50 protein-coding genes and 1 pseudogene (1 of these 51 running past the window's edge) are annotated in these 57,671 nt (G+C 71.2%); 16 read left to right on the forward strand and 35 right to left on the reverse strand.

Annotated features, from left to right (window positions below):
• The 3 genes from ABTX60_RS35185 to ABTX60_RS35195 form a co-directional block, all read right to left on the reverse strand.
• Positions 1–446, reverse strand: a 446-nt coding sequence (locus tag ABTX60_RS35185; RefSeq protein ID WP_352101083.1) for a helix-turn-helix domain-containing protein, incomplete at its 3' end; no start/stop codon positions are given.
• A 174-nt stretch (positions 447–620) separates the two neighbouring features.
• The gene (locus ABTX60_RS35190) at positions 621–1,511 is read right to left on the reverse strand and encodes a phosphatase PAP2 family protein (RefSeq protein WP_352101084.1); all 891 of its coding nucleotides are present in this window, start codon (positions 1,509–1,511) and stop codon (positions 621–623) included.
• 105 nt (positions 1,512–1,616) lie between these two features.
• A complete protein-coding gene (locus tag ABTX60_RS35195; protein ID WP_352101085.1) occupies positions 1,617–2,651 on the reverse strand; it encodes a LacI family DNA-binding transcriptional regulator in 1,035 nt (344 codons plus the stop codon).
• A 432-nt stretch (positions 2,652–3,083) separates the two neighbouring features.
• Here ABTX60_RS35195 and ABTX60_RS35200 point away from each other — a divergent pair, with 432 nt between their 5' ends.
• From ABTX60_RS35200 to ABTX60_RS35230, 7 genes are all read left to right on the forward strand, one after another.
• A complete protein-coding gene (locus ABTX60_RS35200) occupies positions 3,084–4,352 on the forward strand; it encodes an extracellular solute-binding protein (RefSeq protein ID WP_352101086.1) in 1,269 nt (422 codons plus the stop codon).
• Between the two features lie 103 nt (positions 4,353–4,455).
• Positions 4,456–5,460: a carbohydrate ABC transporter permease gene (locus tag ABTX60_RS35205; protein ID WP_352101087.1), complete on the forward strand. Its 1,005-nt coding sequence runs from the start codon at positions 4,456–4,458 to the stop codon at positions 5,458–5,460.
• Between the two features lie 13 nt (positions 5,461–5,473).
• Positions 5,474–6,382 (forward strand): sugar ABC transporter permease, encoded by a 909-nt coding sequence (locus ABTX60_RS35210; RefSeq protein ID WP_352101088.1) that lies wholly within the window; start codon positions 5,474–5,476, stop codon positions 6,380–6,382.
• Between the two features lie 176 nt (positions 6,383–6,558).
• On the forward strand, positions 6,559–8,259 hold the full coding sequence (locus ABTX60_RS35215; protein ID WP_352101089.1) for a glycoside hydrolase family 13 protein: 1,701 nt from the start codon (positions 6,559–6,561) through the stop codon (positions 8,257–8,259).
• A 119-nt stretch (positions 8,260–8,378) separates the two neighbouring features.
• Positions 8,379–9,752: an alpha-amylase gene (locus ABTX60_RS35220; protein ID WP_352101090.1), complete on the forward strand. Its 1,374-nt coding sequence runs from the start codon at positions 8,379–8,381 to the stop codon at positions 9,750–9,752.
• A 115-nt stretch (positions 9,753–9,867) separates the two neighbouring features.
• Positions 9,868–15,264, forward strand: a complete 5,397-nt coding sequence (gene pulA, locus ABTX60_RS35225; protein WP_352101091.1) for a pullulanase-type alpha-1,6-glucosidase — start codon at positions 9,868–9,870, stop codon at positions 15,262–15,264.
• An 87-nt stretch (positions 15,265–15,351) separates the two neighbouring features.
• Positions 15,352–15,702, forward strand: coding sequence for a 5-carboxymethyl-2-hydroxymuconate Delta-isomerase (locus ABTX60_RS35230; RefSeq protein WP_352101092.1), 351 nt, complete (start codon positions 15,352–15,354; stop codon positions 15,700–15,702).
• Between the two features lie 6 nt (positions 15,703–15,708).
• Here ABTX60_RS35230 and ABTX60_RS35235 read toward each other — a convergent pair whose 3' ends face one another.
• From ABTX60_RS35235 to ABTX60_RS35245, 3 genes are all read right to left on the reverse strand, one after another.
• Positions 15,709–16,398 (reverse strand): TetR/AcrR family transcriptional regulator, encoded by a 690-nt coding sequence (locus tag ABTX60_RS35235; RefSeq protein WP_078956083.1) that lies wholly within the window; start codon positions 16,396–16,398, stop codon positions 15,709–15,711.
• A 94-nt stretch (positions 16,399–16,492) separates the two neighbouring features.
• Entirely contained in the window at positions 16,493–18,454 is a 1,962-nt protein-coding gene (locus ABTX60_RS35240; RefSeq protein WP_352101093.1) for a hypothetical protein, read from the reverse strand.
• A 47-nt stretch (positions 18,455–18,501) separates the two neighbouring features.
• Entirely contained in the window at positions 18,502–19,029 is a 528-nt protein-coding gene (locus ABTX60_RS35245) for a tetratricopeptide repeat protein (protein WP_352101094.1), read from the reverse strand.
• 162 nt (positions 19,030–19,191) lie between these two features.
• On the opposite strand from ABTX60_RS35245, the gene ABTX60_RS35250 reads away from it, so the two are divergent.
• Complete coding sequence (locus ABTX60_RS35250) at positions 19,192–19,641, forward strand: hypothetical protein (protein ID WP_352101095.1); 450 nt, start codon at positions 19,192–19,194, stop codon at positions 19,639–19,641.
• Between the two features lie 74 nt (positions 19,642–19,715).
• Here ABTX60_RS35250 and ABTX60_RS35255 read toward each other — a convergent pair whose 3' ends face one another.
• The 9 genes from ABTX60_RS35255 to ABTX60_RS35295 all read right to left on the reverse strand — a co-directional run bounded on the left by ABTX60_RS35255 (position 19,716) and on the right by ABTX60_RS35295 (position 28,123).
• Positions 19,716–21,269 carry a DUF1996 domain-containing protein gene (locus ABTX60_RS35255; RefSeq protein ID WP_352101096.1) on the reverse strand — a complete coding sequence of 518 codons (1,554 nt, stop codon included), beginning with the start codon at positions 21,267–21,269 and terminating at the stop codon, positions 19,716–19,718.
• Between the two features lie 203 nt (positions 21,270–21,472).
• Positions 21,473–22,126: a LuxR C-terminal-related transcriptional regulator gene (locus ABTX60_RS35260; RefSeq protein WP_352101097.1), complete on the reverse strand. Its 654-nt coding sequence runs from the start codon at positions 22,124–22,126 to the stop codon at positions 21,473–21,475.
• On the reverse strand, positions 22,117–23,376 hold the full coding sequence (locus tag ABTX60_RS35265) for a sensor histidine kinase (RefSeq protein ID WP_352101098.1): 1,260 nt from the start codon (positions 23,374–23,376) through the stop codon (positions 22,117–22,119). The genes ABTX60_RS35260 and ABTX60_RS35265 overlap by 10 nt, the downstream gene beginning before the upstream one ends.
• Before the next feature lie 95 nt (positions 23,377–23,471).
• Entirely contained in the window at positions 23,472–24,482 is a 1,011-nt protein-coding gene (locus tag ABTX60_RS35270) for an SDR family oxidoreductase (RefSeq protein WP_352101099.1), read from the reverse strand.
• Positions 24,483–24,567: 85 nt separating this feature from the next.
• Entirely contained in the window at positions 24,568–25,158 is a 591-nt protein-coding gene (locus tag ABTX60_RS35275; RefSeq protein ID WP_352101100.1) for a winged helix-turn-helix domain-containing protein, read from the reverse strand.
• A gap of 118 nt (positions 25,159–25,276) precedes the next feature.
• Complete coding sequence (locus ABTX60_RS35280; protein ID WP_344368936.1) at positions 25,277–25,399, reverse strand: hypothetical protein; 123 nt, start codon at positions 25,397–25,399, stop codon at positions 25,277–25,279.
• A 171-nt stretch (positions 25,400–25,570) separates the two neighbouring features.
• A complete protein-coding gene (gene glnII, locus ABTX60_RS35285) occupies positions 25,571–26,602 on the reverse strand; it encodes a glutamine synthetase (protein WP_352101101.1) in 1,032 nt (343 codons plus the stop codon).
• Positions 26,603–26,954: 352 nt separating this feature from the next.
• Positions 26,955–27,644 carry an SCO2207 family protein gene (locus ABTX60_RS35290; protein WP_352101102.1) on the reverse strand — a complete coding sequence of 230 codons (690 nt, stop codon included), beginning with the start codon at positions 27,642–27,644 and terminating at the stop codon, positions 26,955–26,957.
• A 119-nt stretch (positions 27,645–27,763) separates the two neighbouring features.
• A complete protein-coding gene (locus ABTX60_RS35295; RefSeq protein WP_352101103.1) occupies positions 27,764–28,123 on the reverse strand; it encodes an arsenate reductase family protein in 360 nt (119 codons plus the stop codon).
• 219 nt (positions 28,124–28,342) lie between these two features.
• Here ABTX60_RS35295 and ABTX60_RS35300 point away from each other — a divergent pair, with 219 nt between their 5' ends.
• Positions 28,343–28,657: a hypothetical protein gene (locus ABTX60_RS35300; protein ID WP_352101145.1), complete on the forward strand. Its 315-nt coding sequence runs from the start codon at positions 28,343–28,345 to the stop codon at positions 28,655–28,657.
• 79 nt (positions 28,658–28,736) lie between these two features.
• Here ABTX60_RS35300 and ABTX60_RS35305 read toward each other — a convergent pair.
• From ABTX60_RS35305 to ABTX60_RS35315, 3 genes and pseudogenes are all read right to left on the reverse strand, one after another.
• Positions 28,737–29,024: pseudogene (locus ABTX60_RS35305) on the reverse strand (aldo/keto reductase); the annotation flags it as partial.
• Between the two features lie 182 nt (positions 29,025–29,206).
• Positions 29,207–30,391, reverse strand: a complete 1,185-nt coding sequence (locus ABTX60_RS35310) for a winged helix DNA-binding domain-containing protein (protein ID WP_352101104.1) — start codon at positions 30,389–30,391, stop codon at positions 29,207–29,209.
• 75 nt (positions 30,392–30,466) lie between these two features.
• Positions 30,467–32,089 carry an alpha/beta fold hydrolase gene (locus tag ABTX60_RS35315; RefSeq protein WP_352101105.1) on the reverse strand — a complete coding sequence of 541 codons (1,623 nt, stop codon included), beginning with the start codon at positions 32,087–32,089 and terminating at the stop codon, positions 30,467–30,469.
• Positions 32,090–32,369: 280 nt separating this feature from the next.
• Between ABTX60_RS35315 and ABTX60_RS35320 the strand changes: the two genes are divergently transcribed.
• Positions 32,370–33,593, forward strand: a complete 1,224-nt coding sequence (locus ABTX60_RS35320; protein WP_352101106.1) for an RNA-guided endonuclease InsQ/TnpB family protein — start codon at positions 32,370–32,372, stop codon at positions 33,591–33,593.
• A 115-nt stretch (positions 33,594–33,708) separates the two neighbouring features.
• Here ABTX60_RS35320 and ABTX60_RS35325 read toward each other — a convergent pair whose 3' ends face one another.
• On the reverse strand, positions 33,709–34,080 hold the full coding sequence (locus tag ABTX60_RS35325) for a cupin domain-containing protein (protein WP_352101107.1): 372 nt from the start codon (positions 34,078–34,080) through the stop codon (positions 33,709–33,711).
• Positions 34,081–34,148: 68 nt separating this feature from the next.
• Here ABTX60_RS35325 and ABTX60_RS35330 point away from each other — a divergent pair, with 68 nt between their 5' ends.
• Positions 34,149–35,057, forward strand: a complete 909-nt coding sequence (locus ABTX60_RS35330) for a GNAT family N-acetyltransferase (protein ID WP_352101108.1) — start codon at positions 34,149–34,151, stop codon at positions 35,055–35,057.
• On the opposite strand, the gene ABTX60_RS35335 is transcribed toward ABTX60_RS35330, so the two are convergent.
• Both ABTX60_RS35335 and glnA read right to left on the reverse strand, forming a co-directional pair.
• On the reverse strand, positions 35,035–35,301 hold the full coding sequence (locus tag ABTX60_RS35335) for an SCO2583/SCO2584 N-terminal domain-containing protein (RefSeq protein ID WP_352101109.1): 267 nt from the start codon (positions 35,299–35,301) through the stop codon (positions 35,035–35,037). The two genes, ABTX60_RS35330 and ABTX60_RS35335, sit on opposite strands and share 23 nt — an antisense overlap.
• Before the next feature lie 110 nt (positions 35,302–35,411).
• On the reverse strand, positions 35,412–36,821 hold the full coding sequence (glnA, locus tag ABTX60_RS35340) for a type I glutamate--ammonia ligase (RefSeq protein WP_352101110.1): 1,410 nt from the start codon (positions 36,819–36,821) through the stop codon (positions 35,412–35,414).
• Between the two features lie 210 nt (positions 36,822–37,031).
• Between glnA and ABTX60_RS35345 the strand changes: the two genes are divergently transcribed.
• The gene (locus tag ABTX60_RS35345; protein ID WP_352101111.1) at positions 37,032–37,499 is read left to right on the forward strand and encodes an RDD family protein; all 468 of its coding nucleotides are present in this window, start codon (positions 37,032–37,034) and stop codon (positions 37,497–37,499) included.
• A gap of 80 nt (positions 37,500–37,579) precedes the next feature.
• Here ABTX60_RS35345 and ABTX60_RS35350 read toward each other — a convergent pair whose 3' ends face one another.
• The 4 genes from ABTX60_RS35350 to lipB form a co-directional block, all read right to left on the reverse strand.
• Complete coding sequence (locus ABTX60_RS35350) at positions 37,580–38,281, reverse strand: DUF4191 domain-containing protein (RefSeq protein WP_352101112.1); 702 nt, start codon at positions 38,279–38,281, stop codon at positions 37,580–37,582.
• 79 nt (positions 38,282–38,360) lie between these two features.
• Positions 38,361–38,564, reverse strand: a complete 204-nt coding sequence (locus ABTX60_RS35355) for an SCO2195 family GlnR-regulated protein (protein WP_030837456.1) — start codon at positions 38,562–38,564, stop codon at positions 38,361–38,363.
• Positions 38,565–38,826: 262 nt separating this feature from the next.
• Positions 38,827–39,792 (reverse strand): lipoyl synthase, encoded by a 966-nt coding sequence (gene lipA / locus ABTX60_RS35360; protein WP_352101113.1) that lies wholly within the window; start codon positions 39,790–39,792, stop codon positions 38,827–38,829.
• Between the two features lie 131 nt (positions 39,793–39,923).
• Positions 39,924–40,766 (reverse strand): lipoyl(octanoyl) transferase LipB, encoded by an 843-nt coding sequence (gene lipB / locus ABTX60_RS35365; protein WP_352101114.1) that lies wholly within the window; start codon positions 40,764–40,766, stop codon positions 39,924–39,926.
• Positions 40,767–41,004: 238 nt separating this feature from the next.
• Between lipB and ABTX60_RS35370 the strand changes: the two genes are divergently transcribed.
• Entirely contained in the window at positions 41,005–42,483 is a 1,479-nt protein-coding gene (locus ABTX60_RS35370; protein ID WP_352101115.1) for an NsdA family TPR-like regulatory protein, read from the forward strand.
• Positions 42,484–42,561: 78 nt separating this feature from the next.
• Here ABTX60_RS35370 and ABTX60_RS35375 read toward each other — a convergent pair whose 3' ends face one another.
• Complete coding sequence (locus ABTX60_RS35375) at positions 42,562–43,968, reverse strand: NAD(P)/FAD-dependent oxidoreductase (RefSeq protein ID WP_352101116.1); 1,407 nt, start codon at positions 43,966–43,968, stop codon at positions 42,562–42,564.
• Positions 43,969–44,487: 519 nt separating this feature from the next.
• Positions 44,488–45,390, reverse strand: a complete 903-nt coding sequence (locus tag ABTX60_RS35380; protein ID WP_352101117.1) for a TIGR01777 family oxidoreductase — start codon at positions 45,388–45,390, stop codon at positions 44,488–44,490.
• A gap of 71 nt (positions 45,391–45,461) precedes the next feature.
• Between ABTX60_RS35380 and ABTX60_RS35385 the strand changes: the two genes are divergently transcribed.
• Complete coding sequence (locus tag ABTX60_RS35385) at positions 45,462–45,959, forward strand: GNAT family N-acetyltransferase (RefSeq protein ID WP_352101118.1); 498 nt, start codon at positions 45,462–45,464, stop codon at positions 45,957–45,959.
• A 7-nt stretch (positions 45,960–45,966) separates the two neighbouring features.
• Here the strand turns inward: ABTX60_RS35385 and ABTX60_RS35390 are convergent, their stop codons facing one another.
• Positions 45,967–47,151 (reverse strand): MarP family serine protease, encoded by a 1,185-nt coding sequence (locus ABTX60_RS35390; protein ID WP_352101119.1) that lies wholly within the window; start codon positions 47,149–47,151, stop codon positions 45,967–45,969.
• A 274-nt stretch (positions 47,152–47,425) separates the two neighbouring features.
• On the opposite strand from ABTX60_RS35390, the gene ABTX60_RS35395 reads away from it, so the two are divergent.
• The gene (locus ABTX60_RS35395) at positions 47,426–48,202 is read left to right on the forward strand and encodes a peptidoglycan recognition protein family protein (RefSeq protein ID WP_352101146.1); all 777 of its coding nucleotides are present in this window, start codon (positions 47,426–47,428) and stop codon (positions 48,200–48,202) included.
• Positions 48,203–48,256: 54 nt separating this feature from the next.
• Positions 48,257–48,484 carry a hypothetical protein gene (locus ABTX60_RS35400; protein WP_352101120.1) on the forward strand — a complete coding sequence of 76 codons (228 nt, stop codon included), beginning with the start codon at positions 48,257–48,259 and terminating at the stop codon, positions 48,482–48,484.
• On the opposite strand, the gene ABTX60_RS35405 is transcribed toward ABTX60_RS35400, so the two are convergent.
• The 7 genes from ABTX60_RS35405 to ABTX60_RS35435 form a co-directional block, all read right to left on the reverse strand.
• The gene (locus tag ABTX60_RS35405) at positions 48,485–49,003 is read right to left on the reverse strand and encodes a DUF4240 domain-containing protein (RefSeq protein WP_352101147.1); all 519 of its coding nucleotides are present in this window, start codon (positions 49,001–49,003) and stop codon (positions 48,485–48,487) included. It lies immediately after the preceding gene.
• Positions 49,004–49,059: 56 nt separating this feature from the next.
• Positions 49,060–50,046: a helix-turn-helix transcriptional regulator gene (locus ABTX60_RS35410; protein ID WP_352101121.1), complete on the reverse strand. Its 987-nt coding sequence runs from the start codon at positions 50,044–50,046 to the stop codon at positions 49,060–49,062.
• Between the two features lie 153 nt (positions 50,047–50,199).
• On the reverse strand, positions 50,200–52,902 hold the full coding sequence (aceE, locus tag ABTX60_RS35415) for a pyruvate dehydrogenase (acetyl-transferring), homodimeric type (protein WP_352101122.1): 2,703 nt from the start codon (positions 52,900–52,902) through the stop codon (positions 50,200–50,202).
• Positions 52,903–53,170: 268 nt separating this feature from the next.
• Positions 53,171–53,794, reverse strand: coding sequence for a GntR family transcriptional regulator (locus tag ABTX60_RS35420; RefSeq protein WP_352101123.1), 624 nt, complete (start codon positions 53,792–53,794; stop codon positions 53,171–53,173).
• Between the two features lie 234 nt (positions 53,795–54,028).
• Positions 54,029–55,828 carry a 2-oxoglutarate dehydrogenase, E2 component, dihydrolipoamide succinyltransferase gene (gene sucB, locus ABTX60_RS35425; RefSeq protein WP_352101124.1) on the reverse strand — a complete coding sequence of 600 codons (1,800 nt, stop codon included), beginning with the start codon at positions 55,826–55,828 and terminating at the stop codon, positions 54,029–54,031.
• A gap of 62 nt (positions 55,829–55,890) precedes the next feature.
• Positions 55,891–57,279 carry a dihydrolipoyl dehydrogenase gene (gene lpdA, locus ABTX60_RS35430; protein ID WP_033312603.1) on the reverse strand — a complete coding sequence of 463 codons (1,389 nt, stop codon included), beginning with the start codon at positions 57,277–57,279 and terminating at the stop codon, positions 55,891–55,893.
• 355 nt (positions 57,280–57,634) lie between these two features.
• Positions 57,635–57,671, reverse strand: partial view of a leucyl aminopeptidase gene (locus ABTX60_RS35435; RefSeq protein ID WP_352101125.1) — the final stretch only. 1,490 nt of this gene lie beyond the right edge of the window; 37 of the gene's 1,527 nt are visible here — the last part of the coding sequence; the start codon falls outside the window, past its right edge; the stop codon is at positions 57,635–57,637.

Below are 57,671 nucleotides of genomic sequence, written 5' to 3' on the forward strand. Positions count from 1 at the left end.
TCGGGGATGCGGCCGAGTTTCTTGACGTCGACGTGGACCAGCTCGCCGGGGCAGGCGCGTTCGTAGCGGCGGATGACCTGGCCGGTGGGCCGGTCCAGGAAGGCCAGACGGTTCAGGCCGTGGCGGACCAGGACGCGGTGGACGGTCGAGGCGGGCAGGCCCAGGATCGGACCGATGCGGGCCGGGCCGAGCTTGCGGTCCTGCCGAAGACGGCACACGCGGGCCTCGATCGCCCCTGCCGTGCGGTGCGGTGTCGTGCGCGGACGGCTGGACCGATCGTGCAGTCCTTGCTCGCCTTCAGCCCGCCAGCGGCGCATCCACTTGTGCGCGGTGACGCGGGAGATGCCCATCTCGGCGGCTACATGGGCGACAGGGCGACCGTTGCGGACACGTTCGACCAGCAACCGCCTGCCGTGAACGGTCAGCCGGGCATTACGGTGGAACACGAAGGCCTCCGTGCGGTGAAGATTCGACACCTCCACCACACACGGGGGCCTTCGCCATGATCAAGCCCGGCCAGTGTCAACAACGCTCGTGATCAATACAGCTAGGGCCTGTCTGACAATTCCCGTCGTCGCCCGGATGGCGTCGTGAGGCAGACGGGAATTGTCGGACAGGCCCTAGGGACGCCCGCTCCGGGCACCGGGGGGCCGTGGCGCGGCCGGGGACCGTGACTCAGCGCGCCCGCTCGCCGGCGCCAGCCTCGGCAGCGCGTACGGCTGCCTGCCGTACCAGAGCCGCGCCACCGTGAACCCGAAGGCCAGGCACAGCAGGCCGCCGACCGCGTCCAGCCAGAAGTGATTGGCCGTCGCGACGATGACCACCAGCGTGAGCGCCGGGTACAGCAGGCCCAGCACCCGCACCCAGGGGACCGACGCCAGGGCGAAGATCGTCAGCCCGCACCACACGGACCAGCCGATGTGCATCGACGGCATCGCGGCGTACTGGTTGGACATGTGCTTCAGATCGCCCGACGCCATCGAACCCCAGGTCTGGTGGACCATGACCGTGTCGATGAAGTCGCCACCGTTCATCAGCCGGGGCGGCGCCAGCGGATACAGGTAGTAGCCGACCAGGGCGACGGCCGTGGTCGCGAACAGCACCAGACGGGTCGCCGCGTACCGTCCGGGATGGCGACGGTACAGCCACACCAGCACACCCAGCGTGACGATGAAGTGCAGCGTCGCGTAGTAGTAGTTCATCCCGACGATGAGCCAATGCACCGAGTTCACCGCGTGGTTGACGGACTCCTCGACGGCGACGCCCAGATGGTGCTCGACCCGCCAGATCCAGTCGGCGTTGTGCAGCGCCTCGGCCCTCTGCTCGGGCACGGCGTTGCGGACGAGCGAGTACGTCCAGTAACTCACCGCGATCAGCAGGATCTCGAACCAGAACCGGGGCCGGCGCGGGGTGCGCAGCCGGCGCAGTGGGCCGCGCCCCGGATCGGCCGCAACGGGGTCCGGGAGGGCCGCTTCCAGGCCCTCCGGCTTCGTTACGGTCGTTTCACCCATAGGCGCAAAGTCTGCCAGAAAAGGACTTACGCACCGATCATCCCGCGGCCCCGCACGAGCCGCATGTTCTACGGCGAAATCAGGCCGAAGGCCTCAGGAGCGGTCTCAGGAGCGGCCGCGTTCCCCCGGAGCCGAAGCGGTCGAACCGCGCACCACCAGTTCCGGCATGAACACGAACTCGCTGTGCGGCGCGGGCGTCCCGCCGATCTCCTCCAGCAGTGTGCGCACGGCCGCCTGCCCCATGGCCGGGACCGGCTTGCGGATCGTGGTGAGGGGCGGGTCGGTGAAGGCGATCAGCGGGGAGTCGTCGAAGCCGACCACGGAGACGTCCTTCGGCACGTCCAGACCGAGCTGCCGGGCCGCCCGGATCGCACCCAGCGCCATCATGTCGCTGGCGCACACCACGGCCGTGCAGTTCCGGTCGATCAGCGCCGTGGCCGCCGCCTGACCACCCTCGAGGGTGTACAGCGAGTGCTGCACCAGCTCCGACTCGACGGTCTCGGCACGCAGACCCAACCGGTCCTGCATCGTGCGCACGAACCCCTCGATCTTGCGCTGCACCGGCACGAACCGCTTGGGCCCGAGGGCCAGGCCGATCCGGGTGTGCCCCAGCGACACCAGGTGCGTGACGGCGAGGCTCATCGCCGCGCGGTCGTCGGGGGAGATGAAGGGCGCCTGCACCTTGGGCGAGAAACCGTCGACCAGTACGTAGGGCACGCCCTGGGCGCGCAACCGGTCGTAGCGCTGCATGTCGGCGGTGGTGTCGGCGTGCAGTCCGGAGACGTAGATGATGCCGGCGACGCCGCGGTCGACGAGCATCTCGGTCAGCTCGTCCTCGGTCGAGCCGCCCGGGGTCTGGGTGGCCAGCACCGGCGTGTAGCCCTGCCGCGTCAGCGCCTGGCCGATGACCTGCGCCAGGGCCGGGAAGATCGGGTTCTCCAGCTCCGGGGTGATCAGTCCGACCAGCCCCTCGCTGCGCTGGCGCAGCCGTACCGGGCGTTCGTAGCCCAGGACGTCGAGAGCGGCCAGCACGGACTGGCGGGTGGTGGCGGCGACGCCCGGCTTCCCGTTGAGGACGCGGCTGACGGTCGCTTCGCTCACCCCCGCCTGCAACGCGATGTCGGCAAGCCGTGTGGTCACAGCACCGGACTGTAGCGGCCGGGGTTCCCCTTGCACACCGACGGGACGCCTGGTGCGCGCCGTCGCACGGCCCGCTGCGGGTGGCTTGGTCATCGCGGTCCCTCGAGATTCCTGGTCGGCGTCCGATCCGTCCGATCCGCAACGGATAATCCCCCCGGCGGACACGGATGGCAAGTGCTTGCAGAGTCTTGCACAATCACTCGACCGCCCGCCGAGCAGGCCGAAGTCAAGGCCTCGGGGCGATCTAGGCGAGGTCACGGCGGGATAACCATCCGCACCCCTTGCAAGTTTTTGCTGCAAGGTCTTTCGCAACTCGTTGCAGCGCGGTTAATCTCACCGACGCCCGGCCTCCCCCACCGCCTGAACGGCGTGGGGGCGCCCCCATCGGCGCAGTCGGCAGCACGAAACGGGCTTCACCCTCAAGGAGAACTCATGCGGCGTGGCATAGCGGCCACCGCGCTGGTGGCGTCCCTCGCCCTGGCGGCGACGGCCTGCAACGGCAGCGACAGCGGCGACGAGGCCGGCGGCCCGGTCACCATCACCTGGTGGGACACCTCCAACGCCACCAACGAGGCGCCGACGTACCAGGCCCTGGTGAAGGAGTTCGAGGCCGCCAACAAGGACATCAAGGTCAAGTACGTCAACGTCCCCTTCGACCAGGCGCAGAACAAGTTCGACACCGCCGCCGGTTCCAAGGGTGCCCCGGACGTGCTGCGCTCCGAGGTCGGCTGGACCCCCGCCTTCGCCAAGAAGGGCTTCTTCGCGCCGCTGGACGGCACCGAGGCCCTCAAGGACCAGGCCAAGTTCCAGCCCAGCCTGATCGAGCAGGCCAAGTACGAGGGCAAGACCTACGGCGTCCCCTTCACCACGGACACCCTCGCCCTCGTCTACAACAAGGAACTGTTCAAGAAGGCCGGCGTCGAGGCCCCCAAGACCTGGGACGACCTGAAGAAGGCCGCCGCCACGATCAAGAGCAAGACCGGCGTCGACGGCTACTGGGGCTCCACCCAGGCCTACTACGCCCAGTCCTTCCTCTACGGCGAGGGCACCGACACCGTCGACGCCGACGCCAAGAAGATCACCGTCAGCTCGCCCGAGGCCAAGAAGGCCTACGGCACCTGGCAGGGCCTGTTCAAGGGCAAGGGTCTGCACAAGGCCGACACCACCGCCGACGCCTACGCCCACATCCAGGAGGCGTTCGTCAGCGGCAAGGTCGCCTCGATCGTCCAGGGCCCCTGGGAGATCACGAACTTCTACAAGGGCTCGGCCTTCAAGGACAAGGGCAACCTCGGCATCGCCGCCGTCCCGGCCGGCTCCACCGGCAAGGCGGGCGCCCCGACCGGCGGCCACAACCTCTCCGTGTACGCGGGCTCGGACAAGGCCCACCAGGAGGCCTCGCTGAAGTTCGTCAACTTCATGACCTCGACCAAGGCGCAGGAGACCATCGCGCTGAAGAACTCCACGCTCCCCACGCGCGAGGACGCCTACACCGACAAGGTCAAGGCCGACCCCGGGATCGCCGGCTACCAGGGCGTGCTGTCCAGCGCCCAGCCCCGCCCGGCGCTGCCGGAGTACAGCTCCCTGTGGGGCCCGCTCGACGACGAGCTCATCAAGATCGCCGGCGGCAAGGAGTCCCTGGACAAGGGCCTCGGCAACGCCGAGACCGCCATCGCCAAGCTGGTGCCGGACTTCTCCAAGTGACCGCCGGGTGGCCGCAGGATCCCCTGTCATGAGGAACGGGATCCGGCGGCCACCGGCCCGCGCAACCCCTTGACCTCCTTGAACCTCCAGAAGGTGTCGAACCATGACAGTCGCCATCGACCGAGCGACCGGCAAGCGGCGCGGTGAGCGGGAACCGCGACCCGGGCCGGCCCAGCGGCTGAAGAACGGCTTCCACAAGCACTGGTACGCCTACGCGATGATCGCCCCGGTGGCCGTCGTGCTCGGCGTCCTCGTGGTGTACCCGCTGGTGTACGGCCTGTACCTCACCCTCACCGACGCCACCAGCCTCAACACCGCGCGCACGATCGGCGTCAACCACATCGACGCGACGTACCAGTTCATCGGCCTGGACAACTACGCCGACATCCTCTGGGGCCCGACGGCGTACGACCGCTTCTGGTCGCACTTCCTGTGGACGGTCTTCTGGACGGCGGCCTGTGTCGCCCTGCACTACGGCATCGGTCTCGGCCTCGCCCTGCTGCTCAACCAGAAGCTGCGCGGCCGCACCCTCTACCGGATGATCCTGGTGCTGCCCTGGGCGGTGCCGACCTTCGTCACCGTCTTCGGCTGGCGGTTCATGCTCGCGGACGGCGGCGTCATCAACACCGCCCTGGAAGGCATGGGCCTGCCGACTCCGCTGTGGCTGGAGGACACCTTCTGGCAGCGGTTCGCCGCGATCATGGTCAACACCTGGTGCGGCGTGCCGTTCATGATGGTCTCGCTCCTCGGCGGCCTGCAGTCGATCGACGCGAGCCTGTACGAGGCCTCCGAGATGGACGGCGCCAACGCCTGGCAGCGGTTCCGCTACGTCACCCTGCCCGGTCTGAGGTCCGTCAGCACGACGGTCGTACTCCTCGGCGTCATCTGGACCTTCAACCAGTTCGCCATCATCTTCCTGTTGTTCGGCAACACCGCACCCGACGCCCAGATCCTCGTCACGTGGGCCTACCAACTGGGCTTCGGGCAGCAGCCGCGCGACTACGCCCAGTCAGCCGCCTACGGAATCCTGCTGCTGTCCATCCTGATCGTCTTCACCTCGTTCTACCGCCGCTGGCTGAACCGCAACGAGCAGCAGCTCGCGATCTGAGGCAGGAGTCCCCATGAGTACGACCACCGTCGAGAGCTCCGCCCCGGCCGGCGAGCGGCGCCCCGCGAACGCACCCGGCAAGGTCCGCGGCCGCGGCGAGCGCGGCCTCGGAGCCTCCCTCGCCTCGCACGCCGTGCTGATCGTCGCCAGCCTGGCCGCGCTCTTCCCGGTCGCCTGGCTGCTCTTCCTGTCCCTCGGCCCGGACAAGGACGACTACCTCCACCCCGGACGCATCTGGGGCAAGATGTCACTGCACAACTACGCGTTCGTCCTCCAGGACACCGGTTTCTTCGACTGGCTGAAGAGCACGCTGGTCGTGGTGCTGGGCACGACGCTGATCGGCGTCGTCGTCGCCGCGTCCACCGGCTACGCGGTCTCCCGCATGCGGTTCCCCGGCTACCGGAAGCTGATGTGGGTGCTGCTGGTCACCCAGATGTTCCCCATCGCGGTACTGATCGTGCCGATGTACCAGATCCTCTCGGATCTGCAGCTCATCGACAGCTACCTTGGTCTCATCCTTGTCAACTGCACCACGATCGTGCCGTACTGCGCCTGGCTGATGAAGGGCTATTTCGACACCATCCCGTTCGAGATCGACGAGGCGGGGCGCGTCGACGGGCTGACCCCCTTCGGCACGTTCGCGCGGCTCATCCTGCCGCTCGCCAAGCCGGGCCTCGCGGTCGCGGCGTTCTACAGCTTCCTCACGGCCTTCGGTGAGGTGGCGTTCGCCTCGACGTTCATGCTGAGCGACGGCAACTACACCTTCGCCGTCGGTCTGCAGACGTTCGTGAGCGAGCACGACGCGCAGCGCAACCTGATGGCTGCGACGGCCGTGCTCATCGCGATACCGGCCGCCCTGTTCTTCTACCTGGTGCAGAAGAACCTGGTGACCGGACTGACGGCCGGTGGCACGAAGGGTTGACCGTCGCGAGTGATCGGCCGCGGGTTCGTCGTGGCTGGTCGCGCAGTTCCCCGCGCCCCTGACGGGGCGCGGAGTGGGCGGCTGCGGTGCCCATCCGACCCCGCTGTGCCGCGGCCGCCCTCATCTCCCCACCCACGCCTTCCATGACCGACCTCCTGTTACGCATCAAGGACGACATGAGCCAGCACTCAGCCGCACCTGCCCCCACCCCCGCGTCCGCCGTCGCCGTGGCCAAGCGCCGCGACTGGTGGCGGGACGCGGTGATCTACCAGGTGTACCCGCGCAGCTTCGCCGACAGCAACGGTGACGGCATGGGCGACCTGGAGGGTGTCCGCACCCGTCTGCCGTACCTGCGCGACCTCGGCGTGGACGCCGTGTGGCTCAGCCCCTTCTACGCCTCGCCGCAGGCCGACGCCGGCTACGACGTGGCCGACTACCGTGCCGTCGACCCCATGTTCGGCAATCTGCTGGACGCCGACGCGCTGATCCGCGACGCCCACCGGCTGGGCCTGAGGATCATCGTCGACCTCGTCCCGAACCACTCCTCCGACCAGTACGAGTGGTTCAAGCGGGCCGTCGCCGAGGGCCCGGGCTCCTCGCTGCGCGACCGCTACCACTTCCGCCCCGGCAAGGGCGAGAACGGCGAACTGCCGCCCAACGACTGGGAGTCGATCTTCGGCGGCCCGGCGTGGACCCGCGTCACCGAACCCGACGGCACACCCGGCGAGTGGTACCTGCACCTCTTCGCCCCGGAGCAGCCCGACTTCAACTGGGAGCACCCGGCCGTCGGCGACGAGTTCCGCTCCATCCTGCGCTTCTGGCTGGACATGGGCGTCGACGGTTTCCGGGTCGACGTGGCCCACGGCCTGGTGAAGGCGGAAGGGCTGCCCGACCTTGGATCCCACGACCAGGTGAAGCTGCTGGGCAACGATGTCATGCCGTTCTTCGACCAGGACGGCGTGCACGAGATCTACCGGCAGTGGCGGCTGATCCTCGACGAGTATGCGGGGGAGCGCATCTTCGTCGCCGAGGCATGGACGCCGACCATCGAGCGCACCGCGAACTACGTCCGCCCCGACGAGCTGCACCAGGCCTTCAACTTCCAGTACCTCAGCACCCACTGGGACGCCGGGGAGATGCGTGAGGTCATCGACCGCACGCTGGAGGCCATGCGCCCGGTCGGCGCCCCCGCCACCTGGGTGCTGTCCAACCACGACGTGACCCGGCACGCCACCCGCTTCGCCAACCCGCCCGGCCTCGGCACCCAGATCCGCCTGGCCGGCGACCGGGCGCTGGGGCTGCGCAGGGCCAGGGCCGCGAGCCTGCTCATGCTGGCGCTGCCCGGCTCGGCGTACATCTACCAGGGCGAGGAGCTCGGCCTGCCCGACGTCGTCGACCTGCCGGACGAGGTGCGCCAGGACCCGGCGTACTTCCGGGGCGCGGGCCAGGACGGCTTCCGCGACGGCTGCCGGGTGCCGATCCCGTGGACCCGTACGGGATCGTCGTACGGGTTCGGCGACGGCGGCAGCTGGCTGCCGCAGCCGGAGGGCTGGGGCGAGCTGAGCGTCGAGGCGCAGACGGGCGAGCCCGGTTCGACCCTGGAGCTGTACCGGGCCGCGCTCGCCGTGCGCCGCGAGCAGCCCGACCTCGGCGCCGGCACGTCCGTGGAGTGGCTGCGGGCGCCCGAGGGCGTGCTGGCCTTCCGGCGCGGGGAGTTCGTGTGCGTCGCCAACACCACCGGCGAGTCGGTGGCGATGCCGGCGTACGGCCGGGTGCTGGTCGCGAGCGGCGAGATCGTGCAGGTCGACGACGAGGCGAAGGTGCCGGCCGACAGCACGGTGTGGTGGACCACCGCGACGACCGAGGCCCGCGCCTGATTTTCCTTTGAATTCCGTACGGCCCGCTGCCCTTTCGGGCGGCGGGCCTCTACTATCTGCGTCACCGCAAGGTTTCTGAACCTTGCAGCAAGAACCTTCAACGAAGAAGGAAACCCCACATGGCACGCAGATACCTGGCCACCGCCGTCGCGCTCGCCGCGGCTTCGGTTGTCATGAACCCGACTGGTGCGCAGGCCTCCCCACCTGGCACCAAGGACGTCACGGCCGTCCTCTTCGAGTGGAACTTCGCCTCGGTCGCCCGCGAGTGCACCACCACCCTCGGACCGGCCGGATACGGCTCCGTCCAGGTCTCCCCGCCCGCCGAGCACATACAGGGTCCGCAGTGGTGGACCTCGTACCAGCCGGTCAGCTACAAGATCGCCGGCCGGCTCGGCGACCGGACGGCTTTCCGGAACATGGTGAACACCTGCCACGCGGCCGGTGTGAAGGTCGTCGTGGACACCGTCGTCAACCACATGTCGGCGGGCAGCGGCACCGGCACCGGCGGCTCGTCGTACAGCAAGTACACCTACCCCGGCCTGTACTCGTCGTTCGACTTCGACGACTGCACCAGCCGGATCGGCGACTACCAGGACCGCTGGAACGTCCAGCACTGCGAACTGGTGGGCCTGGCCGACCTGGACACCAGCGAGTCGTACGTCCGTGGCGCCATCGCCGGGTACCTGAACGACCTGCTCTCCCTCGGCGTCGACGGCTTCCGTATCGACGCGGCCAAGCACATCGACGCGGCCGACCTGGGCAACATCAAATCCCGGCTGAGCAACCCGTCGGTGTACTGGAAGCAGGAGGTCATCCACGGCGCCGGCGAGGCCGTACAGCCCACCGAATACACGAGTAACGGCGACGTCCAGGAGTTCCGCTACGCCTACGACCTCAAGCGGGTCTTCAACAACGAGAACCTCGCCTATCTGAAGAACTACGGCGAAGGCTGGGGCTACCTGAACAGCGGCCTCTCCGGTGTCTTCGTCGACAACCACGACACCGAGCGCAACGGCTCGACCCTCAGCTACAAGGACAACGCCACCTACACCCTGGCCAACGTCTTCATGCTGGCCTGGCCCTACGGCGCCCCCGACATCAACTCCGGGTACGAGTTCTCCGACACGGACGCGGGCCCGCCCAACGGGGGTGCGGTGAACGCCTGCTGGCAGGACGGCTGGAAGTGCCAGCACAACTGGCCCCAGATCAGGTCCATGGTCGGCTTCCGCAACGCCACCCGGGGCCAGGCCGTCACCGACTGGTGGGACAACGGGGGTGATGCCATCGCCTTCGGCCGGGGCAGCAAGGGGTTCGTGGCCATCAACCACGAGTCCGGCTCACTGACCCGGACGTACCAGACCTCGCTGCCCGCCGGGACGTACTGCGACGTGCAGAACAACACGCCGGTGACGGTGAACTCGAGCGGGCAGCTCACTGCCACCCTGGGCGCGAACACCGCCCTCGCCGTCCACGCGGGCAAGTCGAGCTGCTGAGTGACCGACTGAAAGTTTTTACCGGTGGTTTCAGGCCTCTTGCTGTAAGTGTTGCGGCGGCGATACGGTCGCGCGGGGTCGGACCCGAAGAGCCGTAATCGCAAGGAGCCCATCTGTGATACCGAGATGGCCGACGCCGTCGAGGCGCCGAACCACCCATGCCGGACGGGTCGCTGCGGTCACCGTGACCGCGCTGGCCGCAGCGCTCGTCCAGCCCCTCGCGGCGCGGGCCGACACGCCGCCTCCGCCCCCCTCCGACGCCAAGCTGGCCGCCCAGCCCGCCCGGCACGACGCCACCCGCGAACAGTTCTACTTCGTCCTGCCGGACCGTTTCGCCAACGGCGACCCGCGCAACGACAAGGGCGGCCTGACCGGTTCGCGCCTGTCGACCGGCTACGACCCCACCGACAAGGGCTTCTACCAGGGCGGCGACCTCAAGGGCCTGACCAAGAAGCTCGACTACATCAAGGGCCTGGGCACCACCGCCCTGTGGATGGCCCCCATCTTCAAGAACCAGCCCGTGCAGGGCGCGGGGGCGAACGCCTCGGCCGGCTACCACGGGTACTGGATCACCGACTTCACCCAGGTCGACCCCCACTTCGGCACCAACAAGGACCTCGAGACCCTCATCGACAAGGCCCACGACAAGGGCATGAAGGTCTTCTTCGACGTCATCACCAACCACACCGCCGACGTCGTCGACTACGAGGAGAAGTCGTACGACTACCTCTCCAAGGGAGCCTTCCCGTACCTGACGAAGGACGGCGTGCCCTTCGACGACGCCGACTACGCCGACGGACGGCGCGGCTTCCCCGCGGTCGACCGCGACTCCTTCCCGCGCACACCGGTCGTCACCAAGAAGAACAAGGTGCCGTCGTGGCTCAACGACCCGACGATGTACCACAACCGCGGCGACTCCACCTTCGCCGGTGAGAGTTCCACGCACGGCGACTTCTCCGGGCTCGACGACCTGTGGACCGAGCGGCCCGAGGTCGTCCACGGCATGGAGAAGATCTACCAGCGCTGGGTGCGGGACTTCGACGTCGACGGCTTCCGGATCGACACCGTGAAGCACGTCGACATGGAGTTCTGGACGCAGTGGGCCACCGCCCTCGACGCCTACGCGGCCAAGCGGGGCCGGGACGACTTCTTCATGTTCGGCGAGGTGTACTCGGCCGACACGGACGTCACCGCCCCCTACGTCACCCAGGGCCGGCTCGACGCCACGCTCGACTTCCCCTTCCAGGAGGCGGCCCGGAGTTACGTCTCACAGGGCGGGAGCGCCCGCAAGCTCGCGGGTGTCTTCGGCGACGACTACAAGTACACGACCGGCAAGGCCAACGCGTACGAGCAGGTCACCTTCCTCGGCAACCACGACATGGGCCGGATCGGGTCCTTCCTGAAGCAGGACGCCCCGAAGGCCACCGACGCCGAGCTGCTGGGCAAGGACCGGCTCGCCAACGAGCTGATGTTCCTCAGCCGCGGCAACCCCGTCGTCTACTACGGCGACGAGCAGGGCTTCACCGGCCCCGGCGGTGACAAGGACGCCCGGCAGAGCATGTTCGCCTCCCGCACCGCCGACTACCTCGACGACGACCGCATCGGCACCGACCGCACGCACGCCGAGGACGCCTACGACGCCAAGGCGCCCCTCTACCGGCAGATCAGCGCCCTCGCCAAGCTCCGCAAGGCCAACCCGGCCCTCACCGACGGTGTCCAGCAGGAGCGGTACGCGGCCGACGGCCCGGGCGTCTACGCCTTCTCCCGCACGGACGCGAAGACCGGCACCGAGTACGTCGTCGCCTTCAACAACGCGGGCGAGGCGAAGACGGCGACCTTCCCGACCGGCTCGGCCGGCATGACCTTCAAGGGCATCCACGGCACCAGCTCCTCCCCGAAGACCGACGGCGACAAGAAGCTCACCGTCACCGTCCCGGCCGGCTCGGCGATCGTCCTCAAGGCGTCCGGCAGGCTCGCCAAGCCCGCCACCGCCCCCACGATCACCCTGAAGGCCCCGGCCGCCGGCGCCACCGGCACCGCGGAGGTCTCCGCGGACGCGGACGGCGGGCAGCTCAACCGGGTCGTCTTCGCCGCGCAGACCGGCAACGGCAAGTGGCAGGTCCTCGGCTCCGCCGATCACGCCCCCTACAAGGTCACCCACACCGTCGGCAAGGACGTGGCACCGGGCACGGCCCTGCGCTACAAGGCCGTCGTGGTCGACTCGGCCGGCCGCACCGCGAGCGCCCTGGCCGCTTCGACCACTGGCGCCCCGCCCGCGCCGGAGCCGCCCACCGCGTCCTCCCGCGACTACGCGATCGTCCACTACAAGCGCACGGACGGGGACTACGCCGACTGGGGCCTGTACGCCTGGGGCGACCTCGCCGAGGGCGAAGCCACCGAGTGGCCGAAGAGCCACCCCTTCACCGGCCGCGACGCATACGGCGCCTTCGCCTGGGTCAAACTCAAGCCCGGCGCCTCGAACGTCGGCTTCCTCGTCATCGACGAGGACGGCACCAAGGACGTCTCCGCCGACCGCACGATCGACGTCACCAGAACCGGCGAGATCTGGATCGAGCAGGGCAAGGAGACCGTCACCACCGAGCGGCCCGAGTACCCGGCGCCCGACAAGGGCAAGGCCGTCCTGCACTACCACCGGGCGGACGGCGACTACGACGGCTGGGGTCTGCACGTCTGGACCGGCGCCGCGAACCCCACCGACTGGTCGAACCCCCTCAAGCCGGTCAAGACTGATACCTATGGCGCAGTCTTCGAGGTACCGCTCACCGACGGAGCCACCAGCCTCGGCTACATCCTCCACAAGGGCGACGAGAAGGATCTGCCCACCGACCAGTCGCTCGACCTCAAGGCGAACGGCCACGAGGTGTGGCTGGTGAACGGCCAGGAGAAGTACCTGCTCCCGCAGCCCGCGGGCAGTGCCGCCGCCCTCGACCTGACGACGTCCAAGGCGGTCTGGATCGACCGGAACACCCTCGCCTGGAACGGCTCCGACGCCGCGGCCTCCACCCAGCTCCTCTCCTCCCGCGACGGCTCGATCACGGTGAAGGACGGCGCCCTGGCCGGTGACGCGAAGTGGCTGCGGCTGTCGAAGAGCGAGCTGACCGACGCCCAGAAGGCGAAGTTCCCGCACCTCAGGTCCTACGACGCCTGGACCGTCGACCCCCGCGACCGCGACCGGGTCCGCGAGGCCCTGCGCGGGCAGCTCGTAGCCACCCAGCACGCGGCGAACGGTGCCGTGCTCGCGGCCACCGGCGTCCAGATCGCCGGAGTCCTCGACGACCTGTATCCCGGCGCCACCGAGGCGGACCTCGGACCGACGTTCGCCAAGGGCCGCCCCACCTTGTCCGTGTGGGCACCGACCGCCCAGTCCGTCGCGCTGGAGCTCGACGGCAGGACCGTCGCGATGCGCCGCGACGGCGCCACCGGCGTCTGGTCCGTCACCGGCCCGGCGTCCTGGAAGGGCAAGCCCTACCGCTACGTGGTGAAGGTCTGGGCGCCCGGCGTCCGCAGGGTCGTCACCAACAAGGTCACCGACCCCTACGCCCTCGCCCTGACCGCCGACTCCGAGCGCGGCCTCATCGCCGACCTGGACGACAAGGCTCTCAAACCCACCGGCTGGTCGGCGTACACCAAGCCGAAGGCCGTGCCGCTGCGGGACGCGCAGATACAGGAGCTGCACATCCGGGACTTCTCCGTGGAGGACCGGACGGCGAAGCACCCCGGCACCTACCTCGCCTTCACCGACAAGGCGAGCGACGGCGGCAAGCACCTGCGTGAGCTCGCGAAGGCGGGCACCTCCTACGTCCACCTCCTGCCCGCGTTCGACATCGCCACCATCCCGGAGAGGAAGGCCGACCAGGCGAGGACCGACTGCGACCTGGCGTCCTTCCCGGCCGACTCGGACAAGCAGCAGGAGTGCGTCGGGAAGATCGCCGCGAAGGACGCCTACAACTGGGGCTACGACCCGTACCACTACACCGTCCCCGAGGGCTCCTACGCCACCGACCCGGACGGCACCGCCCGCACGGTCGAGTTCCGCAGGATGGTGAAGGCCCTCAACGACGACGGTCTGCGGGTCGTCATGGACGTCGTCTACAACCACACCGCGGCGAGCGGCCAGGCGGACACCTCCGTCCTGGACCGGATCGTGCCCGGCTACTACCAGCGGCTCCTCGCCGACGGCTCCGTCGCGAACAGCACCTGCTGCGCGAACACGGCCACCGAGAACGCCATGATGGGCAAGCTGGTCGTCGACTCGATCGTCACCTGGGCCAGGGAGTACAAGGTCGACGGCTTCCGCTTCGACCTCATGGGCCACCACCCGAAGGCCAACATCCTCGCCGTCCGCAAGGCCCTCGACGAGCTGACCCTCGCGAAGGACGGCGTCGACGGCAAGAAGATCATCCTCTACGGCGAGGGCTGGAACTTCGGCGAGGTCGCCGACGACGCCCGGTTCCTCCAGGCCACGCAGCAGAACATGGCCGGCACCGGCATCGCCACCTTCTCCGACCGGGCCCGCGACGCCGTGCGCGGCGGCGGCCCCTTCGACGAGGACCCCGGCGTCCAGGGCTTCGCCTCCGGCCTGTACACCGACCCCAACTCCTCGCAGAACAACGGCACGCCCGCCGAGCAGAGGGCCCGGCTCCTGCACTACCAGGACCTCATCAAGGTCGGCCTCTCCGGCAACCTCGCCGGCTACCGGTTCACCGACACCGGCGGCAAGGAGGTCAGGGGCTCCGACGTCGACTACAACGGCGCCCCCGCCGGATACGCCGACGCACCGGGCGACGCCCTCGCCTACGCCGACGCGCACGACAACGAGTCCCTGTTCGACGCCCTGGCCTTCAAGCTGCCCGCCACGACGAGCGCGTCCGACCGGGCCCGGATGCAGGTCCTCGCCATGGCCACGGCCACCCTCTCCCAGGGCCCGGCCCTCTCCCAGGCGGGCACCGACCTGCTGCGATCCAAGTCGCTGGACCGCAACTCCTACGACAGCGGCGACTGGTTCAACGCCGTCCACTGGAGGTGCGAGGACGGCAACGGCTTCGGCCGCGGACTGCCCATGGCGGCCGACAACACCGACAAGTGGCCGTACGCCAAGCCGCTGCTGAGCACCGTCAAGGTGGGCTGCGAGCAGATCGAGGGCACCTCGGCCGCCTACCGTGACCTGCTGCGGATCCGGAGCACGGAGAAGGACTTCTCCCTCGGCACGGCCGCGAAGGTGCAGTCCCGGCTCTCCTTCCCGCTGTCCGGCACGGACGAGACGCCCGGCGTGATCACCATGCGGCTCGGTGACCTCGTCGTCGTCTTCAACGCCACCCCCGAACGTCAGGAGCAGCGCGTGCCCGCACTCGCCGGCTCCGGCTACCGGCTGCACCCGGTGCAGGCGGCGGGCGCGGACGCCACCGTGAAGTCCTCCGCCTACGCGCGGGCGTCCGGCACCTTCGCCGTGCCGGCGCGCACGGTCGCGGTCTTCAGCCGGACCGCGGGGTAACACCCGGTGCGGGCGGGACGGACCGCGACCGGCGGCCCGTCCCGCCCGCGACTAGGGTGGGCACACCGAACTGGAACAGGAGTGCTGATGCCGCAGATCACCGTCGACTATTCCGCCGACCTCGCGGACGGCTTCGACCGGCCCGGGTTCGCGAAGGCGCTGCACGAGGCGACGGTCGAGATCGCGGCCGCCAAGCCGCCCGCGTGCAAGACCCGGTTCCGCCCGACCGAGGACATCGTGGTCGGCCCCGAGACGGAGGGGCACGTCCACGTCCACATCGCGCTGCTCGCCGGCCGCACCGACGAGACCAAGGCCCGGCTCACCGAGGCCGCGCTGGAGCTGCTGCGGACCCACGTGAAGCCCGCCGCCGGACTCGCGCTGCACGCCTCCGCCGAGGTACGCGACCTCGACCCGTCGTACGCGAAGTACGAGAGCTGAGACCGCTCACCCCGCCAGGGCGATGAGCCGGCCGACCAGGTGCGCGAACGGGCCGTCGGCCGGCTCGTCCTTGAGGGCGCCGCGCAGCAACTCCGCCATCTCCTCGTCGTAGGCGGCGCTGACGGCGGCCAGGGCGGCGAAGTCGTTGACGAGCTGCGGCTCCAGCTCCTCGCGTGGGATGCGCCGGCCGTCCAGCCAGATCAGCGCCGTCGACTCGGCGAGCGAGATCCAGGAGCGGACGACCAGTTCGAGGCGCGCGGGCGGATCGGTCACGCCCAGGTGCGAAAGGATCTGGACATACGCGGCCTGCCGTACGGAGTCGACGAGCGCGTTGGTCGTCGAGGAGCCGACGGCCGGGCCGCCGCGCATCAGGGCGGAGAAACCGGGCCCGTGCTCGTCCACGAAGTCGAAGTAGCGGTGCATCACGCGCAGCAGCCGCGCCCCCAGCGGACCCTCGTGCGGCTCCACGAAACGGGCCGCCAGATCATCCGAGGCGCGCTGCAACGCGGCCTCGTACAGGCTGAGTTTGCCCGGGAAGTAGTGGTAGACCAACGGGCGTGAAATGCCCGCGGCCGACGCTATCTCGTCGATGGAGACCTCGTCGGGCGAGCGGCGGCTGAACAGTTCGAGGGCGACGCCGATCAACTGCTGCCGCCGCTCCTCGACTCCCATTCTGCGGCGAACCCCGGTAGTCATGCGAACACCTTACCGATCGATTCCGGCCTCGAACGGGCCGGATCGATCACCGGTATCACCGACCCCACCGCAGGGGCCCGCGCCACGCCCCCCGTCAGCGCAGCCCGCGGAGCGAACGCCCGTCCTTCAGGGTCCCCTTGAGCTGGGCCTGGGCCCCCCGCTCGGCCGGCACGGTCAGCAGACTGCTCCGTGCCTCCCCGTTCACTCCGCCCGTCGCCCGGATCGACGCCGTCTTCCGGCTGCCGGCGGCCAGCAGGTACCAGTCGCCTGCCTTCGACTTCCACAGCACCCCGGCCAGCACATGCGGATCACGCGCCCCGCAGGCCGGGACGTTCTCGGCCTGCGCCGCCGCCGCCCCGTATGCCCCGCCCGGAGTGTGGAACTGCGCCAGCACCCGCGCCCCGCCACCCCGCCAGGTCTCGGCCCGGGTGCACACCCACGCCGCCGAGCCGCTCGCGTCGGGCAGCGGCTGTTCGTTGAACGCCCAGGCGTTGACGCTCCGCACCCCCGCCGAGCGCATCGTGCCCAGCGAGCAGGCGAACGGCTGCCAGCCGTGCAGCGCCGCGGCCCCGGACACCTCGCCCGGGGAGCCCGGCCGTCCGGCGGTGAGCCGGGCCGGGACCAGTTCGCCGAGGTCGGTCAGCAGCCGGGTCCTGCCACCGTCGGTCACCTGCAGCACGTTCCACGAGGTGCAGGGGCCGGAGCGCAGGGCCGGGCTGGCCAGCGGCGCGGCGACACCGCCGGTGAGCGTGAGGTTCATCGCGCCGGAGCCCGGCTTCATCAGGTCCCGCTCGCCGGCCTTCCGCACCCAGGGGGCCGTCAGGTAGCGGACGTTGCCGTCGGACCGGCCCAGGACCACCGCGCCCGCCTCGGCCCGGCCGGCCCCGTCCACCCGGGCGAAGTCGAGGGCGGCGCCCTGCGTGCCGTCCTTCGGCTCGGCGTACCGGACGATGCGCAGACCGTCGTAGAGGATCACCACGCGCGCCGCGTCGACCGTCCCCGCGTACAGCAGCTGGGGCGGTCCGGCGGGGCCCCCGGAGAGGGTGCCGGGGGTCGCCGACACCTGGACCGTCTCGCCGGGGCGGGCCCACACGGCCAGGGCGCGGCGCAGCAGGGCCTGGTCGCCGGTGCGGTCGCCGCGGGCGGGCCATACGGAGAAGTCGGTGCGCGCCGAACCGCGCCACGCCGTGGGCGGGACCCGGGTCAGCTTCGCCGGGTCCAGGGCGGCCTGCGCGGCCGGGTTCTGCGCGTACGGGGGCGCCGCGGCGCCCTCGGGGCCCCAGCCCTCACCGGGCAGGCCGAGCAGGGCCCCGCACACCAGCAGGGCGGCACCGGCGACCAGCGCGGCCTTCAGGTGCTGGCGGCGGCGCATCAGGTCGGTGGGGCGGGCCTGGAGCGAGCAGGGGTCGAACTCGGGGGAGTCGAGCAGCCCGTACTGGGCGGGGATGCCGTCGGCCTCCAGCACCGCGCCCTCCGGGTCGGCGACGCCCGCCGCCGCGAGGATCTCGCACGCCCCGTCGTCCGTGAGCCGCTCGAGACCACGCAGGGCGTAGGCGGCCCGGGCCGGGCCGGACAGGGTGGACAGCCGCTGGTCCAAGGCGAGTTCGTCGGCGCCGCCGGAGCGCGGGAACAGCTTCAGGCCCCACACGTGCGGCAGCAGCGGCGGCAGCTGGGCCCTCTTGGGCCACGCCTTCGCCCTCAGCGGCAGCCCCGCCTCCAGCGCCGTGCGCAGCACCTGGAGGCGGACCAGGGCGTAGCCGGGGTCGCCGTCCCGCCCGCCCCCCGGGCTCTCGGCTCCGCTCGAGCCGGGGGAACCCCCATTCTGCGCCGGGATCACCGGGGAGGGGGTGCGGTTGCGGGGCAGGGCCCGCTGGGTGAGGGCGTGTGCGGTCAGGACGCGGCGGCTGCGGCCCAGCCCGGGCGGCAGCACCAGATAGGCCAGCCGGACGAGCCGCGGGTAGTGCTCGACGAGCGCGGCCTCGGCCTGCTCGACGTCGACGACCGGGCCGGCCGGTGAGGGGAGTGCGGGGCGCTGGGCGACATCCTGTGACTGCACGTTCAGCAGAACGAGCGAATCGCCGGTTGGTCACCTGGCCGCGGGCGTCACGCCCCCGGGTGCTCCCCGGGTTCCACGAGCAGCCGGGCGTAGTTCGCCATGGACCGCTGGTAGCGCGGCAGGTGCGGGGCCAGGGCGCCCAGGGCCAGCGCGAGTGCCTCCCGGTCACGGCCGAGGCTCGACAGGCACAGCGCGAGGCAGGCGCGTACCGGGTCGTCCAGCTCGTCGGACGGGGCGAGAAGCTCGGGCGTCAGCAGCGCGACGCCCTCTTCGGCGCGGCCGGTGTTCCGCAGCGAGCTGGCCAGCTGGATCTTCGTCCGGCGGGTCTTGTAGGGGCTGACGTCGGCGAGGCCGTTCGCCAGCGCCTCCCGGTACAGGGGGACCGCCTTGTCGGAGTGGCCGGTGGAGTCCCAGGCGCAGGCCTGCTCGAACGGGCCCAGCGGACTGCCCTCGGGCAGCTCGGCGACGAGCGCGTCGACGTCGGCGCGGAAGCGGGCCTCGTCCTCCTCCGTCTCGGCGTAGTCGTCGAAACGGTCCCACAGGGCGGCCACACGATCTTCCCAGTCCTGATCCACCGGACCACCCTCGCACAGGAGTGCACACCGGGGCAGCGGGATTTTGAGCACGGCGGGCTCCGCAGCCGTATCGAGGGCGAGAGCCTCTTGCCGGGGCTCGGTGCGGCATGCGTCCGGATCGTGCCGTGACAGGGACCGTGCCGACAAGGACCGGAGGAACAGATGAGGGTGACCCGACCGCTCGCGCTGAGCGGCGCGGTGGCGATACTGGCGCTGGCCGGCTGCGGCGGATCCGGCGGCAAGGACGAGGCGGCCGTTCCGAAGGAGGTGACCGGCAGCCTGGAGCACATCGCCGCCGAGGCCGACTGCAAGCCGAACATGCAGACCGACGCGGACACCATCCGCCAGGCGCTGTGCAAGAAGGGCAAGGAGAAGTACGTTCTCGCGACCTTCTCCACCGACCGCGGCCAGCGCGAGTGGCTGAACAGCGCCAAGGACTACGGCGGTTACTACCTCGTCGGCCGCAAGTGGGTCGCCGTGGGCCAGCAGAAGACGGTCACGGCACTGCAGGGCACCCTCGGCGGGACCATGGAGGAGGGCTCCGAGCACATGAACCCGGGCGGCAGCCACAACAAGAACGGTCACGACGGCGGCAGCGGCCACCACGGCTGAGCACGCGGGTCGCCCCAGCAGAAGGCCGGCGGTGGGAATTCCCACCGCCGGCCTTCTGCGCTACCGGTTCAGGACTACTGGCAGTCCTGGCCGTCGTTGATGCACTGGACCATCTTGTTCATCACGTTCTCGTCGAAGAAGTTGATGAAGTCGTTGTGGTCGGTGATCGCCTTGTGCAGCTGCTCCGGGAAGGAGTCCACCGCGAAGGCGTTCTGCACCTGGCCGTTGTCGATCTGCGGCGCCTGTACGTCGTAGACCAGTCGGACCTGGAGCTGGGGGATGGCCTTGAAGCCGTTCGAGCAGCTGCCGTCCGCCTCGACGAAGTCGACGTGGGTGCGGTGGTTGGCGCTGTCGATGTTCTGGCCGTCCCAGCAGCTCTGGAAGTTGGACGTCCGCACCACGGAGCTGCCCTCGGGGCAGAGCGGGTACTTGTCCGTCACCTGACGGTCCTCGAAGCCGGTGCAGCTCCAGGAGGTGTTGGCGTTGTTCAGGCCGTTGGTGAGGGACTTGGCGTCACCGGTGATGATGCGCAGGGCCTTCGGCATCGCGACGACGTCGCTGGTGCGGTTGCCGACGAACTTCAGCTGGGCCTCGGCCGGCTCGACGATCTTGCCGACGTTGCCGTCCTGGCCACCGCCGGGCTGACCCGCGTCGATGTCGTCCGAACCGTCCTGGATCCGCAGGACCGGCCAGAAGTACGAGGACTTGTCGCCCTGGTTCTGGCAGGTGGTCTGGGCGTTCGCCAGGTCCTCGTCGCTCGCGAAGGCGTCGTTGCTCTGGTTGCCGACGTAGTCGTGCTGGTGCTGCGCACCGTTGGAGACACCCGGCGCCACGATCACGTTGTCCGAGTTGCGGTTCTCGTTCTCGTTGGTGCCGCAGTTCGTGGTGAACGTGCCCGTGGAACCGCCATCGCCGTTCGCGGCGAGGCCGTTCGGCAGGTTGCGGGAGTTGGGCTGGACGTCCTGGATGTTGATGAAGTCGTCCGCCACCGGGCCGTTGTCGGCCTGCCCGCCGTTGCCGCCCTGCCCGTTGTCCTGGCCGCCGTTGTCCTGGCCCTGGTCCTGACCGCCGTCGTTCTGACCGCCGTCGTTGTTCTGGCCGTCATTGTTCTGGCCGTCGTTGTTCTGGCCACCGCCGGCCTGGCCGTCGTTGGTGTTGGCCTCGGCTGCCATGCCCTGGCACGAGGCCAGCTGCTCGAGGTTGCCCGGGGCCTGCCCGCCCACCCGCCGGATGTTGATGCCGATCCGGTCGATGACCGCGACACGCTTCGACTTCAGCGGGCCGAGGATGGCGTTGTCGACGAAGCTCGCGTCACCGGCCTGGGCCTGACGCGTGGAGGCGAGACGGGTGTAGGCCTCGCTGATCTGCTTGTCGAGGTTGGCCAGCTCCTTGTCCACCCCTTGGCGAGCGCCGTCCGGCACATCGGTCAGCTTCTGTCCTACGTCCGGGCACTGGATCGTGGCGATCTGTGCGCCCGCGGACTTCGTCTGGTTCGCCGAGTTCTCCTCGTGCGCCGAGGCGTAGAAGTTTGCCCAGATCAGCCCGCCCCCACCGAGCGCTAGGGCCGCCGATGCGGCAATGGCCTTGGTGGCCAGCGGCGTACGGCGTTTTCTTGTGTTGCGTCCCATGGAACTCCTCTGACTTCCTTTTTCGGGGGCATCGAGGCGCCCGACAGGAGTGAAGCGGCTCCCTTCCATACGGAGGGCGTCCCACAGGTGTTCAGAGGTCCCGGAAATTGATGCGAGATTCGTGAGGACTCTGTGTCCTCAACGTCCCCTCACGCACCGGCAGTTGTCGATCACCCACCGGGGGTGAACGCGCTGGTCCGGTTTCACCGGCCGTGGTCGAGATACGCCAGAACCGCCAGCACGCGGCGGTTGTCGTCGTCCGAGACCTCCAGCCCCAGTTTGGCGAAGATGTTGGCGGTGTGCTTGGCGATCGCCCGTTCCGTCACGACCAGTTTCCCGGCGATCGCCGCGTTGGACCGGCCCTGCGCCATCAGCTCCAGCACCTCCCGCTCCCGGGGCGTCAGCCGCGCCAGCGGCCGGTCGTCGCCCGACCGGCGCGCCAGCAGCTGCTGGATGACCTGCGGGTCCATCGCCGTACCGCCGGCGGCGACCCGCCGTACCGCGTCCACGAACTGCTCGGCGTCGAACACCCGGTCCTTCAGCAGGTAGCCGACCCCGCCGGTGCCGTCGGCGAGCAGCTCGCGCGCGTACAGCTGCTCCACGTGCTGGGAGAGCACCAGCACCGGCAGACCGGGCCGCTTCCTGCGGGCGTCGAGCGCGCACTGCAGGCCCTCGTCGGTCTGCGTGGGCGGCAGGCGCACGTCGACGACGGCGACGTCCGGGTCCAGTTCGGCCAGCGCGGCGGCCAGTTCGGGCCCGGTCTCGACGGCCGCCGCGATCTCGAAGCCGTGCGCCCGCAGCAGCCGGACGAGTCCGTCGCGCAGCAGGAAGAGGTCTTCGGCCAGGACTACGCGCAAGGGATCTCCACGGTGACCATGGTGGGGCCGCCCGCGGGACTGCTGACGGCCAGGACGCCGTCGAATGTACCGAGCCGCCGCTCGACCCCGGCCAGCCCCGAACCGGCCCCGATCACCGCACCGCCCCTGCCGTTGTCCGTGACGGTCGCCCGCAGCATGCCGTCCGCCCGGTGCAGGTCGACCCAGATCCGGTCGGCGCCCGAGTGCTTCACGGCGTTGGTGAGCACCTCGCTCACGGCGAAGTACGCGGCCGACTCCACGGGCGCCTCGGCCCGCCGGGGCAGATCCACGCTCACCTCGGTGGCCACCGGCAGCCGCAGCGCCAGCGCCCGCACGGCGTCGCCCAGGCCGCGTTCGGCGAGGACCGGCGGATGGATGCCGCGCACCAGCTCGCGCAGCTCGGTCAGGGCCTCGACCGAGGAGGCGCGGGCCTGCGCGATCAGCTTCTTCGCCTGGTCCGGGTCCTTGTCGAGGAGCGCCTCGATGGTGCCCAGGTCCATGCCGACGGCGACCAGCCGGGCCTGCGCCCCGTCGTGCAGGTCCCGCTCGATGCGCCGCAGTTCGGCCGCGGAGGCGTCGACGGCGTCGCGCCGCGTCTCGGTCAGCACCCGCACCCGCTCGGCCAGTTGCCCCTGGCTGCCGCCGAGCACGGCCCTGGTGAGCCGGAAGTGGACGCCCAGCAGACGGGGGGTCCAGAAGTGTGCGAGGAACAGCAGCACCAGCCCCAGGGCCGCCGCACCGAACGCGGACGCCTGCCCGGTGACCGGCACGAATCCGTACCAGTAGCCGTCGGGGAAGACCCGCCACAGCCCGAGCGCGAGCGCGAACCCCTCCAGCGGATAGAGCAGCAGCACCGCCGGCAGCAGCGCCGTCACGAACCCCGCGGTCATGTCGACCGGCAGCCACAGCAGGTCCCGCCAGGTCGCCGGATCGCGCAGCATCCCGAAGGTGCGCGCCCAGGGGTTGGCGTTCTCCGGCAGCGGCCGGTACGCCGGGGGGATCCGCACCCCGCCCCACTCCGCCGCGAGCACCCGCCGCGCGTTCGCGAACGCCCGTACCCCCGTCAGCACGTACGGAGTGGTGACGATCCCGACCCCGATCGGGATGAGCGCGATCGAGACCAGGGACAGGCAGAAGCACAGCACCGCCCCCGGCAGGGAGACGAGGGCCAGCGCGAGCCCCCGCACCGCGGCGAGCCCGATGCCCCGCCCTGTCGTCCGCCCGGTGCCGTTCTTCGTGTCCGTGGTCATGGCGTCAGTCTCGCCGAGCGGACGTGGCCGGTCACGGGGCCGGGCACCCGGTCCGGGGGGGGTGCTACGTACACCTGAGGGCGAACGCCCGGTGTTCAGCCGCCGGTTCCGGCCGCGAGCACCTTCGCCTCCACCTCCGGGTCGAGGCCCTTGCGGGTCCGGTCGGGGCGCTGGGGCGCGACACCGCCGATGCCGCACAGCCAGTTCCAGGTGTCGGCCACCGTCTCCTCGACGGGCCGGCAGACCAGGCCGGTCCCGACCGCCCGGGAGACGTCCGCGCCGTGCAGGGCGTCGTGCAGGTCGCTGCCCGGCGGCACCCACACCGGCAACTCCGTCCACGGCTCGATGCCCGCCTCCAGGATCACCTGCGGCTCGGTCCAGCGGAGTTCGGCCGTACCGCCCGTGACCCGCGCGCACGCCTCGAGGAACGTCCCCATCGTGGCGTGCCCCTGCGGGCTCATCAGGTTGTACGGCCCGCTCAGCTCCTGCTCCACCGTGCCGAGGATCCACTCCGACAGGTCCCGGACGTCGACGTACTGCAGGGGGAGGTCCCGCGGCCCCGGCGCCAGGACCGGGCCGCCCAGGGCCGTCCGGGTCAGCCACCACGGGAGACGGCCGACGTTCTCGTACCGGCCGAGGAGCAGCCCGGCCCGGACGAGCAGCGAGCGGTCCGCGCCGAAGGACTCGACGGCGGCCAGCTCGCCGCCCCTCTTGTCCCGGGCGTAGTCGGTCTGCTCCGCGTCGGCCGACGCCCCCTCCACCAGGGGCGCGTCCTCGTCGTACCCGGCGGGCGGGGCCCACGCGTACACCGAGCAGCTCGACACGTACACGTACCGGCCGGCGCGGCCCCGCAGCAGCCGCGCCGTGTCCAGCACCGCCCGGGGCGCCGCCGACCAGGTGTCCACGACGACGTCCCACTCGCCCGGGTCGTCGGCCAGGGCGGCCAGACCGCCGGGCGCGGTGCGGTCACCGAGCAGGGACCGGACACCCGGCGGGGCCGCGTGCCGGCCCCGGTGGAAGACGGTCACCTCCCAGCCCCGCCCCAGCGCCGCCTCCACGACGGCCCGTCCCACGAACTCCGTACCGCCCAGCATCAGAAGTCTCATGCCGGTGACTCTGCCCGGTCGGGCGAGGGCACGGAACGGGGATCTGCTGTCGGCAGAGACGGAGCGCCCAGGCCGTCCGCGGGCGTCAGTGTCCCGTCGGGGGCACGTACTTGTAGCCCACGCGGCGCACCGTGCGGATCGTGTCGCGGTGCTCCACGCCCAGCTTGCGGCGCAGTCGCGCGATGTGGACGTCGACCGTGCGGCCGTCGCCGACGTGTCCGTAGCCCCACACCGTGCCGACCAGCTGGTCGCGGGTGTGCACCCGGCCCGGGTGCGCCACCAGGTGTGCCAGCAGCTCGAACTCCAGGTAGGTGAGGTCGAGCGGCTGCCCGGCCACCCGGGCGGTGCGCTGCACGGTGTCGACCCGGATGACCGGCTCGCCGGCCGGCTCGGCGACGGGCTCCGGGCCGGCGGCCTGCGGCAGGTCGGGCACCGCCACCGGGAACGGCGGCTGCTGGTCGGCCGGGACGAGCACCAGGTAGCCGATCATCGGCGGCTGCCCCGGCAGCGTGGGCAGGGTGTGCTGCGGTGCCGGCAGCCAGGTGGCACCCGGCGGCAGCAGGTCCGCGACCGTGACCACCTCGTCCCGGTCGACGGCACGCAGCCGGTGCCGGGGGCCGTGCGGCGCGGGGGTGGTGAGAGGGGCGGCGGTGGACAGGGAACGAGTGGTCGCCATGAGAGGTCAGCTCTTTCGCGCGAGGAGTTCGTCGGGAGGGTCGACGGCCGCGATTCGTGGTCGGGCTCGCCGAGGGACGTACGCGGTGCGCGCTGGCCGAAGGCCGGGGTGTACGGCTTTAGAGGGCCGGCGCGTTCGTCGCGCGGCAACACACCCGGTCGAAGTCGTGGTCCTGGCGGGACGGCCAGAAGGGCTCGAGGTCATGACGACCCGTCGCGATGCACTTCTGGTAGCTGGCCATGACCCCATTGAAGCAGAGCCGATCGCCCACCGGGACCCTCCTCTCACTGTTCGGACAACAACGCCCCGTCAGGGGCGCGGGGAACTGCGCGAAAAGCCACGACGCCGCGGCAGACGAACGGGGGCGCCCACCGCGAACGGCGAGCGCCCCTGCGCGAAACAACGGGCCGGGTCAGACCTGACCGGCCTTCTCCAGCGCCGAGCAGCAGGTGTCGACGAGCAGACGCGTCACCACGTACGGGTCGACGTTGGCGTTCGGACGGCGGTCCTCGATGTAACCCTTGCCGTCCTTCTCGACCTGCCAGGGGATACGGACCGAGGCGCCGCGGTTGGAGACACCGTAGGAGTACTCGTTCCACGGGGCGGTCTCGTGCAGGCCGGTGAGGCGGTCGTCGATGCCGGCGCCGTAGTTCTTGACGTGGTCGAGCGGCTTGGAGCCCTCGCCGAGCGACTCGGCAGCGGTGATGATCGCGTCGTAGCCCTCGCGCATCGCCTTGGTGGAGAAGTTGGTGTGCGCACCGGCGCCGTTCCAGTCGCCCTTGACCGGCTTGGGGTCGAGGGTGGCGGCGATGTCGAAGTCCTCGGCGGTGCGGTAGAGCAGCCAGCGGGCCACCCACAGGTGGTCGGAGACCTCCAGCGGGGAGACCGGACCGACCTGGAACTCCCACTGGCCGGGCATGACCTCGGCGTTGATGCCGGAGATCGCGAGACCGGCCTTCAGGCAGTTGTCCAGGTGCGCCTCGACGACGTCACGGCCGAAGATCTCGTCCGCGCCGACACCGCAGTAGTAGCCGCCCTGCGGGGCCGGGAAGCCGCCCTTGGGGAAGCCGAGCGGGTAACCGTCCTTGAAGAACGTGTACTCCTGCTCGATGCCGAAGATCGGCTCCTGCGCCGCGAACTTCTCCGCGACGTCGGCCAGCGCCGCACGGGTGTTGCTGGCGTGCGGGGTGAGGTCGATGTTCAGGACCTCGCACAGCACCAGGATGTCGTCGCCGCCGCGGATCGGGTCCGGGCAGCTGAAGACCGGCTTGAGGACACAGTCCGAGGAGTGGCCCTCGGCCTGGTTGGTCGACGACCCGTCGAAGCCCCAGATCGGCAGCGCGTCGAGACCGGCGGGAGAACCCGCGATGATCTTGGTCTTGGAACGCAGTTTGGCCGTCGGCTCGGTGCCGTCGATCCAGATGTACTCAGCCTTGAAGGTCACGGGCCACATCCTCGGGTGTGTCTGGGCGCGTATCGCGGGTGCGTGCGGCGCAGCGGCACCGGTGCGCCGCGTCTGCTGCCCGGCAGCCTGACAACAGGCGATTTCCCGGCCATTGCTCGCATGTGAACCCCGTGTTACCCGGCCATACTGTGCCGCACTTCACGCCGTGAGGGCGTTTCGCGGGTGCGGCGCAGGTCACCGGCTCCCCTCCGTCAAGCCGGTGACCCCGCGCAGCACGGCCCGCACGCGCCGGTCCTGCCGCCCCTGGCCGGGGGCGGCAGGACCGGTGACACGTACGAGGGGCGGCCGAGGGGGTGGCCGCCGCCTCATCGACTCACTCGGCCGTGGGGCCTCACCCCACCTTCTCGATCAGGGCCCGGCGGATCAGGAACTTGCCGGGCTCACGGACCTGTTCGAAGGCCGCGTTGTTGAGCAGCGCACAGCTGCCGGAGACCGAAGTGACCTCCACCGTCGTGGACTTGTTGTTGTCCAGGTTGGTGACCTTCAGCTTCGTGCCGGCCGGGAACTGGTTGCTGGACGCGGCGGGCGCACCGCCCTCGCCGGAGAGCGTCACCGTGGAGCCGTTGCACACCTGCTGCCCGGAGGCGGCGGCACCGCCCCCGGTGTCTCCCGCGGGGGCGGACTCGGCGGGCTGCGACGGCTGGGCCGAGGCCGCGGGCGGCTGGGCCGCGTCGGCGGGCTGCGACGGCTGCGCGGTCTGGGAGTCCTGAGCCGACTCCCCGACGGCGCACCCCGACGCCTCCTGCTTCCGCTTGATCTCCGCGACGACCGCCTCGCGGTTGGCGATCCGCGCCTCGGACTGCGCGTCCGGCTTGGCCCGCTGGTCCGCGATGAACTTCTGGTTGTTGCCGAGGGCGGTGGCGAGACCCAGACAGGCCGTCGACTCCGACGCCGACTTGGGGGTCGGCGGCGTTGCGTTCGACGTGCCGGCCATGACGAAGGCCCCGCCTCCCGCCACCGTCGCCGCGCTCACCAGCAGCGCGATCTTCTTCTTCGTACCGAGAGTTCTCCTGCGCGACATGCGCGCCTCCTGAAGAGGTAGGGGAGCGTACGCCGCTATGTACGAGATACCGAACGAGGTTACTCAGCGGTTTCAGGAGTCACTCAAGTGACCTGCGCCACACGGGGTGTGGCGGCCGGTCAACGCGACAGGGCGTCCCGGACGGCCTCGTCGGTGCGGCCGACCACCGCCGTTCCGTCGTCCGCGGTGATGATGGGGCGCTGGATCAGCTTGGGGTGTTCGGCGAGGGCGGTGATCCAGCGGTCGCGCGCAGCGGCGTCCCGCGGCCACTCCTCGAGTCCGAGTTCCTTGGCATCGGCCTCCTGGGTGCGGGTGATGTCCCAGGGTTCGAGACCGAGGCGCTCGAGCACGCCCCGGATCTCGTCCTCGCTCGGCACGTCCTCGAGGTAGCGGCGGACGGTGTAGTCGGCGCCCTCGGCGTCGAGCAGCGTCAGGGCGCTGCGGCACTTCGAACACGCGGGATTGATCCAGATCTCCATGCGCACACGGTACGCGCCGACCGGCTTGTTCGAATTCCTGGCGCCCCTCGCGCCCCTGTTGTGACACGGTGCCAATTCCCCCGCTCACCAGGGCATTTGGCGGTCTCTGCGGGCTCCCCGTTGTCAGTGCCGGGCGGTAGACTGTAAGCAGTGTTCGAGGGTGGCGCCGGGGATGCCGACGTCTTCGGTGAGCCGCCCGACCGCGACAGGAGGATGCCTGTGCCCGCTGCCGCCCTGAAGTCGAAGCCGCTGCCCACCCAGTCCACCGCGAAGCGTCCCGTTCCGCTCGACCTGCCGCACGCGCCCGTGGAGAAGCGGCCGCTGCCGCCGGGCCGGCCGCGCCAGTGGTACGTGACGCACAACCGCCGTCTCAAGGCGATGCGCCTGGCCATCGCCCTGCTCGACTCGGGCGTCCACATGCCGAACCAGGCCCGCAACGAGACGATCCGCGACACGGCGGAGCTGATTGGCGTCCACCCGCCGTCGGACACGACGTGCCACATGGTGCGGGCCTTCATGCGGTACGCCCGCTGACCCGCTCCGGTCCGAGCGCCGGGCACCCCGACGACGGGGCGCCCGGCGCTCGTTCATGCCGCCGGCCGGGTGCCGTGCACACCGGCGGGTTCAGACGGGCGAAACCCTTCTGGCGCTCGTAGGGGAAGTAGGGGCACGGCGCCGGGCGGTGGCTCGCCGCGTCGAGCCTGGCCGCCTGGTCGGGGGTGAGGCTCCAGCCGACGGCGCCGAGGTTCTGGCGCAGCTGCCGCTCGTCCCGTGCGCCGATGAGGGCGGAGGACACGGTCGGTCGCCGCAGCAGCCAGTTCAGGGCGATCTGCGGTACCGCCCTGCCCGTCTCCTCGGCGATCTTCTCCACTGCGTCGACGACGTCGTAGAGCCAGGGGGTGACAGCGAACCCTGCCCGCCCCGCCGCCCGGCACGCCGAGAGCGTGCCCGAGCTCTCGGCTCAGGGGCCGGCTCGACGTTCCTCCACCGCCTCGGCACGCGTGAGGTGCGTCCTCGTTTCGAAACCCCGGGCGCAGGGCCGCGGCCCGCCGTCCCCCACCGCCTCGGCGAGAGGCGCCGGTCTCAGCCCGCCGTCAGTTCCTTCTCCAGCGGCGTGCGGAAGCGCGGCGTGATCCTGGCCGGGCCCAGCCACCCGCTCAGCCGCTCCGCCTCCGACTCGATCGCCGCGAGGGCGTCCCGGCCGACGCCCTCCTCGTCGAGGATCCGCCGGACGATCTCACCGTCCGGCCGCTGAGCCCAGCCGCCGACCACCCGCCCGTTCCACCACACCGTCGGTCCGACGTTGCCGCTGCCGTCGAACAGCCGGGGCCGCAGCTCCGGCGCCAGGTACCAGTCGCGCTCCCGCCACCCCATCGCCGTCGGATCGAGGCCCGGCAGCAGCGCGGCCCAGGGCTCCTCGGGCCCGGCGACCGGGTCGGCGTCGCCCTCGGTCACGTACCCCGTGCCCTCGTCCAGCGACACCGCCTCCGCCCCGATCGCGGCCAGGGCCCCGCGGACCTCCGTCACACGCCACCCCGTCCACCACTTCAGGTCGGTCTCGGTCGCCGGGCCGCACGCGGCGAGCCACCGCCTCAGCAGCTCGACCTGCGCCCCGGCCGTGTCCAGTTCGGGATGCTCGGGCGCGACCGCCCAGCGGAACCGGCTCGACGTCCAGGAGCCGAGCGGCCGGCCGCGGACGACCTTCCCCTCCACACCCAGCACCCTCAGCAGCCGCGTCGAAACCGTGTGCAGCCCCTCGTAGCTCTTCCCGGCCGCGTATACGAACTGCTCCCGCAGGCGCGGTTCGTCCTCGGCGAGTTCGGCGGCCGTCGCCTGCCCGCGCCGGGCGAGTGCCGCCAGCGTCGACACCTCGACCTCCCTCAGCCAGGCCGCGTCCGGCGCACCGGCCGTCGCCATGTGCTTGAGCAGCGAGGCCCTCTCCCGGGCGGCGACGGCCAGCCCCGTAGAGGCGTGCACGACGGCGGTCAGCTCGCGGGGGAACACGAACACGGTGTGCCGCATGCCGTGCATCCGCACCAGACGACGGTCCACGTACAGGGCCCGCTCGGTCTCCTCCACCGTCCTCGCGGGGTCGGCGAGCCGCGCGCCCACGGCCAGGTACACCGTCGCCGGGTCGGTGCCGTGCAGCGCGACGAGCGAGCCGGCGACCTCCTCGGGCGTCCCCGCCCGTGCCCGCCCGGCCAGCCGCTGCCGCAGCGCGAGCCGGGCCCGCCGCTCCGCCACACCGATGTACCGCTGCGCACCCATGACGGCCTCCACTCGTCGCGTCCCTCGGCCCGACGGCATCATCGCGGACGCCACTGACATCACCCGCCGAACACCTCAGGCATACCGCTTCAGCAGCCCCGTCACATACGCCTTCAGCCGCCCGCCCAGCACCTCCGGTGTCAGATCGGACCGCCCCAGCTCCCGCCACGGCCCGGCGAGCTTCGCCGCGTCGGGTACGTAGGCCAGCGCGTCGAGCAGCCGCCAGTACAGATGGTCCGGGCCGTCGGCCAGGCGCCGTCCGCCCTGCGCCTCGTAGCGCTCCCGGAAGGCGAGGCCCCACTCCGGCCCGTGCAGCAGCGCGAGTGCCGTCGAACAGTGGGCGACGTCCAGGTCGGCCGGTCCCCACGAGGTCTCCACCCAGTCGACGACCCCGCTGATCCGCAGACCGGCCCCCGAGCCCGTGAACAGCACGTTCCCGGGGTGGAAGTCCCGGTGCAGAAAGCAGCCGTCGTAGGGCGGGGGAGTGCGGCGGACGACGTCCACGGCCCGGTCCCACCCCGGTGGGACCGCCTCCGGCGAGGTCCACGCCTGGTACGCCCGCGGACGGTCCCGGGGCACGATCCGGTGGATCCGCGCCAGCTGGGCCGCGAGCAGGTCCACCCGGGCATCGAGGTCCTGCTCGTCGACCCGGACCCGGCCGGGCAGGACGGACATCAGCAGGGACGGATGGTCGCAGTGCCCGGCCGTCGCGTCGACGGCGATCAGCTCGGGGGCCGGTACGCCCTCCTGCTCCGCCAGCAGCGTGAGAGTCTCCGCCTCGCGGACCAGCAGGCCGGGCGCGTGCCGCCGGAAGAAGGGCTTCACGAAGGTCCGCAGCGCCAGTTCGGTGCCATCGTCGAGGGTGAGCCGCCGCATCTGGGCACTCCGTCCGCCGACCAGAAAAGACGACTTGTCGACGGTACGGCCTTCGGGAAGCTGCTTGGCCACCCACCCGCAGGTCGCCGTCCAGCCCTGCTCGCCGAGGCCGGTCAGCAGGGCGGTGGCGCACGCGCTCCGGTCGCCGGGATGATCACGGAACCACAGGCCCAAGCGGTGCCCCGCTTCGGGAAGTACCTGGTGGGTGAACTGCGCGCGGCGGGCCAGCGCGTCGGAGAGGACCTCCGTCACGGCGGGTGGGATGACCTCGTCCGTGCCGGGCACGACCAGCACGGCCCGCCCCTCGTACGCCCGCAGCACATCCAGGGCGGGGGAGTTGCGCCAGCTCCCGGGGCGGCGGATGACCTCGCTGAACGGCCCGTCGCCCGCGCCGAACGGCACGTCCCATGCCTCGCCCGCGTACACCGCCGGCGCGCACAGCCCCAGGGCCGCCACCCGGTCCCCATAGTGCCGCACGAGATCCGCCACGGTCTGACCGCTCATGCTGAACCCGACCAGCACCAGCGGCGCGCCCTCGCGCGCGCGGGCGTCGATGACGGAGACGGCCTGCTCGAAACGGCGGCGCAGGCTCAACTCGCTCAGCAGGCCGGTGCTCTCCCCGTGCCCCGAGAAGTCGAAGGCGAGGGCGTGGCAGCCGTGCGCGGCGAACTCCGCCAGCCATGGCACCACTCGCTCCTTGCTGCCGTTGCCCGCGCCGTGCAGCAGGACGACCGTCGCCCGGCCCGGCCGACCACCGCCGGTGGCCAGCCCGCTGAGCCGTTCGCCGCCGACGACGCGGTGGAAAGGGATCAGCTCACTCATGTGGCCATTCACTCACGCGGCCCCGGCCGATGAAGGGCGTTCACGCCGGGGAGGAGTCGCATCCGGGTGCTGTGACGCGGGGTGTCGCCGTATCCGGTTCAGGGCGCGGAGCGCCTGGATCACTGATCGGTGCTTCGGTGCTTCGGTGGTGATGCGAACTTGTGTGCCGGTTGTCGCTGGTCGGGGTGGTGGCTGCGGGATCGGGGACGCGTGTGCGGCGATCGTACGTATGGTCCTTGGCAGGGTTCGGTATGTCTTGTCGTTGCGGGAAGGGGGCGGGATGGTGCACGTGGGGGCGGCTGCGGAGGCGGCCGGGCATGCCCGCTACACCTACCGATTGCGTGTGTCGTCCGCCGCTCGCCTGATGTTGGTGGCGGAGTGGGACCGGTGCCGGTGGCTGTGGAATGAGTGTGTCGCCAAGTCCAGGGCCGTGCATGCGCACAACCGGGCGACGGGGGAGAAGCAGACGTGTGGCCCGGCGCAGCTCGATCGGATGCTGACCGAGGCCCGGCGAACGACGGCGTGGCTGCGGGAGGGCTCCTCGGTTGTCCAGCAGCAGGTCATCCGCGACTTCGGCCGGTCCCGCGCAAGAGCCCAAAAGGACATCAAAGAGCGCCTGCCCATGGCGCGCCGGGCGGGGATGCCCACGCACAAGAAGAAGCGTGAGGCTCTGCCGACCCTGAACTACACCAAGCGTGGATTCAGCCTGAAGGACGGCCGGTTGCATCTGGCGGGCGGGGTCGTGGTGGGGGTGGTGTGGTCGCGGGAGCTTGCGGCGGAGCCGTCCTCGGTGCGTGTGTACCGGGACAGCCTGGGCCACTGGTACGGCTCCTTCGTCGTGCCCGCCGAGGTCCAGCCGCTACCGCCCACCGGCCGGGTGCTCGGTGTCGACTGGGGCGTGAAACAGACCGCGACCACCACATCCGACGCCCACGACCTGCCGCACCCCGAACACGGCAGGAAGGCAAGCAGGAAGCTGACCCGCTATGACCGGATGATGGCCCGCCGCAGGCCGAAGAAGGGCCGGCCCGCGTCGAAGGGCTACCGCGAGGCGAAGAAGCTGCGGGCCAAGGCGTACAAGAAGACCGCCCGACAGCGCCAGGACACCGGCCGTAAGTGGGCCAAGAAGGTGGTCCGTGACCACGACGCCATCGCGGTGGAGGACTTCCGCCCGAAGTTCCTCGCCAGGACCACCATGGCCCGCAAGGCCGGGGACGCCGCCGTCGGCGCTACCAAGGTCGCTCTGCTGGAGATGGGCCGCAAGCACGGGCGGGATGTCCGCCTGGTCCACCCCGCGCACACCACGATGGACTGTGCCAGCTGCATGACGAGAGCCAAGCATGCACTGCCACTGGGTGAGCGCACCTACACCTGCGCCGCGTGCGGTGCCGTGTCCCCACGGGACAAGAACTCCGCACGCGTGATGCTCGTCCGGGCTGGTCTCAACCCGGCTGGTGCCGATGGCGGAAGACCCCCGGGAGCGCTGCTCCCGGAGGCAGCCTGAGCCAGGAATCCCCTCCCTTCAGGGAGGGGAGGATTCAAGCACTCGTCCCACCGCCAGTCTGCACCCGGGCCCTGCCATGAAGGGGTCGTGATCACCCCCAGGACCGGCAAAGCCGTCAGCCGTCGGCGCTCACCGCGTAACCGGGCACGGACGGCCACCGCACCGTCAGCACGACCGACTCCTCCTCGGCCACCCACGAGTGATCGACGCCGCGCCCCCACACGACGTAGTCGCCCTGCCGCTCCAGCAGCACACTGCGCCCCGGCAGCTCCACCCGGAACCGCCCGCTGATCAGCACGAGCAGCGCGGTACGAGCCTCACCCCGCACCCACTGCGCCCTCTCGTCACCCGGGGGATGAACACCCCACTTGATCTCCACGTCCTCGCTGTGCCGCGGATCCCCGGCGTCCTTGAAATGCCCGAGAATCCAGCCCCGGTCCAGCGCGGCGTCCGCACCGGCGTTGCCCACGTACACACGATCGTCCACGGGGCCGGACGCTAACAGCCGCCAAATCCAGGTGCCTACCGCCGCAGCGATGGTGTGTCATCAGGGCCATGACGATCGAGGTGGGCAGTCCAGGGATCGGCGGCTTGGGCGAGGCCGTGGACGTGCTGCGGGAGTGGCAGGACGACGGAGCGCCGATGCAACTGCACCCGGGAGACGTGGGCTGGTTCTGGCGGTTCGGCGCGGGGGCGACGGCCGCGGCGGTACGGACCTGGAGCCGTGCCGGACGGATCCTCGCCGTCGGGCTGCTGGACGGCCCCGAGCTGCTACGGCTGACGACGGCACCGGACGTCCGCCAGGACGAGGAGCTGGCTCGGCATCTGGTGGCGGACCTGACCGAGCCGGAGCGCGGCGTGCTGAAGGAGGGCGAGGCGTACGTCGAGGCGCCCGTCGGCTCGACGGTCCAGGAGCTGCTGTGCCAGGAGGGCTGGAGCATCGACGCGCCCTGGACGCCGCTGCGCCGCGACCTGACGGAGCCGGTGGAGGAGCCGGGCGTGCGGATCGAGGTGATCGGGCCGGAGCAGGCGTACGTGCGGGCCGCCGTACAGCGGGCGTCGTTCGGCAGGTCCACGTTCACGGAGGACCACTGGCACGCGATGGCTGCCGGAGTTCCGTACGCCGACGCCCGGTGTCTGGTCGCGTACGACGGCCGGGACGACGCCGTCGCGACGGTGACCGTGTGGTCGGCGGGTCCGGGGAAGCCCGGGGTGCTCGAGCCGATGGGCGTGCACCGGGACCATCGCGGGCTGGGCCACGGCAAGGCGATCAGCGTCGCCGCGGCTGCCGCCCTGCGTGAGCTGGGCTCGTCGAGCGCGCTCGTGTGCACCCCGAGCTCCAACGCCGCCGCCGTCGCCACCTACCGGGCGGCCGGCTTCGAGCCCCTCCCCGAGGTCAGGGACCGACGCCGTGACGCGAGCTCGTCCCGGCGGTCCGGACCTAGTAGGGCGCCCGGAAGTTGATGTACCCCAGCAGCACGATCACCGCCGCCACGCAGCCCAGCACCACGGCGGTCGAGACCCAGGGGGAGCGGCGGCGGGAGCCGACGTGCTCGGGGTCGGCACGGAACGGCATCGGACCGGGCGGGTCGTGCTTCCAGCGCGCGGCGAGCATACGGGCCCGGGCCGAGGGCTCCTTGTGCTCGGCTCCGTCCGCCCATCTCAGGTCGAACTCGCGCTCCTGGTCGTCCTGTTCGTGCTCGGGCATTCCCATCCACCCCCGTGTGGTCCTGCCCCCAAGAATAGAACACACGCCCGCGCCCCCGCCGTCGTGACGACAGCGGGGGCGCGGGCGGTCATGCCTCGATCAGGCCTCGATCACACGTCGAAGTACAGCTCGAACTCGTGCGGGTGCGGACGCAGCTGCAGCGGCGCGATCTCGTTCGTGCGCTTGTAGTCGATCCACGTCTCGATCAGGTCCGGCGTGAAGACGTCGCCCGCGAGCAGGAACTCGTGGTCGGCCTCCAGGCGGTCGAGGACGGCCGGGAGGGAGGTCGGCACCTGCGCGACGCTCGCGTGCTCCTCGGGAGCCAGCTCGTAGAGGTCCTTGTCGATCGGCTCGGCCGGCTCGATCTTGTTCTTGATGCCGTCGAGGCCCGCGAGGAGGAGGGCCGAGAAGGCGAGGTACGGGTTGCCGGAGGAGTCGGGCGCGCGGAACTCGACGCGCTTGGCCTTCGGGTTGGAGCCCGTGATCGGGATACGCATGGCCGCGGAGCGGTTGCGCTGCGAGTACACCAGGTTGATCGGCGCCTCGAAGCCCGGGACCAGACGGTGGTAGGAGTTCACCGTCGGGTTGGTGAAGGCCAGCAGCGACGGGGCGTGCTTGAGGATGCCGCCGATGTAGTAGCGGGCGGTGTCCGACAGGCCCGCGTAGCCGGCCTCGTCGTAGAACAGCGGCTGGCCGCCGGTCCACAGCGACTGGTGGACGTGCATGCCCGAGCCGTTGTCACCGAAGATCGGCTTCGGCATGAAGGTCGCGGTCTTGCCGTTCTGCCACGCCACGTTCTTCACGATGTACTTGAAGAGCTGGAGGTCGTCGGCCGCGGCGAGCAGCGTGTTGAACTTGTAGTTGATCTCCGCCTGGCCGGCGGTGCCCACCTCGTGGTGCTGGCGCTCGACCTGGAGGCCGGAGGCGGCCAGCTGGAGGGAGATCTCGGCACGCAGGTCGGCGAAGTGGTCGACCGGCGGGGTCGGGAAGTAGCCGCCCTTGTAGCGGACCTTGTAACCACGGTTGTTCTCGACCGCACCGGTGTTCCAGGCGCCGGCCTCGGAGTCGATGTGGTAGAAGCTCTCGTTCGCCGAGGTGGCGAAGCGGACCGAGTCGAAGACGTAGAACTCGGCCTCGGGGCCGAAGTACGCGGTGTCCGCGATGCCGGTCGACGCGAGGTAGGCCTCGGCCTTCTTCGCCACGTTGCGCGGGTCACGGGAGTACTGCTCACCCGTGATCGGGTCGTGGATGAAGAAGTTGATGTTGACCGTCTTGTCGCGGCGGAACGGGTCGACCCGGGCGGTCGACAGGTCCGCGCGCAGGGCCATGTCGGACTCGTGGATGGCCTGGAAGCCGCGGATCGAGGAGCCGTCGAAGGCGAGCTCCTCGGCCGGGTCGAAGGCCTCGGCAGGGATCGTGAAGTGCTGCATCACGCCCGGCAGGTCGCAGAAGCGGACGTCGATGAACTTGACGTCCTCGTCCGCGATGAACTTCTTGGCCTCGTCGGCGTTCTGGAACATCCAGCTCCTCCTACTCCCGACCGTCCCGCCGGGGTGGTAGTTCGTTCGTGCTGCCAGTGCGGGTGGCACACGCTGACCTCGACCCTAGGGACGGGTGGTTTCTCGGGCGTGACTCATTTGTTTCGCACAAGTTAACCGGCTCACCCTCCACCGTAGCCCGGACACACCCCGCCGTGCCCTGGTCGTTTACGGGCGCAGTACCGTGGACGGGTGGACAACAGGCAAGCACTCGGATCGTGGCTTTCCGGGCCCCGCGCGGCCGCGGAAGAGGCCGGTGTCGACTTCGGATACCGGGGCGAGCAGCTCGGTCTGCCGGAGGAGGGACCCGGTTCGATCGCCCGCCCGGGCCGCCGGCTCGGCGCCCTGGCCGTCGACTGGGGCCTGTGTCTCCTGATCGCATACGGTCTCATCACGCAGAGCTACAACGAGGCGGCCCAGACCTGGGCGCCGCTCATCATGTTCGCCCTGATGGTCCTCACGGTCGGCACGCTCGGCTTCACCCCCGGCAAGCGCCTTCTCGGCCTGCGGGTGCTCGCCCTGGACACCGGCCGGGTCAGCCCCTGGCGCGCCGCCCTGCGCACGGTCCTGCTCTTCCTCGCGATCCCCGCGCTGATCTGGGACCGCGACGGCCGGGGTCTGCACGACCGGCTGGCCGGCACGGTCGAGGTCCGCATCTGACCCGAAGCGCGAACCGACCGACATGAACGAGGGGCGCCCGGTGTGATCCGGGCGCCCCTCGTTCATGTCGGGTACGGGTGTCAGCGAGCCTTCGGCCCGCCCTTCGGCAGGCGCATGCCCTTGGGCATCGGGCCCTTCGGCAGCGGCATGTTGCTCATCAGGTCACCGAGCGCGCGCAGCCGGTCGTTGGTGGCCGTGACCTGCGGGCCGGTCAGCACGCGCGGGAGCTTCAGCATGGTCGTCCGCAGCTTCTTCAGCTCGACCTGGCCCTCGCCCGTGCCCACGACCAGGTCGTGCACCGGGACGTCCGCGACGATGCGGTTCATCTTCCGCTTCTCGGCGGCCAGCAGGGTCTTCACCCGGTTCGGGTTGCCCTCGGCGACCAGGACGATGCCGGCCTTGCCGACCGCGCGGTGCACCACGTCCTGGTTGCGGTTCATCGCCACCGCGGGGGTCGTCGTCCAGCCCCGGCCGATGTTGTCGAGCACCGCCGCCGCGGCACCGGGCTGTCCCTCCATCTGCCCGAAGGCGGCCCGCTCGGCCCGGCGCCCGAACACGATCGCCGACGCGAGGAAGGCGAGCAGGAGGCCCAGGATGCCGAGATAGATGGGGTGACCGATCAGGAAACCGATCGCGAGGAAGACACCGAAGGTGACGATTCCGACTGCCGCGAGTACAAGACCGATCTTCTTGTCGGCCTTGCGGGTCATCTTGTAGGTCAGGGCGATCTGCTTCAGTCGCCCGGCATTAGCAGCGTCCGCTGCAGGTTCCTTCCTCGCCATGCCACGAAGTCTACGTGGCCCCACAAGCCCCTACGACGGCAGTGTCCGCGGGCGCCCCTGGGGGAGGGCCCGGGCGGGGTCAGGGACGGACGGACAGGGACTGCTCGATGACGCGCTGCGTCTCGACCCGGTCCTTGGCGCGGCGGCGGTCCTCCAGCACGGAGGTCCAGGCGTTGCGGCGGGCCGTGCGCTGACCGCTGCTCATCAGCAGCGACTCGACGGCACGCAGGGCGGTCGTGAAGGACGGGATCGCGGTGGCGCGGACGGGCGGCGCGGCCTGCATGGGTGAGGTCCCCCCTCGGGTGCGGGTGTACGTGCTGTGAGTTCAGTGTTACTGATTGGTGTTACCAGCGCGTGACCGACCGGTCAAACACCCATGAAGGGCCGGCGGGGACCGGTGGAACGCCGACGCGGTCCTGACATGTGCCCTCATCTGCGAGGACGGTCAGGACCGCGTCGAATCGGTCGCTACTGGCGAGTAGCCCCTTGTGCGCGAATTCACACGCTTGTCTCGCCCTGTGACGGGCAAGGGAGGTGACGGTTCGTCAGACGGGCTGGGCCGCGACGTGCCCGTCCCGCTTCTGCATGGCCATCTGGTAGAGCCGCCCGGCCCGGTACGAGGAGCGCACCAGCGGACCGGACATCACGCCGGAGAAGCCGATCTGCTCGGCCTCCTCCTCGAGCTCCACGAACTCGTGCGGCTTGACCCAGCGCTCCACCGGGTGGTGGCGCACGGAGGGCCGCAGGTACTGCGTGATGGTGACCAGCTCGCAGCCCGCCTCGTGCAGCTGCCTCAGCGCGTCGCTGACCTCCTCGCGGGTCTCGCCCATGCCGAGGATCAGGTTCGACTTGGTGACCAGGCCGTAGTCGCGCGCCTCGGTGATCACCTTCAGGGAGCGCTCGTAGCGGAAGCCGGGGCGGATGCGCTTGAAGATCCGCGGGACCGTCTCGACGTTGTGCGCGAAGACCTCGGGCCGGGAGGAGAAGACCTCCGCCAGCTGCTCGGGGACCGCGTTGAAGTCGGGGGCCAGCAGCTCGACCTTCGTCCGTCCGGCCTCGCGCCCTTCGGTCTGCCGGTGGATCTGGCGCACGGTCTCGGCGTACAGCCAGGCGCCGCCGTCCTCCAGGTCGTCGCGGGCGACGCCGGTGATCGTGGCGTAGTTCAGATCCATCGTGACCACGGACTCGCCGACGCGGCGGGGCTCGTCGCGGTCGAGTGCCTCGGGCTTGCCGGTGTCGATCTGGCAGAAGTCGCAGCGCCGGGTGCACTGGTCGCCGCCGATGAGGAAGGTCGCCTCGCGGTCCTCCCAGCACTCGTAGATGTTGGGGCAGCCGGCTTCCTGGCAGACCGTGTGCAGGCCCTCGCTCTTCACGAGCTTCTGCATCGCGGTGTACTCGGGACCCATTTTCGCCCGGGTCTTGATCCACTCGGGCTTGCGCTCGATGGGGGTCTGGCTGTTGCGGACCTCCAGGCGCAGCATCTTGCGTCCGTCGGGTGCGACTGCGGACACGACCGGCTCCCTAGCGATTGATTCTTCGGCGTCCTCTAGCGTACGCCCGTTGATTTGAAACCCGACGGTGGTCTCCCGGCCCCTGGGGGCTGCTGCCTCCAGGGCCCCGCTTCGGCCTGGAGGCCTCGTCCTCAAGCGCCGGACGGGCTGACGGCCGCCGGTGTTCTCTCGATCTCCCGGGGCTTCGGCTCCGCGTTCTCCAGGACCTCCCGCAGGTGGCGCTCCACCACCGGCAGGACCTCCTCGATCGTCACGTCCCGACCGAGCTCGCCGGCCAGTGAGGCGACGCCCGCGTCGCGGATGCCGCACGGGATGATCCGGTCGAACCACTTGTTGTCGGGGTTCACGTTGAGCGCGAAGCCGTGCATGGTCACGCCCTTGGCCACGCGGATGCCGATCGCCGCGATCTTGCGGTCCTCCCGGCGCTGGCCCGCGTTGGACGGCGCGTACTCCGGGCCGTTCATGCGCGGGTCGAACTCCTCGTCGTGCAGCCGGGGGTCGAAGTCCAGCGACAGCCCTCCCCCAGCCTCCGGCCGGGGGGACCCCCAGGCGGGGCGCTGCTCGACCGGGTCGCCCAGGATCCACACACCGCTGCGGCCCTCGACCCGGCTCGTCTCCAGTCCGAAGTCCGCGCAGACGCGGATCAGGGCCTCTTCCAGGCGGCGTACATGCGCCACGACGTCCACCGGCCGCGGGAGCTTCTGGATGGGGTAGCCCACCAGCTGGCCCGGGCCGTGCCAGGTGATCTTGCCGCCGCGGTCCACGTCGATGACGGGCGTGCCGTCGAGGGGCCGCTCGTTGTCCGCCGTGCGCCGGCCGGCCGTGTAGACCGGGGGGTGCTCCAGGAGCAGCACGGTGTCGGGGATCTCGTCCGCGAAGCGCGCCGCGTGCACCCGGCGCTGCTCGTCCCACGCCTCCTGGTACTCGACGGCCTCGTCACCGAACCCCATGCGGACGAACCGCAACTCACTCACGGCAAGCGCCTCCCTCGGACGGGTGTGTCAGGCACGTAACGCGCCCAAGCCACTGTACGTCCGGCCCGGACGCGTCAGTCCCGGGGGCAATCCTCACACGATCGGATGAATGTCCGTGAAAATGTGTGATGGGGTGCTTACTCTCCGCTACATTCGCGCCGTTCAGCAAGGCATAAGGCCTGCTCACAGGCAATCCGCGCACATCACGAAGGCCGGAAGGCAGGAGACCGCACCGCAGATGACGGAACGACCCGCGCAGCGCACCCCCAACCGACAGCTCGCCGCGCTCATCGCAGAAGCGGGGTTTTCCAACGCGGGACTCGCCCGTCGCGTGGACCAGCTGGGTCTCGAACACGGGCTTGATCTGAGATACGACAAGACATCCGTCACCCGGTGGCTGCGCGGCCAGCAGCCCAGGGGCACCACCCCGGCCCTGATCGCCGAGGTCTTCACCCGGCGCCTGGGCCGACGCCTCACCGCCCAGGACCTCGGTCTGGACGCCTGCGCCCCCGTCTACGCGGGGCTGGAGTTCGCCGCCACCCCCGAGGAGGCCGTCGACATCGTCAGCGGGCTGTGGCGCAAGGACTCCGGCAGCCACGCCGAGCTCCGCAAGATCGCCTTCACCCCGGCCGGGCTCGTCGTGCCCAGCCGCGACTGGCTGATCGGCCGGGCCGACGAGAAGGTCGCGCGGGGCGAGATGCCCGTGTCCCGCGTCCCGGTTCAGGGCCGTCCCACCCTCCGCCCCACGGCCACGGCCGAGCAGGGCGCCCCGCCCCTGCCCCGCCAGCGCGGCCAGGCCGAACGGGGACCCGGCCAGAAGGTCACCGCCGGCGACATCGCCGCCCTGCGCTCGGTCGGCGAACTGTTCCGCACCCTCGACGACGCCTACGGCGGCGGCCACGCCCGCCAGGCCCTCGTGCGCTACCTGGAGCACGAGTGCGAGCCCATGCTGCGCGGCACCTACGGCGAGCAGACCGGCCGCCGGCTGTTCGCAGCCGCCGCCGATCTGACCCGGCTCGCCGGCTGGACCTCGTACGACATCGCCGCGCACGGACTGGCCCAGCGCTACTTCGTGCAGGCGCTGCGGCTCGCCCAGGCGGCCGGGGACCGCACCTACGGGGCCTACGTGCTGGTCACCATGAGCCGCCAGGCCGTCTACCTCGGACACGGTCGAGAGGCCGTCCAGCTCGCCCGGGTGGCCCAGCAGGGCGTCGGCACCTCGGGACCGCCCGTCGTCCAGGCCCTGCTGCACGCCTCCGAGGCGCGCGGGCACGGAGTCCTCGGTGAGGTCCGGGCCTGCACCGCCGCCCTGGTCAGGGCCGAACGCGCCCTGGAGACGGCCCGGCCCGGCGACGACGTGCCGCACTGGGCGAAGTTCTTCGACGAGGCCCAGCTCGCCGACGAATTCGGCCACTGCCACCGGGACCTGCAGCAGTTCCGCGCCGCCGCCCAGCATGCCGAGCGCTCACTCCAGCTGCGCGCCCCCTCCTACGCCCGCAGCCGCCTCTTCTGCCGCGTCGTCCTCGCCACCGCCCGCCTGGGCCTCGGTGAACTCGACCAGGCCTGCCAGCTGGCCGCGGAGGCGGCGGGCCAGGCGGCCGAGATGCGTTCGGTGCGGGCGGTGGAGTACGTGAGGGACTTCGAGCGCCGTCTGGAGCCGTACAAGGACGCGGCTCCGGTGCGTAACTACCGCGACAAGGTGGCGGCCCTTCTTTAGGGGCGCGGGGCCGTGTCGATGTGCGGCTCCGCCGCGTGAGCGCGAACAACCCCCACGCGCCCGCGGCCGACGAGTCACCTACGCAGCCCGCGGCACAGTCGGCAGCGGATCGGCGACGTGCATCGACCGCCCCGCCCCCAGGTCCGCCAAGATCGCCGCCGAAGCCCGGTGCCCGGAGTGCAAAGCCCCCTGGACAGTACTGGTGTCGCGGTGATCCCCACACACATACAGCCCGGCGATCAACCGCACCGGCCGCCGCAGATCATGCGGCGGCCGCATCGCCGGCACCGCCTCCACCGTCCGGTGCACGGCCAGCGTCTCCCACCGGGCCGTCGACACCCCGTACAACCGCGCCAGATGCATGCGCACAGCCGTGTCGATGTCCCCGCGAGGCCTCCCGAGCACCGTCGACGACACCAGCGACCGCCCCGCCGGTGCCCGGGTCGGGTCGACCTGGCTGACCACCGCCGTGTGCGCGACCGGCCCGCCGAGGTCGGCGTCGAGCAACAGCGACGCGCCCGTCGCCGGTGGCTCGTCGGTCGTGTGGTGCACCACCGTCACCGGGTGGAACTCCGGCACCCGCAGCCCGGGCAGCAGCTCGGCGGCGGCGCGCGCGCCCGTCGCCACCAGAACCGCCCGGCACCGGATCTCACCGTGCTCCGCGGTGGTCACCGAGGTCGTCGAGACGGAGGTGACGCGCACGCCGGTGTGCACCGTGCCCGGCGGCAGTGTGCGTGCCAGCTGCTCGGGCAGGGCCTCCGCGCCGCCCTCCGGCAGGCACAACCGGCCCCGCGCGAAGGCGTGCAGCGCGAGGTCGGCACACCGGCTGGACGTCGTCAGGCCCGGGTCGCACAGCAGGGCGGCGAGCAGGGGGCGCAGGAAGCCGTCGATCGTACGGGCGGGCAGCCCGCGCGCAGCCAGGGCCTCCCCGGCGGGCAACTCCGGTCGGGACAGCAGCCGTTCGGCCGGTGTGCTCGCGAGCCGGGTCAGGGCGGCGCCGAGCCGGGCCTGGTCGACGGCCGTGCCCAGCGGAGCGCCGGGCCGGCTGCGGGGGACCGAGACCTGCCGGCCGGGCACGGCCACCGGCCTCCGGGGCGACCTGGACGCGGACGGCGACCGGGGGGCACTCGCCAGCGCGCGTACCGCGTGCAGTGCGCCCCGTGCGCCCCCTGCGCCCGGCTGGACGCCGGCACGGTGGTGGCGTCCGTCGCCGTGCAGCAGGACACCGGGCGCGAAGGGCCGCAGCACCAGCCCGTCGAGACCGGGTGTCTGTCGTAGTTCCGGATACGCCGTGGACAGCAACTGGCCGATCCTGTCGAGCCGGAAGCCGTCGACCTTCTCCGTCGCCATGCGGCCGCCGACCCCGTGGGCGGCCTCCAGGACCATGGTCGTCACTCCTGCGCTGGTCAGCCGGTGCGCGGCCGAGAGTCCGGCGACCCCGGCCCCCACGACGACCACGTCCGCCTGGTACGCGGGCTCAAGCACGTGCCCCTCCTCGAGGTTGCGCGGGCGCTGGAGACGTCATGCCCTCAACAGGCCGCAGGGATACGCGAGTTCTGGTCGAGGGTAGGACCGTGATCGGTCAGCGGGAGTCGCGCATCGACAGGGCACGGTCGCACGGCGGTCGCATTCGGACGCCTTGTGGGCATCAAGTGGTCGCAGGAGGCTGGTGTGCGGATCGGGGAGGTGTCTCGGAACGTCCGGTCGGATCCCGGACAGGCGGCCGGTCCGCACCGGTCGAGGCCCCGGGGCGGCCGGTGCGTGCCGGTCGAGGTCCCGGAGGGGTGGCCTGTGCGCACCGGTTCAGTCCCCGGGCGGGCGGTCGGTGGGCGCCGGTCGGAGCCTGGACGGGCGGCCGTGCGCCCCGGTTGAGGCCCGGGGCGGGCGGCCGGTGCGCCCCGGCCGGGTCCCCCGGCAGGCGGGCGGCGTGTACCGGCCGGGCCCCGACAGGCGGCCCGGTCCGCCTCGCCGGATGGGCCCGGTCCCGCACCCCGTGGCGAGCCGTCACAGTGCCGCCCTGATCGCTCCCTCGATCTCCGGGAAGGCGAACCGGAAGCCCGACTCCAGCAGACGGGCGGGCAGCACCCGGGCACTGCCCAGGACGTCCCCGGCCATCTCGCCCAGCACGGTCCGCAGGACCGCCGCGGGCACCGGGAACAGGGTGGGGCGGTGCAGCACGCGACCCATCGCCGCCGTGATCTCACGGTTCGTCACGGGGTTCGGCGCGGTGATGTTGAACGGCCCCGACAGGCCGTCGGTCTCGATCAGATGCCGGATCGCGGCGACCTCGTCGTGCAGCGCGACGAACGACCAGTACTGCCGCCCGTCGCCCATCCGCCCGCCGGCCCCTGCCCGGAACAGCGGGAACAGCCGCCCCCAGGCGCCGCCCTCGCGGGAGACGACCAGCCCCGTCCGCGTGAACACCGTGCGGACACCGGCCTCCTGGGCGGGTGCGGTGGCCCCCTCCCACTCGACGCACAGCTCGGGCAGGAAGCCCTCTCCCGCGGGCGCGCTCTCGTCGACCGCGCGCTGTCCGGTCTCGCCGTAGTAGCCGATGGCGCTGCCGTTCACGAAGACCCGCGGCCGGTCCTTCGCGTCCAGCGACGCGACCGCCTCGGCCAGGGCCGCCGTGCCGTTCACCCGGCTGTCGCGGATCCGTTGCTTGTAGGCATCCGTCCAGCGCCGGTTGCCGACCCCGGCCCCCGCCAGGTTCACCACCGCGTGGCACCCGGCGAGCCCGGCCGCGTCCACCCGACCCCCCTCGGGGTCCCAGCGGATCTCCCCGGCCGAGCGGGGCGTGCCGCGCACCAGGCGGCGCACCTCGTGTCCGTCGGCGGTCAGGGACCGCACCAGGGCGCTGCCGATGAGCCCGGACGCACCCGCCACCGCGAATCTTGAATGTTCCATAAATCCATCCTGCCGGGCGGCCCCGTAAAACCTTCGCAAGGCCTCGATCCGCTCGCCGTAGGGTGACGCCCATGCCCGAGCTTCCCGCACCACGCATCCGCACCGCCCGCCCCGAGGACGACGACGAGCTGGCCCTGCTCGACCGGCTCGCCTGGTCGCCCCTGCACGCGGTGAAGCCCGAGCCGCAGCCGCCGTACGCTCCCTTCTTCGGCGAGCGGCACGCCCCCGAGGACTGCCTGGTCGCCGAGCTCGGCGACCGGCTCGCGGGCTATGTCCTCCTCGGTTTCCCCACCGAGCTCGACTCGAACCGGCACGTCCGCCAGATCCAGGGCCTCGCCGTCGCCGGGGAGGCGCGCGGCCGCGGGGTCGGGCGGGCACTGGTCCGGGCCGCCGTCGAGGAGGCCCGCCGGCGCGGCGCCCGCCGCATCACCCTGCGCGTCCTCGGGCACAACACCCCCGCCCGGGCGCTCTACGCGGCCGAGGGGTTCGTGGTCGAGGGGGTCATGCCCGAGGAGTTCCTGCTCGACGGGGGCTACGTCGACGACGTGGTGATGGGGCGCTTCCTGTGAGCCGTGGCTACGACGCGGCCAGCTCGCCCGTGTCCACCGGTGCCGTCGCGCCCGCCGCGCGCCGCGCGTCGGAGGCGACCTCGTCCGCCGTCAGGACGTAGCCCGTCTCGGCGTCCGAGGTGGAGCGGGCGAAGACCACGCCGAACACCCGGCCGTCCGTGGTGAGCAGCGGGCCGCCGGAGTTGCCCGGGCGGACCGTGGAGCGGATCGAGTAGATCTCCCGGGTGGCCGTCCCGTCGTTGTAGATGTTCTGGCCCGTGGCCCGCACCCGGTTCGCGACCGTCGCCGCCTGGAGGTTCAGGTCGCCGTCCTGGGGATAGCCGGCGACGACCGCCGAGTCACCGCGCTCGGCGTCGTCGTCGAACCGCAGCACGGGCGCCCTGAGGCCCGGTACGTACAGCACCGCCACGTCCTTCTGCGGGTCGAAGAGCACCACCCGCGCCTCGTACGTCCGCCCGACGCCGCCGATCTGCACGGTCGGCTCGTCGATGCCCGCCACCACATGGGCGTTGGTCATCACGCGCTCGCGCGCGTAGACGAACCCGCTGCCCTCGCGCCCCTGGGTGCCCGCGACGCCCTCGACCTTCACCGTGCTCCGCTGGGCCGCGTCGGTGGCGGCCGCCGTGACGCTGTCGCCGGTCGGCTTGGCGACCTCGGCCGTCGACTCGTTCTCGAAGGGGTTGAAGACCTGCGGGAAACCGGCCTGCGTCAGTGCGGACGTGGCCCCCGAGAACCAGGCCGGGGTGGTGTCCGGCATCGTCCGCTGCACGGCGCCGAGCAGCCGCGAGTCCCGGATCGCCGAGGTGACCAGCGGCGACGAGGACGCGCCCAGGACGCTCGCGGCCACCCACGCCACGATCAGCACGGCCACCGCGTTGGCCACCGCCCCGCCGATCCCGTCCGCCACCCGCAGCGGCCCCCGGTCCAGCTCCCGCCGCAGGCGCAGCGCGAGGCGTCCCGCCAGCTCGTGCCCCACCACCGCCGGGAGCAGCACCGTGAACACCGCCGTCAGCGTCGCCCGCGTCGTACCGGCCTCCACCAGGTCCATGACCCACGGCAGGATCCACACACCGACGACCGCACCGCCCACGAAGCCCGCCAGCGACACACAGCCGGCCACCAGCCCGCGCCGGTACCCGGACGCCGCGTAGGCCAGGACGACCAGCAACAGCAGGATGTCGAGCAGGTCCACGCACGCCGCCTCTCTCTCGGAAACCCTTAATACGCGGGGGGAGGGCCCGGTGATCAGTCACACGCGCACGGGTGATCGGGAATCGGCCGGGCGTGCACATGGAAAAACGCCGCGGACCGTGACGATGGTTCCACCGGGTGGCACATCACACATCGCGGACGGACCGGATCAGGCCGACAGTGGGACCATGCGTGTCTTCCGAAGACGGCGGGGCGCACGCAGGCGCTCCGCCGACGGGACACCCGGCATAGCCGGCCTGCCGCGCGCGGTCCGCGTGCCGCTCGGCTGCCTGCCGGGCGCCGCCGCCGTCGTGGCGCTGTTCCTGTGCGCCCACGGCGTGGAGAACGCCGCCGACACCGGCTCCCGCGCCGCCCCACCCCGCTCCCCGGCCATGTCCTACACCGCCCCGCGCCCGCCCATCGAGCCGAGAGCGCACTGGCTGGGCGACGCCGCCCGCGCACAGCCACGCCCGCGCTACGACGACCGGGTCGCCGCCGTCTTCGTCCACCACACCGACTCGCCCAACGGCTACGACTGCGCCGACGCGCCCCGCATCATCCGGGACCTCTACACCGGCCAGACCGGCACCCGCGACTGGGACGACATCGGCTACAACTTCGTGGTCGACCGCTGCGGCACCATCTACGAGGGCCGCGCCGGAGGCGTGGAGCGCGCCGTCACCGGCGCCCACACCCAGGGCTTCAACCACCGCACCGCGGGCATCGCCGCCCTCGGCACCTTCACCGAGGGCATGCCCGTGCCGCAGCCCATGATCCGCGCGATCGCCGCGCTGTCCGCCTGGAAACTGGGCCTGAGCGGCACCGACCCGCGCTCGCACGTCCGCCTGGTCTCCAGCAACGGCCTGAGCCGGTACGCGGCCGGCACCACGGCCCGCCTGCCCGCCCTCGCGGGCCACGACGACGGCTACATGACCAGCTGCCCGGGCGCCGCCCTGCATGCCCGCCTGCCCGAGATCAGACAGCTCGCGGCCCGTCTCCAGGGCCGGCCGGACGGTCCACGGCAAGGCCACAGCGAACGCGCAGCGTCCTGACATCCCGGCTCCCTACGGTCGTGTCCACAGACAGCCGACCCGAAGGTGGGGACCATGAACAACGGTCGTACGAAGGCCCCGGGGAACACGGACGTGCCAACGGGGAGCACGCGCGGCCCCTGGGCGGTGCTCTGCGCGGTCATGACCGTCGTCCTGGGGCCGGCCGCGGTCACCGCGTCCGCCCTCGACCAGGCCAACGCGGCGCCCCTGCACCACGCGGTGCGGGCCGAGGGAACACACGCGTACATCGCGTCCGACACCGGCCGCCGCCGGGCCGCCTGATCAGCCCCTGAAGCGCTGCCAGAGCCGGGGGTAGCGCTCGGCCAGCAGACCCTCGTTCTCGAAGTCGAGCGGCGTGCCCTCCGGTTCCGGGGGTGCCGGCGCGATCTCCAGGTCGGGCGCGACCACGCCGGTGAGCTGCTCGTAGGCCTCGTCCGCCGCGTAGCCGAGCTCCTCGCCGTCGCCGTCGATCTCCTCGTCGAAGTCGTCCAGCAGATCGGCGAGCGCGTCCGGGTCGTGCACGGCACCTTCGAACACCTCGCGCCCCTGGCCGATCAGCCAGCACCGGAAGAAGTCGAAGGCGTCGTCGCTCGCCCCGTCGAGCAGCACCCAGGCGGCGCCCCACAGGTCCCAGCGGTAGGCGCGGTTGTAGCGGGACTCGAAGTGCCGTGCGAAGTCCAGGACAGAGTCCGGATCCAGCTGGGCGAGCCGGTCCACCAGCAGGTCGGCCTGCTCCTCCGGGTCGCCCTCGGAGGCCTCCCGGGCGTCGTCCACCAGCTCCCAGAACTCCGTCTCGTCCATCACGGGTCAAGCATCGGCCCTGGGGCACAGGGGCGCACCCGGAGTGGGCGGGATCGTTATGCGCCGTCCCCGGGCCGGTAGAGCCGGGCCAGCCGCGCCGCGTCGGCGGCGAACCGCTCGCGCAGGCTCTCCGGCGCCAGCACCTCAACCTCCGGGCCGAGCGCCGCCAGCTGGGTGTGGGCGACCTCCTCGGACTCCACCGGCAGGCCCACCGTCACCCAGCCGTCCGGGTCCGGGCCGTCCGCGTCCGCCAGGGCCTCCCGGGCGGACACCGAGTCGAGGGCGTACGGCAGTGCGCGCACTCCGTCGGGGGAAAGGCGCGCCACGACCCGAGCCCGCAGAAGGGATCGCGCGAACTGCTCCGCCCGCTCCTCCCAGAACGCGGGCAGGTCGAACTCCGGCTCCCGTTCGAAGCGCTCGCCGTCGGTGTCCACCGCCGTGAACCGGTCGATCCGGTAGACCCGGAACGCTCCGGGCCCGGCCACCCGGGCGCACAGGTACCAGACACCCGCCTTCAGCACGAGCCCGTACGGCTCCAGCTCCCGGACGGCCTCGTCCTCCCCGCGCCGGTAGCGCGCGCTGATCCGCCGGTCGTCCCACACCGCGTCGGCGACGGCCGGCAGCAGCGCGGGTGTCCTGGGCTCCTTGAACCAGTTCGGCGCGTCCAGATGGAACCGCTGGGCGGCCGACCGGGAAGCGTCCCGCAGGGAGGGCAGCAGCGCCGCCGACACCTTCAGCCGGGCCGCCGAGGCGGCGTCCTCCAGACCCATCTCACGCAGCGCCCCGGGCACCCCGGACAGGAACAGTGCCTCGGCCTCACCGCGATGCAGCCCCGTCAGCCGCGTCCGGTACCCGCCGACCAGCCGGTAGCCACCGGCCCGGCCCCGGTCCGCGTACACCGGCACGCCCGCCTCCGACAGCGCCTGCGCGTCACGGGTGACCGTCCGCTCCGACACCTCCAGCTCACGGGCGAGCTCGGCGGCCGTCATGGAGGGCCGGGACTGGAGCAGCAGCACCATCTTGATCAGCCGGGCAGCACGCATAGGGCCATCATGGTGCGTGTTCGGGTGCGGGTGTGTGGGGGGCCTGTCCGGGCGTGACCGAGCAGGCCTGTTCCAGGGGCGCGGGGAACTGCGCGAGAGGCCCCCACCGGTCCGCGGTCGACGAACGACCGGGACCGATGAGGGCCGCAGAACCTACAGACCGTACTGCTCGCGCGCTTCCTTCACGGACGCCGCCTTCACCTCGCCGCGCTTGGCGAGCTGGGCCAGGGCCGCGACGACGATCGACTCCGCGTCCACACCGAAGTGGCGGCGGGCCGCCTCACGGGTGTCGGAGAGGCCGAAGCCGTCGGCGCCCAGCGAGGACCAGTCCTGCTCGACCCACTGCGCGATCTGGTCCGGGACCTGGCGCATGTAGTCGGAGACCGCCAGCACCGGGCCCTCGGCACCCTGGAGCGCCTGCCGCACGAACGGCATCCGCTCCTCGCCGCGAAGCAGCGCCTCGTCCGCCTCCAGGGCGTCCCGGCGCAGCTCGCTCCAGGACGTCGCCGACCACACGTCGGCAGCCACGCCCCACTCCTCTGCGAGCAGCCGCTGCGCCTTGAGCGCCCAGTGGATCGCCGTACCCGAGCCGAGCAGCTGGATCCGCGGGGCGTTCGCCGGGGGCGTGATGCCCGCCGACTCCGCCGTGTTGAAGCGGTACAGGCCCTTGACGATGCCCTCGTCGACGCCGTCGACGGACGGCTTCGCGGGCTGCGGCAGCGGCTCGTTGTAGACGGTCAGGTAGTAGAAGACGTTCTGGTCCTCACCCGGGGCCGCCTCGCCGTACATCCGGCGCAGACCGTCCTTGACGATCGTCGCGACCTCGTAGGCGAACGCCGGGTCGTACGACAGCGCCGCCGGGTTGGTCGCCGCGATCACGGGGGAGTGGCCGTCGGCGTGCTGCAGGCCCTCACCGGTCAGCGTCGTGCGGCCGGCCGTGGCGCCGACGAGGAAGCCGCGGCCGAGCTGGTCGCCGAGCTGCCACATCTGGTCCGCCGTGCGCTGCCAGCCGAACATCGAGTAGAAGATGTAGAACGGGATCATCGCCTCGCCGTGCGTCGAATACGACGTCGAAGCGGCGATGAAGTCGGCCATCGAACCGGCCTCGGTGATCCCCTCGTTGAGGATCTGGCCGTTCTGGGCCTCCTTGTAGTACATCAGCTGGTCGCGGTCGACCGGCTCGTACGTCTGGCCCTTCGGCGAGTAGATGCCGAGCGACGGGAACAGCGACTCCATACCGAAGGTGCGCGCCTCGTCGGGGACGATCGGCACCCAGCGCTTGCCGGTCTCCTTGTCGCGGACCAGGTCCTTGACCAGACGGACGAACGCCATGGTGGTGGCCACGTTCTGCGAGCCGGAGCCCTTGTCGAAGGACGCGAACGCCTTCTCCGCCGGGGCGGGCAGCGGGGCGACCGGGTGGACGCGCCGGGCCGGGGCCGGGCCGCCCAGGGCGGCACGCCGCTCCTGGAGGTAGCGGACCTCGGGGGAGTCGGCGCCGGGGTGGCCGTAGGGGACCACGCCGTCGACGAAGTCGCTGTCCTTGATGGGCAGCTCCAGCAGGTCGCGCATGTTCTTGAACTCGTCCACCGTCAGCTTCTTCATCTGGTGGTTGGCGTTCTTCGACGCGAAGCCCTCGCCGAGGGTGTGGCCCTTGACGGTCTGGGCCAGGATCACGGTCGGCGCGCCCTTGTGCTCCACGGCCGCCTTGTACGCGGCGAACACCTTGCGCGACTCGTGACCACCGCGCGAGAGGTGGAAGCACTCGAGGATCTTGTCGTCGCTCAGCAGCTTCGCCATCTCCACGAGCGCCGGGTCGCCGCCGAAGAAGTCCTGGCGGATGTAGGCCGCGTCGCGGGTCTGGTACGTCTGGATCTGCGCGTCGGGTACCTGGCGCAGGCGGCGTACGAGCGCGCCCGTGGTGTCGAGCTGGAACAGCTCGTCCCAGGCCGTGCCCCACAGCGTTTTGATCACGTTCCAGCCGGCGCCGCGGAACTGGGCCTCCAGCTCCTGCACGATCTTGAAGTTGGCGCGGACCGGGCCGTCGAGGCGCTGCAGGTTGCAGTTGATGACGAACGTGAGGTTGTCCAGCTCCTCACGGGCCGCGAGCGCCAGGGCCGCCGTCGACTCGGGCTCGTCCATCTCGCCGTCGCCGAGGAACGCCCACACGTGCGAACCGGCGGTGTCCTTGATGTCGCGGTTGGCCAGATAGCGGTTGAAGCGCGCCTGGTAGATCGCCGACAGCGGGCCGAGGCCCATGGAGACCGTCGGGAACTCCCACAGCCAGGGCAGGCGGCGCGGGTGCGGGTAGGAGGGCAGGCCGTTGCCGCCCGCCTCCCGGCGGAAGTTGTCGAGCTGCTCCTCGTTCAGACGGCCGTCGAGGAACGCGCGGGCGTAGATGCCGGGGGAGGCGTGGCCCTGGATGTAGAGCTGGTCGCCGGAGCCGTCGGCCTCTTTGCCCTTGAAGAAGTGGTTGAAGCCCGTCTCGTACAGCCAGGCCGCGGAGGCGAAGGTGGCGATGTGGCCGCCGACGCCGTACTTGCTGCCGCGGGTGACCATCGCGGCCGCGTTCCAGCGGTTCCAGGCGGTGATCCGCTGCTCCATCGCCTCGTCACCGGGCACGGCCGGCTCGGCGGAGGTGGGGATGGAGTTGACGTAGTCGGTCTCGAGGAGCTTCGGCAGTGCGATGCCGGCGCCCTCGGCGCGCTCCAGCGTGCGGCGCATCAGGTATGCGGCACGGTGCGGCCCGGCAGCCTTGGCGACCGCGTCCAGGGAGGCCTGCCATTCGGCGGTCTCCTCGGGGTCCCGGTCGGGGAGCTGGTCGAGCTCGCTCGGCTGGATGGCGTTGGGGTCGGTCATGTCGCCGCCTTCCTCAGTCGAAGGGGGTTCCCTCACATGCGGGGATCGGGGGTGCCCTTTGTCTTTGGCAGGACAGGGCGGAGGGCTTGGGTGGCAAGCCCGTCGGCGACTGTAACTCCCTGATCGATGATCGATCAAAGGGTTGAGGGGCAAAACCTCTTGATCACGAGAAAGTAGGCACGGGGTGCCTCCGGCAGTGGCACGCGGTGACTGGTTTTCGAATGGTTTTTGCAGGTCGGAGGCTTTTGAGCGGGGATGTGCTCGAGTGTCACGCCCGGGGCGCGCAGCCCAGGACGTGTGCCTTCACCAGTTCGGCGATCCGGGGGTCACGGCGCTTGAACGCGGCGACGAGCTCCTCGTGCTCCTCCGCGTACGACTGCTGCTGCGTGCCCAGCCAGCGGATGGACAGGGCCGTGAACACCTCGATGCCGAGGCCTTCCCAGGTGTGCAGCAGGACGGAGTTGCCGGCGGCGCGGACCATTTCGCGGTGGAAGCCGACGGTGTGGCGCACCTGGGCGGTGCCGTCGGCGGCGCGGTCGGCCTCGTACAAGGCGGTGACATGGGGTTCCAGCGCCGTGCAGTCCTCCGCGAGGCCCTGGGCGGCCAGCTCGGCGGCGATGGCCTCCAGGCCGGCCCGGACCGGGTAGCTCTCCTCCAGGTCGGCGGCCGTGAGGTTGCGGACGCGCACGCCCTTGTTCGGAGCGGACTCGATCAGCCGCAAGGACTCCAGCTCGCGCAGGGCCTCGCGGACCGGGGTCTGGCTGACCTCCAGCTCGGTGGCGATCCGGCGCTCGACGATCCGCTCGCCCGGCTGCCAGCGTCCGCTGATGATCCCCTCCAGGATGTGCTCGCGGATCTGCTCGCGGAGCGAGTGGATGACGGGCGCGGTCATGAGGGCTCCTCGGTCGGGATTGACGTTTAGACAATACGGCCGGTTCGCGCCGCGGGTGGGGCGGGTGGGGGTGTCTTGGTGCAGGTGAGACGAGACTTACACGGGGGAGTGGGGTTGTCGTTCGGCTGACGGTTGTGGGGGGTTGCTCGCGCAGTTCCCCGCGCCCCTGAAAAACGGGCGGTGCCCCTGCCCGGAGAATTCCGGACAGGGGCACCGTGCAACCGTGAAAGAGGGTCAGAGGCCGAGCTCGACCTCGAACTCGCCCGCCTCCAGGATGGCCTTGACCGCCGTCAGGTAACGGGCGGCGTCGGCGCCGTCCACCAGGCGGTGGTCGTAGGACAGGGTCAGGTACGTCATGTCGCGGACGCCGATGACCGTGCCCTCCTCCGTCTCGATGACGGCGGGACGCTTGACCGTCGCGCCGATGCCGAGGATGGCGACCTGGCCCGGCGGCACGATGATCGTGTCGAAGAGCGCGCCGCGCGACCCGGTGTTGGAGATGGTGAAGGTCGCGCCGGACAGCTCGTCCGGGGTGATCTTGTTGGCGCGGACCTTGCCCGCCAGGTCGGCCGTGGCCTTGGCGATACCGGCGAGGTTGAGGTCACCGGCGTTCTTGATGACCGGGGTCATCAGGCCCTTCTCGGAGTCCACCGCGATACCGATGTTCTCGGTGTCGAAGTAGGTGATGGTCCCCTCGGCCTCGTTGATCTTGGCGTTGATCGGCGCGTGCGCCTTCAGCGCCTGGGCCGCGGCCTTGACGAAGAACGGCATCGGGGAGAGCTTGACGCCCTCACGTGCCGCGAACGCGTCCTTGGCACGGCCGCGCAGCTTCATCAGGCGGGTGACGTCGACCTCGACGACCGAGGACAGCTGGGCCTGCTCGGTCAGGGCCTTGACCATGTTGTCGCCGATGACCTTGCGGATGCGCGGCATCTTGACGGTCTGGCCGCGCAGCGGGGACGCCTCCAGCACCGGGGCCTTCTTCGAGGCCGACGGGGCGGCAGCGGCGGGGGCCGGGGTGGCGGCGGCGCTCTTCGCGGCCTCGGCGGCGGCGACGACGTCCTGCTTGCGGATACGACCGCCGACGCCGGTGCCCTTGACGGTGGCCAGGTCGACGCCCTGCTCGGCGGCGAGCTTGCGCACCAGCGGGGTGACGTAGGCGCCGTCGTCGGCCGGCGTGGCGGCGGCCGGAGCGGCCGGGGCCTGGGCCGGAGCCGGGGCGGGCGCGGGAGCGGACGGGACCGGCTCGGGAGCCGGGGTGGTCTGCTGCTGCGGGGCCGGAGCCGACGGAGCCTGCGGGGCGGGAGCCTGCTGGGCCGGGGCAGCCTGCTGCGGCGCCGGGGCCTGGGCGGGCTCGGGCTGCGCCGGGGCGGCCGGGGCCTCCTGCGCGGGGGCGGCGGCCGGAGCGGCACCCGCCTCGCCGATGACGGCGAGCTTGGCGCCCACCTCGGCGGTCTCGTCCTCGCCGACCACGATCTCCAGCAGCGTGCCCGAGGTGGGCGCCGGGATCTCGGTGTCGACCTTGTCGGTGGAGACCTCGAGCAGCGGCTCGTCGGCCTCGACGCTGTCGCCGACCGACTTCAGCCAGCGGGTGACGGTGCCCTCGGTGACGGACTCGCCGAGCGCGGGCAGGACGACGTCCGTGCCCTCGGCGGAGCCGCCGCCGGTGGCGGCGTCGGCGGTGGGAGCGGGCGCCGGGGCGGCCTGCTCGGTGGACGGGGCGGCCGGGGCCGGCTCGGGAGCGGGCTCGGCGACCTGCTCGGCCTGCGGGGCCTCGGCGGCGGCGGGCGCGCCGCTGCCGTCGTCGATCAGGGCCAGCTCGGCGCCGACCTCGACCGTCTCGTCCTCGGCGACCTTGATGGAGGCCAGGACACCGGCGGCGGGCGAGGGGATCTCGGTGTCGACCTTGTCGGTCGACACCTCGAGCAGCGGCTCGTCGGCCTCGACGCGCTCGCCCTCGGCCTTCAGCCAGCGGGTGACAGTGCCCTCGGTGACGCTCTCACCGAGCGCCGGAAGGGTTACGGAAACCGCCATGGTTTCGGTTGCTCCTTACGGAAGTGCGGAAGTCTGTGTCGTCGCGTTCGTCGACCGAGGGGTCAGTCGTGCGCGTGGAGGGGCTTGCCTGCGAGGGCCAGGTGGGCCTCGCCGAGCGCCTCGCTCTGGGTCGGGTGGGCGTGGATGAGCTGCGCGACCTCGGCGGGCAGCGCCTCCCAGTTGTAGATCAGCTGGGCTTCGCCGACCTGCTCGCCCATGCGGTCGCCGACCATGTGGACGCCGACGACGGCACCGTCCTTGACCTGGACGAGCTTGATCTCACCCGCGGTGTTCAGGATCTTGCTCCTGCCGTTGCCCGCGAGGTTGTACTTCAGAGCGACGACCTTGTCCGCACCGTAGATCTCCTTGGCCTTGGCCTCGGTGATACCGACGGAGGCGACCTCCGGGTGGCAGTACGTCACCCGCGGGACACCGTCGTAGTCGATCGGAACGGTCTTCAGACCGGCCAGGCGCTCCGCCACCAGGATGCCCTCGGCGAAGCCGACGTGCGCGAGCTGGAGGGTCGGGACGAGGTCACCGACGGCGGAGATGGTCGGCACGTTCGTGCGCATGTACTCGTCGACCAGGACGTAGCCGCGGTCCATCGCGACGCCCTGCTCCTCGTAGCCCAGGCCCTGGGAGACCGGGCCGCGGCCGATGGCGACCAGCAGGACCTCGGCCTCGAACTCCTTGCCGTCGGCGAGGGTGACCTTGACGCCGTCCTGGGTGTACTCGGCCTTCTGGAAGAAGGTGCCCAGGTTGAACTTGATGCCGCGCTTGCGGAAAGCGCGCTCCAGCAGCTTGGAGGAGTTCTCGTCCTCGACCGGGACGAGGTGCTTCAGGCCCTCGACGATCGTGACCTCGGTGCCGAAGGACTTCCACGCGGAGGCGAACTCGACGCCGATGACGCCGCCGCCCAGGATGATCGCGGACTTCGGCACGCGGTCCAGGACGAGGGCGTGGTCGGAGGAGATGATCCGGTTGCCGTCGATGTCCAGGCCGGGCAGCGACTTCGGCACGGAGCCGGTCGCGAGCAGGATGTGGCGGCCCTCGACGCGGCGGCCGTTCACGTCGACGGAGGTGGGGGAGGACAGGCGGCCCTCACCCTCGATGTACGTCACCTTCCGGGAGGCGACGAGCCCCTGCAGACCCTTGTACAGGCCGGCGATCACGCCGTCCTTGTACTTGTGGACCCCGGCGATGTCGATGCCCTCGAACGAGGCCTTCACGCCGAACTGCTCGCTCTCGCGGGCCTGGTCGGCGATCTCGCCCGCGTGCAGCAGGGCCTTGGTGGGGATGCATCCCCGGTGCAGGCAGGTGCCGCCGACCTTGTCCTTCTCGATCAGGGCGACGTCCAGGCCCAGCTGCGCCCCGCGCAGGGCCGCGGCGTAACCACCGCTGCCACCGCCGAGGATCACTAGGTCGAAAACGGTGCTGGCGTCGTTCGCCACGTCACGTCCTCCATGCATGTGCGCCGTAAGCCGGTCTTCGACGACCGGCAGGCGGCTGGTGTCCGGCCGCTCGTTCTTCGGCCCTTCGGTGGGGCCCTGTCCTGCCGAGCCCCATCTTCGCACTTGTCGGCACACAAGGAGACGCCGGGCTGCGGTGTGAGACGCCCCACGTTCAGATGAGCCACGTCTTTGACGCCTGGAGGGCAGCGCCCAAGGGGCGTGGGGCTGTGTCTGATCTGCGGCTCCGCCGCGGGGCGCGAGGGCAGCGGACCCAAGGGGCGCGGGGAACTGCGTGAACAGCCCCCACGCCCCCGCACTCGCCACACGACAGGCGAGACCGAGCTAAGAGGCGAACTCAGCCAAGGTCGCCCGCAGCCGTCAGCTCCGCCAGC

It is taken from the genome of Streptomyces sp. NPDC126510 (genome assembly GCF_040302345.1).
GTDB lineage: Bacteria > Actinomycetota > Actinomycetes > Streptomycetales > Streptomycetaceae > Streptomyces.

Coding starts and splice junctions, on each gene's coding strand:
- ABTX60_RS35190 (WP_352101084.1), bottom strand. CDS start 1,511: ATGGGTGAAACGACCGTAACGAAGCCGGAGGGCCTGGAAGCGGCCCTC.
- ABTX60_RS35200 (WP_352101086.1), top strand. CDS start 3,084: ATGCGGCGTGGCATAGCGGCCACCGCGCTGGTGGCGTCCCTCGCCCTG.
- ABTX60_RS35205 (WP_352101087.1), top strand. CDS start 4,456: ATGACAGTCGCCATCGACCGAGCGACCGGCAAGCGGCGCGGTGAGCGG.
- ABTX60_RS35210 (WP_352101088.1), top strand. CDS start 5,474: ATGAGTACGACCACCGTCGAGAGCTCCGCCCCGGCCGGCGAGCGGCGC.
- ABTX60_RS35215 (WP_352101089.1), top strand. CDS start 6,559: ATGAGCCAGCACTCAGCCGCACCTGCCCCCACCCCCGCGTCCGCCGTC.
- ABTX60_RS35220 (WP_352101090.1), top strand. CDS start 8,379: ATGGCACGCAGATACCTGGCCACCGCCGTCGCGCTCGCCGCGGCTTCG.
- ABTX60_RS35230 (WP_352101092.1), top strand. CDS start 15,352: ATGCCGCAGATCACCGTCGACTATTCCGCCGACCTCGCGGACGGCTTC.
- ABTX60_RS35235 (WP_078956083.1), bottom strand. CDS start 16,398: ATGACTACCGGGGTTCGCCGCAGAATGGGAGTCGAGGAGCGGCGGCAG.
- ABTX60_RS35250 (WP_352101095.1), top strand. CDS start 19,192: ATGAGGGTGACCCGACCGCTCGCGCTGAGCGGCGCGGTGGCGATACTG.
- ABTX60_RS35255 (WP_352101096.1), bottom strand. CDS start 21,269: ATGGGACGCAACACAAGAAAACGCCGTACGCCGCTGGCCACCAAGGCC.
- ABTX60_RS35265 (WP_352101098.1), bottom strand. CDS start 23,376: ATGACCACGGACACGAAGAACGGCACCGGGCGGACGACAGGGCGGGGC.
- ABTX60_RS35270 (WP_352101099.1), bottom strand. CDS start 24,482: ATGAGACTTCTGATGCTGGGCGGTACGGAGTTCGTGGGACGGGCCGTC.
- ABTX60_RS35275 (WP_352101100.1), bottom strand. CDS start 25,158: ATGGCGACCACTCGTTCCCTGTCCACCGCCGCCCCTCTCACCACCCCC.
- ABTX60_RS35280 (WP_344368936.1), bottom strand. CDS start 25,399: ATGGCCAGCTACCAGAAGTGCATCGCGACGGGTCGTCATGACCTCGAG.
- ABTX60_RS35290 (WP_352101102.1), bottom strand. CDS start 27,644: ATGTCGCGCAGGAGAACTCTCGGTACGAAGAAGAAGATCGCGCTGCTG.
- ABTX60_RS35295 (WP_352101103.1), bottom strand. CDS start 28,123: ATGGAGATCTGGATCAATCCCGCGTGTTCGAAGTGCCGCAGCGCCCTG.
- ABTX60_RS35310 (WP_352101104.1), bottom strand. CDS start 30,391: ATGGGTGCGCAGCGGTACATCGGTGTGGCGGAGCGGCGGGCCCGGCTC.
- ABTX60_RS35315 (WP_352101105.1), bottom strand. CDS start 32,089: ATGAGTGAGCTGATCCCTTTCCACCGCGTCGTCGGCGGCGAACGGCTC.
- ABTX60_RS35320 (WP_352101106.1), top strand. CDS start 32,370: ATGGTGCACGTGGGGGCGGCTGCGGAGGCGGCCGGGCATGCCCGCTAC.
- ABTX60_RS35330 (WP_352101108.1), top strand. CDS start 34,149: ATGACGATCGAGGTGGGCAGTCCAGGGATCGGCGGCTTGGGCGAGGCC.
- ABTX60_RS35335 (WP_352101109.1), bottom strand. CDS start 35,301: ATGCCCGAGCACGAACAGGACGACCAGGAGCGCGAGTTCGACCTGAGA.
- glnA (WP_352101110.1), bottom strand. CDS start 36,821: ATGTTCCAGAACGCCGACGAGGCCAAGAAGTTCATCGCGGACGAGGAC.
- ABTX60_RS35350 (WP_352101112.1), bottom strand. CDS start 38,281: ATGGCGAGGAAGGAACCTGCAGCGGACGCTGCTAATGCCGGGCGACTG.
- ABTX60_RS35355 (WP_030837456.1), bottom strand. CDS start 38,564: ATGCAGGCCGCGCCGCCCGTCCGCGCCACCGCGATCCCGTCCTTCACG.
- ABTX60_RS35370 (WP_352101115.1), top strand. CDS start 41,005: ATGACGGAACGACCCGCGCAGCGCACCCCCAACCGACAGCTCGCCGCG.
- ABTX60_RS35380 (WP_352101117.1), bottom strand. CDS start 45,390: ATGGAACATTCAAGATTCGCGGTGGCGGGTGCGTCCGGGCTCATCGGC.
- ABTX60_RS35385 (WP_352101118.1), top strand. CDS start 45,462: ATGCCCGAGCTTCCCGCACCACGCATCCGCACCGCCCGCCCCGAGGAC.
- ABTX60_RS35400 (WP_352101120.1), top strand. CDS start 48,257: ATGAACAACGGTCGTACGAAGGCCCCGGGGAACACGGACGTGCCAACG.
- ABTX60_RS35405 (WP_352101147.1), bottom strand. CDS start 49,003: ATGGACGAGACGGAGTTCTGGGAGCTGGTGGACGACGCCCGGGAGGCC.
- ABTX60_RS35410 (WP_352101121.1), bottom strand. CDS start 50,046: ATGCGTGCTGCCCGGCTGATCAAGATGGTGCTGCTGCTCCAGTCCCGG.
- aceE (WP_352101122.1), bottom strand. CDS start 52,902: ATGACCGACCCCAACGCCATCCAGCCGAGCGAGCTCGACCAGCTCCCC.
- ABTX60_RS35420 (WP_352101123.1), bottom strand. CDS start 53,794: ATGACCGCGCCCGTCATCCACTCGCTCCGCGAGCAGATCCGCGAGCAC.
- sucB (WP_352101124.1), bottom strand. CDS start 55,828: ATGGCGGTTTCCGTAACCCTTCCGGCGCTCGGTGAGAGCGTCACCGAG.